General features: G+C 67.5%; 55 protein-coding genes. 31 read left to right on the plus strand and 24 right to left on the minus strand.

The features are described 5' to 3' along the window. The 4 genes from NNJEOMEG_RS17250 to fba all read right to left on the minus strand — a co-directional run. Positions 1 to 1,068: CHASE3 domain-containing protein (locus NNJEOMEG_RS17250; protein WP_443093415.1), on the minus strand; the 1,068-nt coding region annotated here is incomplete at its 3' end. Positions 1,069 to 1,431: 363 nt separating this feature from the next. Further along, positions 1,432 to 2,379 (minus strand): nucleoside recognition domain-containing protein, encoded by a 948-nt coding sequence (locus NNJEOMEG_RS17255; protein ID WP_173086699.1) that lies wholly within the window; start codon positions 2,377 to 2,379, stop codon positions 1,432 to 1,434. Positions 2,380 to 2,534: 155 nt separating this feature from the next. After that, complete coding sequence (gene gap / locus NNJEOMEG_RS17260) at positions 2,535 to 3,521, minus strand: type I glyceraldehyde-3-phosphate dehydrogenase (RefSeq protein WP_173086701.1); 987 nt, start codon at positions 3,519 to 3,521, stop codon at positions 2,535 to 2,537. Between the two features lie 53 nt (positions 3,522 to 3,574). Beyond that, the gene (gene fba / locus NNJEOMEG_RS17265; RefSeq protein WP_173086703.1) at positions 3,575 to 4,498 is read right to left on the minus strand and encodes a class II fructose-1,6-bisphosphate aldolase; all 924 of its coding nucleotides are present in this window, start codon (positions 4,496 to 4,498) and stop codon (positions 3,575 to 3,577) included. Between the two features lie 224 nt (positions 4,499 to 4,722). Between fba and rbr the strand changes: the two genes are divergently transcribed. Then, complete coding sequence (rbr, locus tag NNJEOMEG_RS17270; protein ID WP_173086705.1) at positions 4,723 to 5,298, plus strand: rubrerythrin; 576 nt, start codon at positions 4,723 to 4,725, stop codon at positions 5,296 to 5,298. Here rbr and NNJEOMEG_RS17275 read toward each other — a convergent pair. Together NNJEOMEG_RS17275 and NNJEOMEG_RS17280 are read right to left on the minus strand one after the other, a co-directional pair. Further along, entirely contained in the window at positions 5,279 to 7,552 is a 2,274-nt protein-coding gene (locus tag NNJEOMEG_RS17275) for a PAS domain-containing hybrid sensor histidine kinase/response regulator (protein ID WP_173086707.1), read from the minus strand. The genes rbr and NNJEOMEG_RS17275 overlap by 20 nt on opposite strands. Beyond that, on the minus strand, positions 7,549 to 8,577 hold the full coding sequence (locus NNJEOMEG_RS17280; RefSeq protein WP_173086709.1) for a sensor domain-containing diguanylate cyclase: 1,029 nt from the start codon (positions 8,575 to 8,577) through the stop codon (positions 7,549 to 7,551). The genes NNJEOMEG_RS17275 and NNJEOMEG_RS17280 overlap by 4 nt, the downstream gene beginning before the upstream one ends. A gap of 143 nt (positions 8,578 to 8,720) precedes the next feature. Here NNJEOMEG_RS17280 and NNJEOMEG_RS17285 point away from each other — a divergent pair, with 143 nt between their 5' ends. The 7 genes from NNJEOMEG_RS17285 (at position 8,721) to NNJEOMEG_RS17315 (ending at position 16,772) form a co-directional block, all read left to right on the plus strand. After that, entirely contained in the window at positions 8,721 to 9,041 is a 321-nt protein-coding gene (locus NNJEOMEG_RS17285; RefSeq protein WP_173086711.1) for a carboxymuconolactone decarboxylase family protein, read from the plus strand. A 22-nt stretch (positions 9,042 to 9,063) separates the two neighbouring features. After that, complete coding sequence (locus NNJEOMEG_RS17290) at positions 9,064 to 9,867, plus strand: helix-turn-helix transcriptional regulator (protein WP_173086713.1); 804 nt, start codon at positions 9,064 to 9,066, stop codon at positions 9,865 to 9,867. Positions 9,868 to 10,529: 662 nt separating this feature from the next. Next, positions 10,530 to 11,390: a DMT family transporter gene (locus NNJEOMEG_RS21055; RefSeq protein WP_173086715.1), complete on the plus strand. Its 861-nt coding sequence runs from the start codon at positions 10,530 to 10,532 to the stop codon at positions 11,388 to 11,390. Between the two features lie 69 nt (positions 11,391 to 11,459). Then, a complete protein-coding gene (locus NNJEOMEG_RS17300) occupies positions 11,460 to 12,899 on the plus strand; it encodes a UTP--glucose-1-phosphate uridylyltransferase (RefSeq protein ID WP_173086717.1) in 1,440 nt (479 codons plus the stop codon). A 3-nt stretch (positions 12,900 to 12,902) separates the two neighbouring features. Continuing rightward, positions 12,903 to 13,589, plus strand: coding sequence for a winged helix-turn-helix domain-containing protein (locus tag NNJEOMEG_RS17305; protein ID WP_173086718.1), 687 nt, complete (start codon positions 12,903 to 12,905; stop codon positions 13,587 to 13,589). Then, complete coding sequence (locus NNJEOMEG_RS17310; RefSeq protein WP_173086719.1) at positions 13,567 to 14,946, plus strand: sensor histidine kinase; 1,380 nt, start codon at positions 13,567 to 13,569, stop codon at positions 14,944 to 14,946. Before NNJEOMEG_RS17305 ends, NNJEOMEG_RS17310 begins: the two co-directional genes overlap by 23 nt. Positions 14,947 to 15,371: 425 nt before the next feature. Continuing rightward, a complete protein-coding gene (locus tag NNJEOMEG_RS17315) occupies positions 15,372 to 16,772 on the plus strand; it encodes a DegQ family serine endoprotease (RefSeq protein ID WP_173086720.1) in 1,401 nt (466 codons plus the stop codon). 169 nt (positions 16,773 to 16,941) lie between these two features. Here NNJEOMEG_RS17315 and NNJEOMEG_RS17320 read toward each other — a convergent pair whose 3' ends face one another. Then, entirely contained in the window at positions 16,942 to 17,370 is a 429-nt protein-coding gene (locus tag NNJEOMEG_RS17320) for a hypothetical protein (RefSeq protein WP_173086721.1), read from the minus strand. Between the two features lie 132 nt (positions 17,371 to 17,502). On the opposite strand from NNJEOMEG_RS17320, the gene clcA reads away from it, so the two are divergent. Together clcA and NNJEOMEG_RS17330 are read left to right on the plus strand one after the other, a co-directional pair. Then, the gene (gene clcA / locus NNJEOMEG_RS17325) at positions 17,503 to 18,864 is read left to right on the plus strand and encodes a H(+)/Cl(-) exchange transporter ClcA (RefSeq protein WP_173086722.1); all 1,362 of its coding nucleotides are present in this window, start codon (positions 17,503 to 17,505) and stop codon (positions 18,862 to 18,864) included. Between the two features lie 32 nt (positions 18,865 to 18,896). Then, a complete protein-coding gene (locus NNJEOMEG_RS17330; protein WP_173086723.1) occupies positions 18,897 to 20,786 on the plus strand; it encodes a potassium transporter Kup in 1,890 nt (629 codons plus the stop codon). A 77-nt stretch (positions 20,787 to 20,863) separates the two neighbouring features. On the opposite strand, the gene surE is transcribed toward NNJEOMEG_RS17330, so the two are convergent. From surE to NNJEOMEG_RS17345, 3 genes are read right to left on the minus strand one after another with little or no spacing between them, the layout of a single operon-like run. Further along, entirely contained in the window at positions 20,864 to 21,616 is a 753-nt protein-coding gene (surE, locus tag NNJEOMEG_RS17335) for a 5'/3'-nucleotidase SurE (protein ID WP_173086724.1), read from the minus strand. Then, positions 21,613 to 22,161 (minus strand): hypothetical protein, encoded by a 549-nt coding sequence (locus NNJEOMEG_RS17340; protein ID WP_173086725.1) that lies wholly within the window; start codon positions 22,159 to 22,161, stop codon positions 21,613 to 21,615. Before NNJEOMEG_RS17340 ends, surE begins: the two co-directional genes overlap by 4 nt. After that, entirely contained in the window at positions 22,154 to 23,290 is a 1,137-nt protein-coding gene (locus NNJEOMEG_RS17345; RefSeq protein WP_173086727.1) for an AAA family ATPase, read from the minus strand. Before NNJEOMEG_RS17345 ends, NNJEOMEG_RS17340 begins: the two co-directional genes overlap by 8 nt. Positions 23,291 to 23,395: 105 nt before the next feature. Here NNJEOMEG_RS17345 and NNJEOMEG_RS17350 point away from each other — a divergent pair, with 105 nt between their 5' ends. The 7 genes from NNJEOMEG_RS17350 (at position 23,396) to NNJEOMEG_RS17380 (ending at position 28,297) form a co-directional block, all read left to right on the plus strand. After that, entirely contained in the window at positions 23,396 to 24,424 is a 1,029-nt protein-coding gene (locus NNJEOMEG_RS17350) for a 3'-5' exoribonuclease YhaM family protein (RefSeq protein WP_173086770.1), read from the plus strand. Continuing rightward, a complete protein-coding gene (tmk, locus tag NNJEOMEG_RS17355) occupies positions 24,400 to 25,035 on the plus strand; it encodes a dTMP kinase (RefSeq protein ID WP_173086729.1) in 636 nt (211 codons plus the stop codon). Before NNJEOMEG_RS17350 ends, tmk begins: the two co-directional genes overlap by 25 nt. Before the next feature lie 186 nt (positions 25,036 to 25,221). Further along, positions 25,222 to 26,022 (plus strand): transporter substrate-binding domain-containing protein, encoded by an 801-nt coding sequence (locus NNJEOMEG_RS17360; protein ID WP_173086731.1) that lies wholly within the window; start codon positions 25,222 to 25,224, stop codon positions 26,020 to 26,022. 45 nt (positions 26,023 to 26,067) lie between these two features. Then, on the plus strand, positions 26,068 to 26,850 hold the full coding sequence (locus tag NNJEOMEG_RS17365; protein WP_173086732.1) for an amino acid ABC transporter permease: 783 nt from the start codon (positions 26,068 to 26,070) through the stop codon (positions 26,848 to 26,850). Next, positions 26,847 to 27,098, plus strand: coding sequence for a glutaredoxin family protein (locus tag NNJEOMEG_RS17370; protein ID WP_173086733.1), 252 nt, complete (start codon positions 26,847 to 26,849; stop codon positions 27,096 to 27,098). The genes NNJEOMEG_RS17365 and NNJEOMEG_RS17370 overlap by 4 nt, the downstream gene beginning before the upstream one ends. A 4-nt stretch (positions 27,099 to 27,102) precedes the next feature. Then, positions 27,103 to 27,450 carry a ferredoxin-thioredoxin reductase catalytic domain-containing protein gene (locus tag NNJEOMEG_RS17375; RefSeq protein WP_173086734.1) on the plus strand — a complete coding sequence of 116 codons (348 nt, stop codon included), beginning with the start codon at positions 27,103 to 27,105 and terminating at the stop codon, positions 27,448 to 27,450. A 196-nt stretch (positions 27,451 to 27,646) separates the two neighbouring features. Further along, a complete protein-coding gene (locus NNJEOMEG_RS17380; RefSeq protein WP_173086735.1) occupies positions 27,647 to 28,297 on the plus strand; it encodes a response regulator in 651 nt (216 codons plus the stop codon). Between the two features lie 4 nt (positions 28,298 to 28,301). Here NNJEOMEG_RS17380 and NNJEOMEG_RS17385 read toward each other — a convergent pair whose 3' ends face one another. The 5 genes from NNJEOMEG_RS17385 to NNJEOMEG_RS17405 form a co-directional block, all read right to left on the minus strand. After that, positions 28,302 to 28,601 carry an Hpt domain-containing protein gene (locus NNJEOMEG_RS17385; protein ID WP_173086736.1) on the minus strand — a complete coding sequence of 100 codons (300 nt, stop codon included), beginning with the start codon at positions 28,599 to 28,601 and terminating at the stop codon, positions 28,302 to 28,304. Next, on the minus strand, positions 28,598 to 29,983 hold the full coding sequence (locus NNJEOMEG_RS17390; RefSeq protein WP_173086737.1) for a sigma-54-dependent transcriptional regulator: 1,386 nt from the start codon (positions 29,981 to 29,983) through the stop codon (positions 28,598 to 28,600). Before NNJEOMEG_RS17390 ends, NNJEOMEG_RS17385 begins: the two co-directional genes overlap by 4 nt. 604 nt (positions 29,984 to 30,587) lie before the next feature. After that, complete coding sequence (locus tag NNJEOMEG_RS17395) at positions 30,588 to 32,273, minus strand: two-component system sensor histidine kinase NtrB (protein ID WP_173086738.1); 1,686 nt, start codon at positions 32,271 to 32,273, stop codon at positions 30,588 to 30,590. A 4-nt stretch (positions 32,274 to 32,277) separates the two neighbouring features. Beyond that, a complete protein-coding gene (locus tag NNJEOMEG_RS17400; protein ID WP_173086739.1) occupies positions 32,278 to 33,507 on the minus strand; it encodes a hypothetical protein in 1,230 nt (409 codons plus the stop codon). A 162-nt stretch (positions 33,508 to 33,669) separates the two neighbouring features. Next, positions 33,670 to 34,212 carry a periplasmic heavy metal sensor gene (locus tag NNJEOMEG_RS17405; protein WP_173086740.1) on the minus strand — a complete coding sequence of 181 codons (543 nt, stop codon included), beginning with the start codon at positions 34,210 to 34,212 and terminating at the stop codon, positions 33,670 to 33,672. Between the two features lie 271 nt (positions 34,213 to 34,483). Here NNJEOMEG_RS17405 and NNJEOMEG_RS17410 point away from each other — a divergent pair, with 271 nt between their 5' ends. The 3 genes from NNJEOMEG_RS17410 to NNJEOMEG_RS17420 all read left to right on the plus strand — a co-directional run bounded on the left by NNJEOMEG_RS17410 (position 34,484) and on the right by NNJEOMEG_RS17420 (position 38,032). Beyond that, positions 34,484 to 35,458, plus strand: coding sequence for a GDP-mannose 4,6-dehydratase (locus tag NNJEOMEG_RS17410; RefSeq protein ID WP_173086741.1), 975 nt, complete (start codon positions 34,484 to 34,486; stop codon positions 35,456 to 35,458). Further along, the gene (gene gmd, locus NNJEOMEG_RS17415) at positions 35,455 to 36,546 is read left to right on the plus strand and encodes a GDP-mannose 4,6-dehydratase (RefSeq protein ID WP_173086742.1); all 1,092 of its coding nucleotides are present in this window, start codon (positions 35,455 to 35,457) and stop codon (positions 36,544 to 36,546) included. The genes NNJEOMEG_RS17410 and gmd overlap by 4 nt, the downstream gene beginning before the upstream one ends. Before the next feature lie 382 nt (positions 36,547 to 36,928). Continuing rightward, complete coding sequence (locus NNJEOMEG_RS17420; protein ID WP_173086743.1) at positions 36,929 to 38,032, plus strand: alpha/beta hydrolase family protein; 1,104 nt, start codon at positions 36,929 to 36,931, stop codon at positions 38,030 to 38,032. 183 nt (positions 38,033 to 38,215) lie between these two features. Here NNJEOMEG_RS17420 and NNJEOMEG_RS17425 read toward each other — a convergent pair whose 3' ends face one another. The 3 genes from NNJEOMEG_RS17425 to gltX all read right to left on the minus strand — a co-directional run bounded on the left by NNJEOMEG_RS17425 (position 38,216) and on the right by gltX (position 41,802). Further along, positions 38,216 to 38,446 (minus strand): hypothetical protein, encoded by a 231-nt coding sequence (locus NNJEOMEG_RS17425; RefSeq protein WP_173086744.1) that lies wholly within the window; start codon positions 38,444 to 38,446, stop codon positions 38,216 to 38,218. A gap of 392 nt (positions 38,447 to 38,838) precedes the next feature. Continuing rightward, positions 38,839 to 39,657 carry a hypothetical protein gene (locus tag NNJEOMEG_RS17430; protein ID WP_173086745.1) on the minus strand — a complete coding sequence of 273 codons (819 nt, stop codon included), beginning with the start codon at positions 39,655 to 39,657 and terminating at the stop codon, positions 38,839 to 38,841. 768 nt (positions 39,658 to 40,425) lie between these two features. After that, positions 40,426 to 41,802 carry a glutamate--tRNA ligase gene (gene gltX, locus NNJEOMEG_RS17435; RefSeq protein WP_173086746.1) on the minus strand — a complete coding sequence of 459 codons (1,377 nt, stop codon included), beginning with the start codon at positions 41,800 to 41,802 and terminating at the stop codon, positions 40,426 to 40,428. A 244-nt stretch (positions 41,803 to 42,046) separates the two neighbouring features. Here gltX and NNJEOMEG_RS17440 point away from each other — a divergent pair, with 244 nt between their 5' ends. The 3 genes from NNJEOMEG_RS17440 to NNJEOMEG_RS17450 are packed head-to-tail and all read left to right on the plus strand — an operon-like array spanning position 42,047 to position 44,321. After that, positions 42,047 to 42,451 carry a DUF2318 domain-containing protein gene (locus NNJEOMEG_RS17440; RefSeq protein ID WP_235957020.1) on the plus strand — a complete coding sequence of 135 codons (405 nt, stop codon included), beginning with the start codon at positions 42,047 to 42,049 and terminating at the stop codon, positions 42,449 to 42,451. Between the two features lie 10 nt (positions 42,452 to 42,461). Next, entirely contained in the window at positions 42,462 to 43,622 is a 1,161-nt protein-coding gene (locus tag NNJEOMEG_RS17445; RefSeq protein ID WP_173086747.1) for an ABC transporter permease, read from the plus strand. 27 nt (positions 43,623 to 43,649) lie between these two features. Further along, a complete protein-coding gene (locus NNJEOMEG_RS17450; RefSeq protein ID WP_173086748.1) occupies positions 43,650 to 44,321 on the plus strand; it encodes an ABC transporter ATP-binding protein in 672 nt (223 codons plus the stop codon). Positions 44,322 to 44,388: 67 nt separating this feature from the next. Here NNJEOMEG_RS17450 and NNJEOMEG_RS17455 read toward each other — a convergent pair whose 3' ends face one another. The 5 genes from NNJEOMEG_RS17455 to NNJEOMEG_RS17475 form a co-directional block, all read right to left on the minus strand. Beyond that, positions 44,389 to 45,207: a hypothetical protein gene (locus tag NNJEOMEG_RS17455; RefSeq protein ID WP_173086749.1), complete on the minus strand. Its 819-nt coding sequence runs from the start codon at positions 45,205 to 45,207 to the stop codon at positions 44,389 to 44,391. Positions 45,208 to 45,459: 252 nt separating this feature from the next. After that, positions 45,460 to 46,281 (minus strand): hypothetical protein, encoded by an 822-nt coding sequence (locus NNJEOMEG_RS17460; RefSeq protein WP_173086750.1) that lies wholly within the window; start codon positions 46,279 to 46,281, stop codon positions 45,460 to 45,462. Continuing rightward, positions 46,271 to 46,717: a hypothetical protein gene (locus tag NNJEOMEG_RS17465; protein ID WP_173086751.1), complete on the minus strand. Its 447-nt coding sequence runs from the start codon at positions 46,715 to 46,717 to the stop codon at positions 46,271 to 46,273. The genes NNJEOMEG_RS17460 and NNJEOMEG_RS17465 overlap by 11 nt, the downstream gene beginning before the upstream one ends. Positions 46,718 to 46,792: 75 nt before the next feature. Then, on the minus strand, positions 46,793 to 47,197 hold the full coding sequence (locus tag NNJEOMEG_RS17470; protein ID WP_173086752.1) for a hypothetical protein: 405 nt from the start codon (positions 47,195 to 47,197) through the stop codon (positions 46,793 to 46,795). A gap of 16 nt (positions 47,198 to 47,213) precedes the next feature. After that, entirely contained in the window at positions 47,214 to 48,140 is a 927-nt protein-coding gene (locus NNJEOMEG_RS17475) for a sulfite exporter TauE/SafE family protein (protein WP_173086753.1), read from the minus strand. Positions 48,141 to 48,300: 160 nt separating this feature from the next. Here NNJEOMEG_RS17475 and NNJEOMEG_RS17480 point away from each other — a divergent pair, with 160 nt between their 5' ends. Continuing rightward, complete coding sequence (locus tag NNJEOMEG_RS17480) at positions 48,301 to 49,374, plus strand: TOBE domain-containing protein (protein WP_173086754.1); 1,074 nt, start codon at positions 48,301 to 48,303, stop codon at positions 49,372 to 49,374. A 73-nt stretch (positions 49,375 to 49,447) separates the two neighbouring features. On the opposite strand, the gene rpmB is transcribed toward NNJEOMEG_RS17480, so the two are convergent. Continuing rightward, a complete protein-coding gene (rpmB, locus tag NNJEOMEG_RS17485; RefSeq protein WP_173086755.1) occupies positions 49,448 to 49,660 on the minus strand; it encodes a 50S ribosomal protein L28 in 213 nt (70 codons plus the stop codon). Between the two features lie 150 nt (positions 49,661 to 49,810). On the opposite strand from rpmB, the gene NNJEOMEG_RS17490 reads away from it, so the two are divergent. The 7 genes from NNJEOMEG_RS17490 (at position 49,811) to fabF (ending at position 54,998) form a co-directional block, all read left to right on the plus strand. Next, on the plus strand, positions 49,811 to 50,347 hold the full coding sequence (locus NNJEOMEG_RS17490; protein WP_173086756.1) for a YceD family protein: 537 nt from the start codon (positions 49,811 to 49,813) through the stop codon (positions 50,345 to 50,347). A 12-nt stretch (positions 50,348 to 50,359) separates the two neighbouring features. After that, complete coding sequence (rpmF, locus tag NNJEOMEG_RS17495; RefSeq protein ID WP_173086757.1) at positions 50,360 to 50,545, plus strand: 50S ribosomal protein L32; 186 nt, start codon at positions 50,360 to 50,362, stop codon at positions 50,543 to 50,545. Then, on the plus strand, positions 50,529 to 51,581 hold the full coding sequence (gene plsX, locus NNJEOMEG_RS17500; RefSeq protein WP_173086758.1) for a phosphate acyltransferase PlsX: 1,053 nt from the start codon (positions 50,529 to 50,531) through the stop codon (positions 51,579 to 51,581). The genes rpmF and plsX overlap by 17 nt, the downstream gene beginning before the upstream one ends. Positions 51,582 to 51,600: 19 nt before the next feature. Then, positions 51,601 to 52,596, plus strand: a complete 996-nt coding sequence (locus NNJEOMEG_RS17505; RefSeq protein WP_173086759.1) for a beta-ketoacyl-ACP synthase III — start codon at positions 51,601 to 51,603, stop codon at positions 52,594 to 52,596. Between the two features lie 67 nt (positions 52,597 to 52,663). Continuing rightward, positions 52,664 to 53,413: a 3-oxoacyl-[acyl-carrier-protein] reductase gene (gene fabG / locus NNJEOMEG_RS17510; protein WP_173086760.1), complete on the plus strand. Its 750-nt coding sequence runs from the start codon at positions 52,664 to 52,666 to the stop codon at positions 53,411 to 53,413. Positions 53,414 to 53,447: 34 nt separating this feature from the next. Beyond that, positions 53,448 to 53,681 carry an acyl carrier protein gene (acpP, locus tag NNJEOMEG_RS17515; protein WP_173086761.1) on the plus strand — a complete coding sequence of 78 codons (234 nt, stop codon included), beginning with the start codon at positions 53,448 to 53,450 and terminating at the stop codon, positions 53,679 to 53,681. 75 nt (positions 53,682 to 53,756) lie between these two features. Further along, a complete protein-coding gene (fabF, locus tag NNJEOMEG_RS17520) occupies positions 53,757 to 54,998 on the plus strand; it encodes a beta-ketoacyl-ACP synthase II (protein WP_173086762.1) in 1,242 nt (413 codons plus the stop codon). The last annotated feature ends 32 nt before the right edge of the window (positions 54,999 to 55,030 follow it).

Consider the following 55,030-nt stretch of genomic DNA (forward strand, 5'->3'; position numbering starts at 1 on the left):
GTCGCCACCGGCCACGGTCCTGGCGAAGTCCACGCCGCGGCGCACCGGCCCCGTGATGGCCCGGGTGATGAGCACCGCCACCGTCGCGCCCAGGGCCAGGGCCACCGCCAGCCCGCCGAGAAGGAGGCGGCCGGAGGCCGTGAGGCCCTCGTCGGAGTCGGCGGCCAGCTTGGCCACCTGGCCCATGCCCTCCGTGGCGATGCCCTCGGCGGCGTCCAGCACGTCCTGGGCCACCTTGCCGCGCTTCTCGTTGAGCGTCTGCACCGCCTGGGTGTTCTCGATCTGCCTGCCCACCAGGCGCTTGTAGGTGGCCAATCCGGTTTCCAACGCGTCGAGCCGCTTGAGGTTCTCCGCCTTGACCGTGGTGAGCCGGATCTTGGCCAGCCCGGACTCGATGGCCGGAAAGAGGCCCAGGGCGGCGGTGTAGAGCGCCAGGTCGTCGTTGGCGTCGCCGCTGAGGATCTTGATGCGCGCATCCGCGACGCTCTGCACGATGAACGTCATGAGTTTGATTTTCTCGTAGCGCTCCACCAGAACCTTGTTGGGGACATCGCGCTCGATCTCCTCGCGGAGGGAGACGTCCTGGGAGCTCAGGTACTGCTCGGCCTGGGCCAGCACGTCGGCGGCCGCGCGGATGCGCTCGACGCGGTCCTTTGCCTGCTGGCCGAGGCGGGTCTTGGTCTCCTCGGCCAGCTTCTCGTACTCGGCGAAGCGGGTCCGGGCCGTGTCCAGGCTTTCGCGCAGCTTGACCAGCCGGGGGAACTTCTCCACCAGGGCCTTGGCGCCGACCAGGGCCTTTTCCACCTCGGCCATGTTCTTGCGGCTCTCGTCAATGTAGCTGGTCTTGCCGGAATAGACGAACCCGCGCATGCCGTACATGGTCAGCAGGGCGTGGCGCTCCAGATCGTTGGCGAGCATCACTTCGGGGACGTACTCGTCCTTCATGCGCGAGGAGCTTTCCTCGGCCTTGCCCATCTGGAACACGGCCATCAGGCCCAAGGCGCAGGCAATGGCAAGGATCAGCCCGAACCCCACTCCGATCTTCACCGCAAGCCGCAAATCTTTCATCGTTTGGCCCCTTTCCCAGGTGGAGCGATCCTGCTCCACGTGTTCGTCCGTTCCCTCGACCAGACGTCATCGTTTCGAAGATGCTGTCTGACTTGGGAGTACGCCATGCTAGTGTGACCGTTTCAGAACGCCTACAAACCCCGTGAAATTCACCGTACCGCAGGATATTCGAGAGGAAACTCTACGAAAACGTAAGAAACATCTAGGACAGGCACGCCTTGAGAACAAGCGAAAAGATAAAGAAAACGGGAACGATTCGGCAACGCGCCGCATCGATCGCTCCGGGCGGGCGGCGCGGAGCGTCGGGCCCGCCTCCCCCGGGGGCGAGGGACGCCGGGGGCGGCGCGGCCCCGCCCGGAACGCTCAGGCCGCCCGGACCGGCGCCGCCTGACGCCCGGCCGCCCAGCGCGCCAGCGCGGCCGTGACCACCAGCGAGAAGGCGAGCCTGGCCCCAAGCGTGCCCCACGGGCTGGCCCCGATGAGCGCCAGGAGCAGCGTGTCCTCGATGAGCGCGTGCGACAGGCTCATGAGCGACACCGCCGCGAAGATGTCGCGCCGGGGGATGTGCCCGGCCTGGGCCTCGTGGATGATCAGCCCGCCGCCGTAGGCCAGGCCCATGGTCATGCCCACCACGGTGATGGTGGCCGCCGTGGGGCCGATGCCCATGATCCGCAGAAACGGCGTGAGCAGGCGCTCCAAAAGCCGCGTGAGCCCAAGGGCGTTGAGGGTGCGCATAAGCGCCATGATCGCCACGATGATCAAAAAGATGGAGCCCAGGTTCTTGAGTTCCCCCAAGGCCCAGGCCGCCAGCCCCGCCTCCTGGACCGGGGGCAGCCAGAGCATGACGGCCGGGCCGCCGAAGAGCCCGAAGGCCTCGCACGAGGCCTTGAAGCACCAGGCGCAGCCCAGGGCTCCGAAGAAACGCAGGGCGTTCTGGCCCAGGAAGCTCACGCCGCAGCGTTTGGTCACCTGCCCTTCCACCAGCAGATTGTGGGCGATGAGCACCAGGATGGCGAACACCGACACCTGGGCCTGGGTGAGCGTGGCGTCCGAGACGGCCTGGAACACCAGCAGCCCCGCGTAGATGCTGGAAACCATGGCCGTGGCCCAGGCCAGCCCCAGCCCGGCGGGCAGCCCCAGCCACTCCATGAGCGGCCCCAGAGGCGCGGCCAGATAGGCGATGAGCCCGGCCTCCTTGAGGATTTTCACGACGATGATGATGGGAACCATCACCTTGAACAGGGCGAGGCTGGTCTTGACGGCGTCGCGCAGGACGCCTGTGAGGAATCCGGCGAGGGGGGTGATCTCCACGAGGCGTTGCTCCTTTCGCACAGGGCGGCCCCGGCTCTGGGGGCGGAAACGGCAAAGGCCCGGCCGGGGGATACTCCCCCCGGCCGGGCCGGGTCAACCGTTCGGCGCGCTTATCAAATCCCCGGCGCGGCCTGCGCCGGGAGGGCGGCCGGGCGCTAGCCCTTGGCCACCAGCTTGAGCAGGCGCACCAGCTGGTGGGTGAATCCGGCCTCGTTGTCGTACCAGATCACCACCTTGAGCATGTTGTTGTCCAGCACCTGGGTGAGCAGGCCGTCCACCACGCCGCCGTGGGTGTCGCCCAGGTAGTCCACGGAGACCAGGGGCTCCTCGGTGTAGCCCATGGCCTCGCTGGCCTTGGCCTTGAGCAGGACGTTCACGGCCTCCTTGGTGACGGGCTTCTCCATCTCGCAGGTGAGGTCCACGATGGAGCCGTCCGGGGTGGGCACGCGGATGGCGTAGCCGTCGAGCTTGCCCTTGAGCTCCGGGAGCACCAGGGTGGTGGCGCGGGCGGCCCCGGTGGTGGTGGGGATGAGCGAGACGCAGGCGGCGCGGGCGCGGCGCGGATCCTTGTGGGAGCCGTCCAGGATGCGCTGGCTCATGGTGTAGGAGTGGATGGTGGTCATGAGCCCGTGCTTGATGCCGAAGGCGTCGTTGAGCACCTTGGCCACGGGGGCGAGGCAGTTGGTGGTGCACGAGGCCGAGGAGATGATGTGGTGCTTGGCCGGGTCGTACTCGTGCTCGTTGACGCCCATGACGATGGTGCAGTCGGGACCCTTGGCCGGGGCGGAGATCACCACCTTCTTGGCCCCGCAGGACAGGTGGTGGGAGGCCTTCTCGTGGTCCACGAACTTGCCGGTGGTGTCGGTCACCAGGTCGATGCCCAGTTCGCCCCACTTCCACTCTCCGGCGTTGCAGCGCGTCACGAGGATTTCGCGGCCGTTCACGGTGATGCCGTGTTCCCACACGCTCACTTCGCCCTGGAAGTTGCGGTGCACGGAGTCGTGCTTGAGAAGCCTGGCCAGCTCCTCGTTGCCCGCCCTGGCGTTGATCGCGGCGATCTGGATGGTCTGGTCGTTCGCGAGAATCCTGGTGAGGTAGCGGCCGATGCGGCCGAACCCGTTCACGCCAATCTTGGTCGCCATGTGAGTCTCCTTCTTCACGCGGGGCTTGTGGATGGGTTGGTCGCCCGGGGCGCTCAGGCCTTGCCGGAGCAGCCCAGGACGTTCCTGATCTTGTGGGCCACCATGTCGCGCACGGCGTCGCGCGCGGGGGTGAGGTATTGCCTGGGGTCGAAGTGGTCGGGGTGTTCCGCGAAGTGTTTGCGGATCACGGCGGTCATGGCCAGGCGGATGTCGGTGTCGATGTTGATCTTGCACACGGCCATGGAGGCGGCGCGGCGCAGCATGTCCTCGGGCACGCCCCGGGCGCTGCCCACGGTCCCGCCGTACTTGTTGGCCATCTCCACGAACTCCTGGGGCACCGACGACGATCCGTGAAGCACCAGGGGATAGCCGGGCATGAGCTTGCCGATCTTCTCCAGGCGGTCGAAGTCGAGCTTGGCCTCGCCCTTGAACTTGTAGGCCCCGTGGCTGGTGCCGATGGCGATGGCCAGCGAGTCGCACCCCGAGCGTTCCACGAACTCCACGGCCTGGTCGGGGTCGGTGTAGATGCTGTGCTCGCTGCTCACGTCCTCTTCCACGCCTGCCAGGCGGCCGAGCTCGGCCTCCACGAACACGCCCTGGGCGTGGGCGCATTCCACCACGCGCTTTGTCAGGGCGATGTTCTCCTCGAAGGGCAGGTGCGAGCCGTCGACCATCACCGAGGTGAAGCCCGCCTTGATGACCATTTCGCAGATCTCGAAGTTCTGCCCGTGGTCGAGGTGGAGCACCACGGGCAGGTCGGTGTCCTGCATGGCGGCCTCCATGAGCTTCATGATGTAGTTCTCGCCCGCGTACTTGCGCGCGCCGGCCGAGACCTGCAGGATGAGCGGCGAGCGCTCCTGGTTGCCAGCGGCGATGATGCCCTGGACGATCTCCATGTTGTTGACGTTGAACGCGCCCACGGCATAGCCGCCGGCGTAGGCCTTCTCGAACATTTCCTTGGGGGATACCAGCGGCATGGCTTCTCCTTGCGTGCGGGCGCGACCCGTGATGTCCGCAGGACGGACGCCCTGCGGTGAAAGTGCTCTCGATACCCCGGGGATATAGGCTGGGGCCAGCAATTATGTCAATGAAAAGCGGACGTTCGTGCCAAGCTTCACGAATCGTCCGGCGCTCCCCTGGCGTCATGTCCCCGATCGTGGTAGGTTTTTCCGGAACGCCGCCGCCACGCAGGAGGTTGACCATGCCCGATCTGAAGGGAAGCCGGACCGAAAAAAACCTGCTCGCCGCCTTTGCCGGGGAGTGCCAGGCCCATGTGCGCTACGCCTTCCACGCCAAGCAGGCCAAAAAGGAAGGCTACGAGCAGATCGCCGCCCTCTTCCTGGAGACATCGGAGCAGGAAAAGGCCCACGCCAGGCGCTTCTCCAGGCTCCTGGGCGGACTCTCCGCCGAGGTGACCCTGCCCCTGGCCTTCCCCGAATCCGGCCCCACCCTGGACAACCTGGAACGCTCGGCCCTGGGCGAGGAGCGCGTGGGCAGCCTCACCTACCCCGAGGCTGCGGGCGTGGCCCGCGACGAAGGCTTCGCCGAGGCCGCCCTGGTGTTCGAGCACATCGCCCGGGCGGAAATCCATCACCAGCAACGCTTCCGCGCCCTGGCCGAAAACCTGCGCGCCGGAAGCGTCTTCGCGCGCCCCGAGCCCGTGCTCTGGCGCTGCCGCCACTGCGGCTGGACCCACGAGGCCAAGGCCGCCCCGGAGCGCTGTCCGGCCTGCGCCCACCCCCAGGCGCATTTCGAGATCACTCCGTGGAACTGGTAGCCAGGCCCGCGCGGCGCGCCGCCCGGGCCAGGGCCTCGTCCAGGGCCTGCGCCAGGGCCTGCGCCCCCACGGGCTTCACCACCACGGCGTCCGCCGCGGGACGCCCCTGGGCTTCGTCGTCGCGGTCCGCCATGAGCACCAGCCCGGACTGGCGTCCGGCCTGACGGCAGGCCTTCAGGAACGTCCGGCCGGACATGCCGTGCAGGTCCTCCCCGGCCAGCACGGCGCGGAATCGGCCCGGCGCGCGGGCGAACACCCGCAGGGCCTTGGCCGCGTCGCGCATGGCGGTGGTCTTGTAGCCCAGCCCCTCCAGGATCATGGCCAGGGCCCGGCGCGAAAAGGCCTGGGCGTCCACCACCAGCACGCGCTGTCCGCCCGGTTCGCGCCCCGGCGGGGCCACCGGACCGGCCAGCGGCAGGCAGACCTCGAAGAGGCTCCCCTCGCCCAGGCGGCTCTCCACCCGCACCCCGCCCCCCAGGGACCGGATGATCCCGTGCACGGCGGAGAGCCCCATGCCCGTGCCCTCGCCCGGGCGCTTGGTGGTGAAAAAGGGCGTGAAGATGCGCTCCACCAGGGCCTCGTCCATGCCGTGCCCGGTGTCCGAAACCGCGAGCAGCGCATGCTCGCCCTCGCGCTGGCGGCTCTCCGCCGCCCCCTCCGGGCAGCCTCCCCGGCGACGCATGATCCTTAGCCCCAGCACGCCGCCCTTTTCCTGCATGGCGTGCAGGGCGTTGTCGGCCAGGTTCACCACCACCTGATGCAGAAGGCCCGGGTCGGCCAGCACGGGCAGGGACTCGGGGTCCACGTCCAGGGCCAGGGCCACGTTGCCCGGCAGGCGCTCGCGCAAGAGCCGCGCGGCCTCGCGCACGATCTCGGCCAGGTCCACGCGTTCGGCCCGCAGGTCCCCCTGGCGGCTGAACACCAGGACCTGGCGGATCAGCTGCCGGGCGCGCCCGCCCGCCCGGGCGATCTCCTCCAGGGGCCTGCGCAGGATGTCCCCCTGCTCCACGAGCTGGAGCCCCACCTCGGCGTTGAGCAGGATGGGCGTGAGGATGTTGTTGAAGTCGTGGGCGATGCCCCCGGCCAGGGTGCCCACGGCCTCCAGCTTCTGGGCGCGGCGCAGGCGGTTCTCCAGCCGGGTGAGCGGGGACACGTCGCGCAGGAGCACCACGGCCCGCCCCACGCGCCCCGTGGCGTCGCGGATGGGCGAGAACACGGCCTCGGCCGCCAGCGGCTGGCCGCCGGGCTTGACGTCCCTGACGGGGCCGGTCCACTCCCGCCCCTCCAGGAGGGCCTCCCGGATGTCGCGGGAGGGTAGAGGCTGGCGGCCGCGCCCGAAAAGACTGAAGAAGTCGCGCCCGAGAATCTCCCCGCGCTCGAACCCGGTCACCGTGCCGAAGGCCGGATTGGCGTACTCCACCAGCCAGCTCCCCCCGGTGACGATCGCCACGCCTTCGGCCGCCTGCTCCACGGCCGTGGCCAGGAGCATGCGTTCGTCCTCCGCGCGCTTGCGGGGGGTGATGTCCTCCACCACGCCCTCGATGCGCGCCGCCTCGCCCCCGGAGCCGCGCACCACCCAGGCGCTGCCCGACAGCCACGCCGCCCTGCCGTCGCGCCGGCGCAGGCGCAACTCGTGGCGCTCCAGGAAGCCCCGCTCCAGCAGAACACTCATGACCCTCTCGCGCTCCTCCAGGGAATACCACGCCTGGCTTTCCGGGTCCTCCATCGCCTCGAGCAACTCCCCCGGGCTCTCGTAGCCCAGAATGCGCGCGTAGGCCTGGTTGACCCAGAGATAGCGCCTGCGCTCCAGATCCACCTGGAAGAGACCCTCGCGGGTGTTCTCGCAGATGCTGCGCAGGCGCTCCTCGGAATCGCGCAGGGCATTCTCGGCCCGCACCAGGGCCGTCACGTCGCTGACCACGGCGAAGAGCACGCAGCGCTCTCCAGAAGGGATGCGCGAGATGCGGATGTCCACGTCGCGCACCTCGCCTCCAGCGGCCAAGTGGCGGCAGCGGGCCACGCGCCCGCCGCCTTCCCGGCACCGCTCGAGGGTCTCCAGGGTGCACAGAGGCCCGTCTTGGCAGATGTCCCCCAGGCCGCGGAAGCCGATCTCACCGGGCGTCCAGCCGTAGAAGGCCAGGGCCGCGTCGTTGGCGTCGAGCACCTGGAGGGTCTCGGGGTCCAGCACGAGCATCACGGCCAGATGAAGGCGGAAGAGCCCCTCGAAAAGACACCCGGAATGGGGTTCGATCATGAGTCGTGCGGCTCCAGACCGGCCTGGCGCACGAGGCTCGAATGGAAGGCGAAGCTCGAACGGATGTGGTTCTTCACGTAGTACATGGCCTGGTCGGCCATCTTCACCAGCTCCCAGGGGTCCTGGCCGTCGTCGGGGTAGAGGCTTATGCCCACGCTGCCTCCGGGGCCCTGCGCCCCGCCCAGGCTCGCGTAAGGCTGACCCAGAGCCCGGATGATCTTGCGCGACACCTCCGCCGCGCCCGCCCCGCCCATCTGGCCCGGCAGCACCACCACGAACTCGTCGCCGCCCACCCGGGCCACCGTGTCCGAGGCGCGCACCTGCGCCAGCACCCGCGCCGCCGCCTCCTTGAGCACCTCGTCGCCCACGGCGTGGCCCAGACGGTCGTTGACGGGCTTGAAATTGTCCAGGTCCAGAAAGAGCACCGCGACCTTCACCCCGTCGCGCCGGGCCGACTCGATGGTTCGCGACAGGCGGTCCATGAGCAGGTGCCGGTTGGCCAGCCCGGTCAGCGCGTCGTGCAGTGAGGCGTGGCGCGCCGCCTCCTCCATGTTCTTGGCCCCGGTGATGTCCTGGAGGATGCCGTCGTAGAAGGCCACGCGCCCGAAGGCGTCCCGGCGGATCACGGGGGTGTTGCGAACCCAGCGTTCAGAGCCGTCCTTGTGCAGGATGCGATGCTCCAGGGCCGGGGCGGACTCGCCCCGCAACAGGCGCGCCGCCTGCTCCAGAACCGCCGCCCGGTCCTCCTCGTGCACCATGCGGTACCACAGGAGGGGATCGGCCGCGTACTCCTCGGCCGTGTAGCCCGTCAGACGGACGCAGCCCTCGCCGTGGGTCGTCTCCACGGCCCGGCCGTCCTCCACCCGCACGGTGTAGACGTAGTTGGTCACGGTCTCCAAAAGCCTTCGGTAGCGCTCCTCGGACTCATGCACCGCATGCAGCGCCTCCTCCAGATGCGCGGCACGCATCCGGAGCGCTTCCAACTCGGCATGGAGTTCCTCATGGCTGCGGCATGCTTCGCTCATGATTCGCTTGTTGCTCCATCACGGCCCCGCCGTCAACGCCCTGGAGCACGAAACAAGGCCTACGTCCTCGACGCGCTTGAAAAAGAAGACCGGGACGGGTATCCCTCGCCCACCGACAAGCAAAGACAACAAGGAGAAACTCCATGAAAGACGAACTCAAGCCCAGACACTACGAATTCATCCGCACCAAGTCCCCCGGCGTCATCGAGGCCGTGGAGGCCCTGGGCAAGGCCGTGCGCGACGCCGGCCCCCTCGACGAGAAAACCGTGCTCCTCATCCAGCTGGGCGCGGCCGCCGCCAACCGCTCCGAAGGCTCCGTGCTCTCCCACGCCCGCCGCGCCCTCAACGCCGGAGCGAGCCTCGACGAAGTGTACCACGCCCTCACCGGGCTCACCTCCACCATCGGCTTCCCCGCCGTGGCCGCCGCCATCAGCTGGGTGCGCAAAGCCCTCGACAACGACTAACCCCCCGCTCCGAGCCCCGGCCATGCCAACACGTCCCGGCAGCAGGAACGACTTCCTGAGAGACCCCTCCCTGCCCTTCCTGGAATCGCGCGAATCCAGCATCAACGGCAGGCCTTTCGGACTCCACGCCCACGACACCTACTCCGTCTCCGTGGTGGAAGGGGGCTCCACGTTCCTCCAATGCCGCGACGCCATGTGGCTGGCCGGGCCGGGCTCGGCGGTCTTCCTCCCCCCGGGCGAACCCCACGCCTGCAACCCGCAGCCCGGCGGCCCCCTGCGCTACCACAAGCACTACATCGACCGCGCCTGGCTCGAAGACCGCCTCCCCGGCCTGCCCCGCGCCTTGGACCACCGCCAGCCCGCCATCCTCGACGACCCGGCCCTCGCCCGGGCCTTCGCCCGCTTCCACCGGTCACCACCCGGCGAACACAGGCTCCCCCTGCTCCTCCTCGCCCTGGAACGACTCTTCGCCGGACACCACGCCACGCCCGTGCAGGGCGGCAAACCCCGCGCCCAACGCCGCGCCGCGCTCCAGGCCGCGCGCATCCTGGCCAGCCGCCCCGCCGAACGCATCCCACTGGCGCAACTGGCCACATCCTGCGGCGTCTCACCCTGCCACCTTCCCCGCATCTTCCGCGAAACACACGCCACCACCCCACACGCCTACGCCAACCAACTGCGCGTCGACCTGGCCAAACAGCTCCTCTCGCAAGGCAAACCCATCGCGGAAGTGGCCGCCGAAGCAGGCTTCGCCGACCAAAGCCACCTCAACCGCGTCTTCCGCCGCTACGCCGGAGCCACCCCCAGGGAATACCAGGGGCGCTGACTTCCCCGGCGGGGCTCCGCCCCGCACCCCGGCGATTGCTTCGCGTCGGCGGGAGGGGCGGCAGGGCCAGGCGGCGGGGCGGTTGGAGAATATGCCTCCGGCGGGCAAAGGGCTACGCCCTCTGCACTCCCACTCCGCTTCGCGGGCTTCACCGGCGACGACAGTCTTGCCTGCAAGACCCTTGCGGTTGCGCCGCCTTTCGCGCGGGAATTCGCGCAAAGCCGCGAATCCCCGCGCGGGGGGCCGTGGCGCTTCGCGCCAGGATTTCGAGCAAGATCCAATTCTCGGATTTTAAATGATAATTCCTTGTTCATCGTCGCTTGCGACGATGGCAGTCCGCCGGGATAAGCGCTGCTTTGAGCGCGTTCCCGGCTGGTGTCTGCTGCTGTCCGGGCATCCGGGTCTGTCCGCCCCCTCTCACACAGGCCTACCCGGCACAGCCCGCGAAGCAAAAAGGGATTCCTAAGGACGTAGCCCTTAGGCCGCCGGAGGCTATTCCTCCTTCTCTCTTCTTCCGCTATTCCTCCCCGCCCCCTCCCGCCGCAACCGCGCCGGGGTGGTCCTTTTTGACGTTGCGGGGCCGGACGTTGGCGGGCGCAATTTCGTCCAAGAAATCCCCTGACGGGCTCGCTATTGCCTTGGCCAAACCAAGGAGATCCGTCATGTTTTCCGTTCGATTCGCCGCGATCTGGGCTTTGTGCGCGGCCGTGCTGGTCTGGGGTTTGTCGTTTTCCGCCACGAAGATCGCGCTGGAGCATCTGAGTCCGGCGGCGATCCTGTTTCCGCGTTTCGCGCTGGCCGCCTTGTTGCTGACGCCGCTGGCCTTGCGGCGCGGCGTGGCGCGTTTGGGGTTGGCGGAGCATGGGAAGGTGCTGGGCATCTGCGTGCTGTTTCCGGGCGGGTACTTCGCGCTGGAGACCATGGGATTGCGTTTGACGAGCGCCACCAACGCCTCGCTCATCGCGGCCTCAATCCCCATGGTGGTGCTGGGGCTCTCGTGCCTGGCCGGGCGCGCGTGGCCCACGGCGCGGGAGGCTTCGGGCGTGGCGGCCTCGCTGGCGGGCGTGGCCCTGTTGGTGGGGTTGAACGCGGGACCGGCCAACGCCGGGGATCTGATGATGCTGGGGGCGGTGCTGGCGGCGTCGGTCTACATGGTGGCGGCGGGGCGGTTGCGCGGCGTGCCGCCGCTTGCGTTCACTACGTTGCAGATGTTCTGGGGCGCGGTGTTCTTCCTTCCGTTTTTCGTCCAGGAGGCCGGAGCGTTGGCGCAGGCGCCCGCGAAGGCGCTGGCGGCGGTGGCCTGGCTGGGCCTGTTCTGCTCGGCGGGCGGGTTCCTGGCGTACAACTACGCCTTGTCGCGGGTTCCGGCGGCCCGTGCTTCGCTGTTCATCAACGCGGTGCCGCTGGTGGCCGCTTTGGGCGCGCACGTGGCTCTGGCGGAGTCGGTCAGCCCGGGCCAGGCCCTGGGCGGCGCGCTGGTGCTGGCGTCGGTGGCCTGGGCCGGGGCGCGCGGGGGCGCTTGACGCGTGGGGGCAATTCCATCACACACGGGGGAGTTGCGACCCCGAACACCACGCACGCGAGGCGACCCCATGATAATGGACTGCATGAAGACCGCCGACCCCTCCATGATCGAGATGTTCCGCCCCTTCGGCCTGAAGATGGAGGAGCAGGGCATCCCGCCCATCGTCATCAACGTCTTCAAGTGCTATTACGCGCGCCTGCTCTACGGCGCGCAGGGAAAGCTTTCCGAGGAGGAGCTGCTGCCGCTCTCCGAGCGCGACGTGCCCCACTACGAAGATCTGGCCTCCTACACCGACGTGGGCAGACAGGCCATGGCCCACGCGGTGGTCATCAAGCTCAACGGCGGCCTGGGCACCTCCATGGGCCTGGAGAAGGCCAAGAGCCTGATCACCGTGAAGGACAACATGACCTTCCTGGACCTGATCCTGGGCCAGATGAAGGTGCTGCGCGAGCGCTACGGCAAGCCGCTGCCCCTCCTGTTCATGAACAGCTTCAAGACGCACCTGGACACCATGCTCAAGGTGCAGGGCTTCGACAACGGCACAACGGGCCTGCCCATGGCCTTCCTGCAGCACCGCTACCCCAAGATTCTCCATAAGGACCTGGCCCCCGCCACCTGGCCCGGCAACCCCGAGCTGGAGTGGAACCCGCCCGGCCACGGCGACCTCTACACCGCGCTGATCACCTCCAAGGTGCTGCGCAAGCTTCTGGACCGGGGCTTCCACTACGCCTTCATCTCCAACTCGGACAACCTGGGCGCGGTGATGGACGAGCGCCTGCTGGGCTACATGGCCCGCGAGGGCGCGCCCTTCCTGATGGAGGTGGCCGGACGCACCACCTCGGACCGCAAGGGCGGACACCTGGCGCGCCTGCGCAACAGCGGCCGCCTGGCCCTGCGCGAGATCGCCCAGTGCCTGGAGCGCGACGTGGACGCCTTCCAGGACATCGAGAAGCACCGCTTCTTCAACACCAACTCCATCTGGATCGACCTGCGCGCCATGGAAAAGGTCTTCGTGGCCAACGGCATGATGCCCCTGGACCTGATCCTCAACCCCAAGACCCTGGACCCGCGCGACCACAAATCCCCCGCCGTCATCCAGATCGAGACGGCCATGGGCTCGGCCGTGTCGGCCTTCGAGTCCGCCCTGGCGGTGAAGGTGCCGCGCACGCGCTTCGCCCCGGTGAAGACCACCTCGGACCTGCTGGTGGTGATGAGCGACTGCTACCAGGTGAGCCCGGACAAGACCGTGGTCCCCTCCCCGGCCGTAACCGGGCACATGCCCGTGGTGCACCTGGACGCGCGCCACTACAAGAAAATCGACGACTTCACCGCGCGCTTCCCCCACGGCGCGCCCTCGCTCACGGCGTGCGAGCGCCTGGACGTGAAGGGCGACGTGCTCTTCCAGGCCGGGGTGAGGATTTCGGGCAAGACGCACGTGGTGAACGCGTCCGAGGCGCAGGCCGTGGTGGCCGAAGGAACGGCGCTCTCGGGCGAGGTGGGGCTCTAGGCCGTGCGCGTGCTCCTGGTGGAGGACGACCCCCAGGCCGCGTCGTACCTGCTCAAGGGCCTCAAGGAGCAGGGCCTCACGGCCGAGCACGCCGCCGACGGGCGCGAGGGGCTCTACAAGGCCACGGCGGGCGGCTTCGACATCATCATCCTGGACCGTATGCTCCCGGGCATGGACGGCCTCTCCATCCTCAAGGCCGTGCGCGCCGCCGGGGACACCACCCCCGTGCTGGTGCTCTCGGCCCTCTCCGACGTGGACGCCCGCGTGGAGGGCCTGCGCGCCGGCGGGGACGACTACCTCACCAAGCCCTTCGCCTTCGCGGAACTGATGGCCCGCGTGGAGGCCCTGGCGCGCCGGGGCCGCGCGGAAAAGCCCCTCACGGTGCTGCGCGTGGACGGCCTGGAGCTGGACCTGACCGCGCGCACCGTGAAGCGCGAGGGCAGACCCATCGACCTCAAGCCCAAGGAGTTCGCGCTGCTCGAATACTTCATGCGCCACGCCGGGCAGGTGGTCACGCGGACCATGCTCCTGGAACGCGTCTGGGACTACGCCTTCGACCCCCAGACCAACGTCATCGACGTCCACGTCTCGCGCCTGCGCGGCAAGATCGACAAGGACTTCGAGAAGCCCCTGCTGCACACCGTGCGCGGCGCGGGATACATGCTGCGTGATCCGGCCGAAACTCCTTAAGACCTTCAGCTTCCGGCTGGCGCTGTGGTACGTGGCCCTTTTCGCGGGCTCGGCCACGGTGGTCTTCGCCTTCATCTGGTGGGCCGCCGTGACCTTCATGGTGGGCCAGACGGACGACAGCATCGAGTCGGAAATCTGGAACCTGGCCGAGCAGTACGACGAGCGCGGCCTGGCCGCGCTCTCCATGCAGATCTCCACGCGCCAGCGCAGCGAGGGCTCGCGCTCCAACATCTACCTACTGGCCGACCGCGACCTGCACTACCTGGCGGGCAACATGCGCCAGTGGCCCAAAGGGGTGACGCCCCGGGGGTTCCCCGAATGGCACACCATCCGCGTCACCTCGGAGCTGGACGGGCGCTCCACCGACGCCCGCGTGCGCGTGATCACCCTCATGGGCAAGGTGCACCTGCTGGTGGGGCGCGAACTCTCAGACGTGCTGCGCGCACGGGCCATCATGGCCTCGGCCATGGCCGTGGGCCTGCTGGTCACGGTGGTCATGGGCCTGGTATGGGGCAACGTGATGACGCGCAAGCTCCTGGAGCGTCTGGAGGCCATCAACAGCGCCAGCCAGGAGATCATGGGCGGCGCGCTCTCGCGGCGCATCCCCGTCTCGGGCGCGGGCGACGAGTTCGACCGCCTGGCCGCCAACCTCAACGACATGCTCGACCGCATCGGGGAACTGCTGGACACCGTGCGCCAGGTCTCGGACAACATCGCCCACGACCTGCGCAGCCCGCTCACAAGGCTGCGCTCGCGCCTGGAGCTGGCCCTGCTGGAGAAGCCCGACCCCGGGACCCAGCGCCACGCCATGGAGGAGGCCATCGCCCAGGCCGAATCCATCATCGCCACGTTCAACGCCCTGTTGACCATCGCGCGGGCCGAGTCGGCGGCGGCCAAGGCCGAGACCCAGGACATCGACCTCTCCGCCCTGGTGCGCGACGCGGCCGAACTCTACGAGCCCCTGGGCGAGGACAAGGGCCTGGAGATGCGCGTGGAGGTGGCGGACGCCCTGACGCTCACGGGCAACCGGCACCTGCTCTCCCAGGCCGTGGCCAACCTGCTGGACAACGCCGTGAAATACACGCCCGAGGGCGGGACGATCCTGGTGCGGGCCGCACGCATGGGAGACGGGGCCATCGCGCTGCGCGTGGCGGACACGGGCCCGGGCATCCCGGAGGAAGAGCGCGCCAACGTGCTCCGTCGCTTCTACCGTCTGGACCAGAGCCGGGGCACGCCGGGCTCGGGCCTGGGGCTCTCGCTGGTGGCGGCGGTGGCGCGGCTGCACGGGGCGCGCATGGAGCTCTCCGACGCCGGGCCGGGGCTGGCGGTGGAGTTGCGGTTTCCGGGGAGGGGGTGATGGAGGGGGGACTGTCAGGTTATAACCATCTCACTTCACACTAAAAACGAGACAACTTTTTCGGCACATGCTAATCATAACCCGTTGTAAAGCTGCTCGACTTAAGCCCCGAGTCTTGACCTGTCCGAGTATCCACCTCCTCGGATTGCCCCACGTTCAACTCGTAGTCGCCTACAGGACTCCCGTCACCTGGAACACCTTGCCCTCCCGCTGGTGGTAGAGGCTACCGTCCTGCTTGAAATACCCCCCTTTGGAAAAAGCGTTGGCTTGGGCGAAATCACCGATGCTGGCGGGCGGGGCGTCCGTCTGGAATGTCCCGCCCCCAAGATGAACGACAGTTCATCCCTCGGAAAGCTTCCTGTCATTCACAGCGATTAGTTCCTGGCATCACGGGACGCGACGCGACCCGAAACCAGGAGTGAACCATGCATCGGACGAATCTGTTCAAGCTCTCCCTCTTCAGCGCCCTCATCGTCCTGTTCGCGGCAGGGCAGGCCCTCGCGGAGCTGCCCAAGATCGCCGATCTGGCCGAAAAGGCCGGACCGGCCGTGGTGAACATCTTCACCGAAACCGCCCCCAAGCAGTCGCAGCGCCAGCCGCGCATGCAGATCCCCCGGGGCACCCCCTTCGACGACTTCTTCGAGCAGTTCGACCAGTACTTCAACCAGCATCCCCAGCAACAGCAGAAGCGCTCCCGCTCGCTGGGCTCGGGCTTCCTGATCTCCGCCGACGGCTACATCATCACCAACAACCACGTGGTGGAAAAGGCCGACAAGGTGAACGTGAAGCTCCAGAAGGGCGAAAAGGTCATCCAGGCCCGCGTGGTGGGCGCCGACCCCGAAACCGACCTGGCGCTCCTCAAGATCGACAACGGCAGCTCCCTGCCCTTCCTCAAGCTGGGCGACTCCGCCAAGCTGCGCGTGGGCGACTGGGTGGTGGCCATCGGCAACCCCTTCGGTCTGGCCCACACGGTCACGGCGGGCATCGTCTCGGCCAAGGGCCGCGTGATCGGCGCGGGACCTTATGACGACTTCATCCAGACCGACGCCTCCATCAACCCCGGCAACTCCGGCGGCCCGCTCCTGAACCTGGACGGCGAAGTGGTGGGCATCAACGCCGCCATCATCGCCTCGGGCCAGGGCATCGGCTTCGCCATCCCCTCCAACATCGCCAAGGACGTGGTGGCCCAGCTCAAGAGCAAGGGCAAGGTCAGCCGAGGCATGCTGGGCGTCACCATCCAGTCCGTGGACGAAAACACCGCCAAGGCCCTGGGCCTCTCCGACGCCAAGGGCGCCCTGGTGAGCCAGGTGGGACCCGGCAGCGCCGCCGAAAAGGCCGGCCTCGCCTCCGGAGACGTGATCATCGCCGTGAACGGACAGCCCGTGGCCGACTCCCACGACCTGACCACCCGCATCGGCAACATGAACCCCGGCGAGCCCGTCACCGTCACCTACCTGCGCAAGGGCAAGTCCCAGACCGCCAAGGTGACCCTCATGGAACGCGACGCCAAGGCCCTGGGCCAGATGGGCGACGACCCCGCCCAAGCCAAGGGCGGCGACACCCTCGGCATGACCCTCTCCGCCACCGACCCCCGCACCGGAAAGCCCGCCGGAGGCCTGCTGGTGGTGGACGTGACCCAGAACTCCGCCGCCGCCGAAGCCGGACTGCGCCGGGGCGACGTGATCGTGGAAATCAACCAGCGCCCGGTCGCCACCCCCGAAGAGGCCGCCTCCATCATCGAGAAGGAAGGCAAGGCCCGGGGCGCGGTGGTCGTGCTCTTCAAACGCCAGGGACAGCCGGTGTTCCGGTCCATCCCCGTGCAATAGATGTCCCTCATATGCCTGCCCGGGAGCTAGCCACGCCCGGGTAGGTCCTCCTCCACCCTCGCATCAGCCCCCCCCATCCCGGGGGGGTTGGTGTTTTCAGACCCCCGCAACGCGAAACGCCCGGCCGCTCTCACGGCCGGGCGTTTTCACGTGGCGTTTCGCGGGGAGGCTACTGCCCGCCCATGCCGCAGCCCGAATACCAGCTGTCGCAGCTGGAGAGGCAGGCGTCCATGTCGTACTTGCGCTTGTTCTTGGGGTCGGCCTTGCACTTGGCGCGGCACTCCTCAAAGGCCTTGCGGCAGTATTCGCGCGTCTCGGGCTGGCCGCCGGAGGCCTTGCGCCGCTCGCCCTTCACCGCGGGCGGCGCCACGGGGACCTCCTTGCCGGCCTTGTCCTCCGCCAGGCGCATTCTGGCGGCGCAGACCATGTTGCAGTCCACGCATTCGTAGTTGCAGGTCACGCTTGGGTCGCCCGAGGTGTCGGAGACGGTGCAGATCACCGTGCCGTCCGGGCGCACGCACTCGTAGACGCGCTGCTGCTGGGCCTGGGCCGTGGCGGCCACGCAGAGCGCGGCCAGGGCAAAAAGAATCGTTCGCATCGCGCACTCCTTGAACGCAGGGATGATGGACCCCGGATACCCCCTCCCGGAGCCTGGCGCAAGGTCCGGGCGAAAACCAGGCGGCCTTGTTTCGCGCCCGGCTCCGCGATAGGATGGACGCGGAGGCCGCCCATGCACCCCCCCGAAACCGACCGCGCGGAACTCGAACGCGCCGACCCAGGCCGGGCCGAACTCGCCGCGCCCAGGCGCTTCGCCGCGCTTTTCGCCCTGGCCGCCCTCACGGGCGGCGCGGCCGGGACCCTGGCCACCGCCTTCCACCTGGCGGCGGACAACGTTCAGGCCCTGCGGCTTTTCCTGGTCTCGCACTCCGGCGGGCTGGCCTGGGCCGCGTCCATGCTGGCCACGGCCGCGCTGACGTGGCTCGCCGTATGGGCCGTGCGCCGCTTCGCGCCCGAGGCGGGCGGCAGCGGCATCCAGGAGGTGGAGGGCGCGCTGGCCGGGCTGCGCCCCTTCCGCTGGGCCAGGGTGCTCCTGGTGAAATTCGCGGCCGGCGCCGCCGCCCTGGGCAGCGGGCTGGCTCTGGGACGCGAAGGCCCCACCATCCAGATGGGCGCGGCACTGGGACGCCTCACGGCCTGGCTCTTCGGGCGCGACGCCCCCTACGCCCGCCACTGCCTGGCCGCCTCCGGGGCCGGGGCCGGGCTGGCCGCCGCCTTCGGCGCGCCCCTGGCCGGGGTGCTCTTCGTGGTGGAGGAAATGCGCGAGCACTTCCACTTCGATTTCGTCTCCTTCCACTGCGTTGTGGTGGCCTGCGCCGCCGCCCAGGTGGCCTGCCTGCTCCTGGCCGGACCTGGACAGGCCATCCCCATGCCCGTGCTGCCAGACCCCGACACCGCCTCCCTGGCGCTGTTCCTGGCCTTCGGGCTCACCGTGGGGCTGGCGGGCACGGCCTTCAACGCCTGCCTCACACGCACCCTGGACCTCTTCGAGCCCCTGGCCGCGCGCCCGCGCCTGACCGCCGCCCTGGCCGTGGGCGCGCTCACGGGCCTGTGCGCCTGGGCCTGGCCCATATCGGCCGGTGGCGGCCACGCCACGCTCTCGGCCGTGCTGGACCACGCCCTTGCCGGTCCGGCCTGGAGCCTTCTGGCCCTCTTCGCCCTGCGCTTCCCGCTCACCATGCTCAGCTACGCCTCGGGCGCTCCGGGGGGCATCTTCGCGCCCATGCTGGCCCTGGGCACGCTCTGGGGCGTGTTTTTCGGCGCGGCGGCCCAGGGCCTGTTCCCGGGCGCGTGCCCTCCGCCGGACGCCTTCGCCGTGGCGGGCATGGGCGCGCTCTTCGCGGCCACGGTGCGCGCCCCCATGACGGGCATGGTGCTCATCCTGGAAATGACGCGCAACTACCAGCTCACACTGCCACTCATGCTGGCCTGCATCACGGCGGCCGCCACGGCCGCTTCGCTGGGGACCCGGCCCATCTACCGCGTGCTCCTGGAGCGCGTGCTGGCCCGCGAATCCGCCACCCCGCCGATTTGACACGCCAGCACACCGGCGCATACAAGCCCGCCATGGCGTCCCATCCGACCGGCGAACCGGCAAGCACCAAGCGCACCCTGGCCCTGGCCCTGGGCGCGCTGGGCGTGGTCTACGGCGACATCGGCACCTCGCCCCTCTATGCCGTGAAGGAATGCTTCCACGGCCTGCACGCCATCGAGCTTTCGCCCGGCAACGTGCTGGGCGTGCTCTCGCTGATCTTCTGGTCGCTCACGGTGGTGATCACCGTGAAGTACGTCTCTTTCATCCTGCGCGCCGACAACAAGGGCGAGGGCGGCATGTTCGCCCTGGTGGAGCTTCTGCCCGCGCGCAAGCTCGGCCAGAAGACCGTGGCCCTGACCACCCTGCTGGGCCTGTGCGGCGCGGCGCTGCTCTGCGGCGAGGCGGTGATCACCCCTGCCATCTCGGTGCTCTCGGCCATGGAGGGCCTGGAGGTGGTCACGCCGGCGGCCGGGCGGCTCGTGGAGCCCCTGACCCTGGTGATCCTCTTCGGCCTGTTCATGGTGCAGAAGCACGGCACGGCGGGCATCGGGCGCATCTTCGGGCCGGTGATGATCGTGTGGTTCTGCGTGATCGGCGGGCTGGGGCTCTGGCAGATCGCGGAGCACCCCCAGGTGCTCGCGGCGCTCAACCCCGTTTTCGCCGTGGACTTTTTCGCGCGCAACCACCTGCACGGCCTGCTGGTGCTGGGTTCGGTGGTGCTGTGCATCACCGGCGGCGAGGCCCTCTATGCGGACATGGGCCATTTCGGGAAGCGGGCCATCCAGCTCTCCTGGCTGTTCTACGCCTACCCGGGGCTGCTGCTGAACTACTTCGGCCAGGGCGCGGGGCTGCTGTCCGCCCCGGACATCGTGGCCAACCCCTTCTACGGCATCGTGCCCCGGGGCTGGGTGCTGCCCATGGTGGCGCTCTCCACCATGGCCACCATCATCGCCAGCCAGGCCATGATCTCGGGCATCTTTTCCATCATCCGCCAGGCCGTGCAGCTGGGCTATTACCCGCGCGTGCGCATCATCCACACCGCCAGCGACATGGAAGGCCAGATCTACATCCCCGAGATCAACGCTTTCCTCATGTGGGGCTGCGTGGCCCTGGTGCTCATCTTCAAGGAGTCCAGCAGGCTGGCCGCAGCCTACGGCATCGCCGTGACCGCCACCATGACCATCACCTCCTGCCTCTATTTCCTTGTGGCGCACAAGCGCTGGGGCTGGCCCCTGTGGAAGGCCCTGCCGCTGCTCGTGCTCTTTTTATGCTTCGACGTGTCCTTCTTCGGCTCCAATCTGCTCAAGATTTTCGACGGCGGCTGGATTCCCGTGGTCATCGCGGCCACGGTGGTGCTGTGCATGAGCACCTGGAAGGCCGGGCGCGCCGCCCTGGGCGCGGCCCTGCGCAAGGAGTCCATTCCCCTGGAGCTCTTCCTGAAGGACGTGGAGGCCAAAAAACCCCATCGGGGCAAGGGCACGGCGGTGTTCCTCTCGGTGTCGCCAACGGGCGCGCCGGTGACGCTCCTGCACTTCTTCAAACACACCAAGATGATCCACCAGAAGGTGGTGATCCTCTCCATGCAGTCTTCCGACGAGCCCTACGCCAGCCTGGGCGAGAACCTGGCCGTCTCCTGCCTGGGCGAGGGCTTCTACCGCGTGATCGCCACCTACGGCTTCATGCAGACCCCGGACGTGCCCCAGATCCTGGAGTTCGTGCGCTCGGCGGGCGTGGACATCGACCTGGCGGACACCACCTATTTCCTTGGCCGCGAATCGCTCTTCACCAGCGGCAAAACCTCCATGGCCCCATGGCGCAAGCGCCTCTTCGAGTTCATGAGCCGCAACGCCCGGCCCGCCTCGGCCTATTTCAACATCCCGCCCGGCCGGGTGATGGAGCTGGGCGTGCAGGTGGAATTGTAGGGAAACGCCCCCTCGACGCAAGAAAGCCCGGACGGCCATGCGGCCGTCCGGGCTTTGTTCTTTCGGCGGGGGACCGCTCAGCCGTCCAGGTGGGCCAGGGTCTGCATGACGGCGTGGTCGGTGAAGTCGAAGCGCAGGGGGGTGAGGGTCACGTGGCCCTCGGTGAGCAGGGCGCGGTCCTGCCCGGGGCGGACCTTCTCGGGCGGGATGACGCCGGTGAGCCAGTAGTATTTGCGGCCGCGCGGGTCGGTGCGCTCCTCGTACCAGTCGTCGTAGCCGGCGCTGGTCTGGGGGCAGACCTTGAGGGGTCTGGCCTGGTCCATGGGGCGGTCGGGAAAGTTGAGGTTGAGCACGCAGTGGAGCGGCAGGGCGGCCCAGTCGACCTTGTGCAGGAAGGCGGCGGTCCAGTCGCCCTGTGCGGCCAGGTCCTGGGGGCTGAAGTGGTCGTAGGAGACGGCCAGGGCGGGCAGGCCCATGAGCGCGCCCTCGGTGGCGGCGGAGACGGTGCCGGAATAGAGGATGTCCACGCCCACGTTGGCCCCGGCGTTGATGCCCGAGACCACGATGTCCGGGGGCGCGGGGAGCAGCGTGGTGAGCCCCAGCTTCACGCAGTCGGCGGGAGTGCCGGAGACGCCCTGCCCGTAGAAGCCCTGCTCGTCGAAGATTTTCACGCGCAGGGGGGCCGCCAGGGTGACGGCGTGGCCCACGGCGCTCATCTCCGTGACCGGGGCCACCACATGCACCGTGTGCCCGGCGCGTTTGAGGGCGTGGTAGAGGGAGCGCAGGCCCACGGCCTGGATGCCGTCGTCGTTGGTGAGGAGGATGTTCATGGAACCTCGTCAAAAGCTATTTTGTACAATTCGTTGACGGTTATTTCGACACCTGGCTTGTGCACAGGCTGCATGAGGATGTTGTATGGTTTGAGTTTCCGCGCCTCGTTTTGCCACAGGCCGCCGATCTTGCCGCCGCCCGGAGCGACAACGTACGCTACCGTCCGCCCCCCATGGCCGGGGATTCCCTTCGTATCTCCTGCCTTGCCGTGCCCAGCCGACACGAAGGACGAGCTTTTGCACAGGGTTTTCGCTGTACATGCAATCTGTGCGAAGGCCGTCCTGGTGTCGTATCCTTTCAACTCCGCCAGGACGAGCACAAACCTGCTGCTCTTACTTTTCTTGCAGAGGAACAGACAATCGCAACTCCGCATGCCCTGCTCCCAGACATCCCACTCGCTCAGTTTGAACCGAATGATGACATCCTCGGAATCCGAACGGCAAATGGGAAGACTCTTGCCCTTCTCCCCGCAGCGCGTGGAGCGGTCCAACTCGTGATCCTCGGGCAGGAACAACCGGGCCAATGCGTGGAAGGGACTATCCATGCTTGCGGATGTCCCGGTTCATGAGGTCGTAGAACTCCCTGCCGATGGCGTCGAGAACGTTGTCGATCTCGTCGAGCTTGAGGAGCTTGGTGTCCTTGTCTACGATATCCGGCTCGTCAGCCCCCATGCAGTAGGCCGCCACATGGTCCGGGTTGATGGAGAACTCGCCCTCGGGCGGGTTGCCGTCGTAGGCGATGTGGGCCTGGATGAGGTTGTTGATGACGTAGAGGATGAAGGGGGAATGGGTGGTGATCACCACCTTGTGGTTCATCTTCAAGAGGTATGCGAGGGTTTCAACGACATGGACCTGCGCGGACGGGTGCAGGTGCATTTCCGGCTCTTCATAATAGAACACTTGTGGCACGGAAGAAGGGCCGAAGACACTTGCAAGGACAAAAAATGGCCATGTTGCCATCTGCCCTGAAGATATACCGCTGAGAAACAGTGGTCGCCCATCATCCGTTTCCCACCTCCAACCGAAATTGTAATGTTTTACGACACCTCGCAGGGCGTCCCGTTGTTTGTCCTGAAGAAGTCCTCCGGAATCTTCGTTTCCGTGACTCAGTCCCGCCATGTACTTGCTTTTGACATTTTCGAGCAAAGCACAAAATTTTCCGATCTGAATTGGCAGTTCAACATCGTAAAGAACATTCTCTCGCTTGTCGCGAAGCACGGAAAACAGAAGTCTTTCCGACGGGAGGTAAATGCTGTTTGTCTTCGCCGACATTCCAAGGTCAGCCTTGTCATCGATCCACCGGGTCCGCCAACTGACCAATAATTCTCTTAGATTGCGACTCGGCACAACCTTCTGATTGACATCACCACGAAAAACCTCTCCATCTTCGGACTCAAACTCTACGCACCCTCCCTCGGAATTTGCAAAGCTGGAAATGCTCGCACCGCGTATGTTTGAGACCAAGACGAGCAGCATGAAGTCGATCCAATTTTCTTCATCCATCCCGTCATTGTGGAATTGCGCAGCAAACGACTTCAAATTGTTCGTATAATACAACAACTGCATCATCAACGACTTCCCGCTCGCCTGCGGCCCAATGAGCACCGTCAGACGGTTGGTTTTCATCTCGAAGTCCTTGATGGGGCCAAGATTCTTCACGCGCAGCTTTTCCACGTCCGCTCCCCCCGGCCCGGACCTCTTGCCCCGGCCTGTGGAAATCTGTAACTCAACCCACGAGTTGACCCCATACTAGTGAACCCCCGACAAGCTGGCAAGACGGTGACCGACAAACGCATCTTCGTGCGCGACCTGAGCGTGGGCCTCCAGGTGAACGAGTGTTTCCTCGTGGCCCAGGCCTCCAAGGGCCAGGCCCGCAACGGACCCTTCTGGTCCCTCAAGCTCCAGGACGCCTCCGGCGCCATCGACGCCAAGCTCTGGTCCCCCGGAGCCCAGGCCTTCGACGACATCCAGGCCGGACAGTTCGCCCTGGTGGCGGGGGCCGTCACCGCCTATCGCGACCAGCCCCAGATCAACCTCGACGGCCTCACCCTCCTGGGCACGGCGCCCGAAGGGGTAGACCACGGCGACTTCCTCCCCGAAAGCGCCGAAAAGCCCGAGTCGCTCTACGCCAAACTCGAGGAACTGCTCAGCGCCAACATCGGCCACGCCCCCTGGCGGCGCTTCTGCAAAAAGGTGCTCACGGACCCCGAAATCCGCGCAAAGCTCCTGGCCGCGCCCGGCGCAAAGGCCATGCACCACGCCTACCGGGGCGGACTGGTCGAACACACCCTGGCCGTGTGCCGCGTGGTCCTGGCGCTGTGCCAGCTCTACCCGGACCTGGACCGCGACACCCTCCTGGCCGCCGCCGCCTTCCACGACATGGGCAAGGCCTGGGAACTCTCCAGCGGCCTCACCCGCGACTACACCGACGAAGGACAGATGCTCGGCCACATCGTGCTGGGCATGGGCATCCTGGAACCCTTCCTGCGCAAGGCCAGGGACCTCGACCCCGGCCTGGTGCTCCACTTCCGGCACATGCTCATCAGCCACCACGGCGAGCTGGCCTACGGCTCGCCCCGCTCGCCCATGACCCCCGAGGCCATGCTCCTGCACTTCGCGGACAACATCGACGCCAAGGTCCACCAGTTCCAGGCCGCAGTGGACGACCCCGAAAAGATCGGCGTCACCTCCTTCGTGCGCGGCCTGGACCGCTACGTCTTCAACCCCGCGCGCGTGCGCCCCGAAGCGCCGCAGCCCAGGAAACCCGAACAGGGGCCCAGCCAGTGTTCATTACCTTTGAAGGCGTAGAAGGCTCCGGCAAGTCCACCCAGATCGCCCTGGCCAAGGACTGGATCGAAACCCAGGGCCGCGAGGCCCTGGCCACCCGCCAGCCCGGCGGCTGCGCCCTGGGCCTGGAGCTGCGCCGCATCCTGCTGGACGCCCGCAACACCCACCTGGACCCCACCGCCGAACTTTTCATGTACCTGGCCGACCGCGCCCAGCACGTGGCCCAGGTGGTGCGCCCCGCCCTGGAGGCCGGCAAGGCCGTGCTCTGCGACCGCTTCCACGACTCCACCGTGGCCTACCAGGGCTTCGGCAGGGGCCTGGACGTGGAATCACTCCTCGGCCTGGGACGCCTGGCCGCGGCAGGCCTCGCGCCGGACCTCACCGTGCTCCTGGACCTGGACCCCGAACAGGGCCTAAGCCGCGCCAGGGGGCGCAACCACGCCGCCGGGGCCAGCCAGTCCGAGGGACGCTTCGAGGCCCTGGACCTGCCCTTCCACCAGCGCGTGCGCCAGGGTTTCCTGGAGCTGGCCCGGCGCGAGCCCGCCCGCTTCGCCGTGGTGGACGCCTCCGGCGACCCCGTGGCCGTCTTCGCCCGGGTGCGCCAGGCCCTGGCCGCCCTGCCCTGGGCGTGACTCCCCCGCCGGACGCAAGCGACCCGACGCGCACGGAGCGCGCGTGTTCCGACGCCGGAAGCCCGACTCCCGCCGGGGCGATCCCGGCGCCGCACTGGACATTGTTCCAATCGGAACTACTCTTTGCCCCAGCCGCGCTTTTGGGGTAACCCCGTCTGGCAGAACGAACCCACAGGAGGCCGCGAGATGCAACGCGCCGTGTTCATGTTGTTTGCCGCCGTACTGTTCTGCGCCCAGGCCGCCCTGGCGCAGACCCCCTTCGACATCAGCAGGAACAGCCAGCTGACGGAGATCGTCAACCGCAAAAAGCTGGTGGTGGGCATGGAGCTCAAGTACCCGCCCTTTGAATCCACCGACGCCAAGGGCATGCCCGTGGGCCTGGACGTGGACCTGGCCCGCATGATCGCCAAGGACCTGGGCGTGGAGCTGGAAATCAAGGACATGGAGTGGACCGGGCTCATCCCCGCCCTCCAGACCGGCAAGATCGACCTGATCATCTCCGGCATCACCGGCACCCTGGAGCGCGCCAAGACCATCACCTTCACCAGCGCCTACTTCACCACCGGCCTGTGCGCCCTGCTCTCGTCCAAGCGCGCCCCGGACCTGGCGAGCGTGGACGCCCTCAACGACCCCAAGCGCGTCATCGCCGTGAAGACCGGCACCACCGCCGACATCGTGGCCTCCAAGCGCTTCCCCAAGGCCACCATCAACCGCTACAAGGACGAGTCCGCCTGCGTGCAGGAGGTGGTCAACGGCCGCGCCGACGCCTTCCTCTACGACCAACTCTCCATCGCGCGCCACGCCAAGGAATTCCCCCAGGCCACCCGCGCGCTGCTCAAGCCCTTCACCTACGAGCCCTTCTGCATCGCCATGCGCAAGGGCGACTTCGACCTCTGGAACTGGCTGGAGATGTTCGTCTCCCTGCGCCGCAACGACGGCACCCTGGAAGAACTGCGCGCCAAATACGTCGAGCCCCTGCTCAACTAGCGCTTCCCGGGCCCCGGCCGCGCGGCCGGGGCCCTCATCCCCCCCATGCTCCACCGCATCCTCGTGCGCTCCGTCCTCCTGGCCCTGGCCGTCCTGGCCCTGGCCGGGGCCATGTCCACGCTGGACTACAACTGGAACTGGCACGTGGTGTGGCAATACCGGGAACTCTTCCTGACCGGCTTCGTCAACACCGTGCTGGTCTCCTGCGGGGCCATCGCGCTGGGGCTGTGCATCGGCATGGCCGGAGGGCTGGCCCGGGTCTCCCAGAACATCTGGCTGCGCGAGGCGGCCACGCTCTACGTGTGGTGCTTCCGGGGCACGCCGCTGCTCACGCAGATCTACATCTTCTATTTCTGCTTCGCCGTGGTGGTGCGCGTGGACAACCCCTTCCTCACGGGCATGGCGGTGCTGGCGTTCTTCTCCGGGGCCTACATCACGGAGATGGTTCGCGCGGGCATCGAGTCCATCCCCGAGGGCCAGTGGGAGGCCGCGCGCTCCACGGGGCTCACCCACGCCCAGACCCTGCGCCACGTGGTGTTCCCCCAGGCCGTGCGGCGCATCATCCCCCCGGTGACGGGGCAGTTCGTCTCGCTCATCAAGGATTCGTCGCTGCTCTCGGTGATCGCCGTGCGGGAACTCACCAAGGGCGCGGAGATCGTCAACGCCGCCACCTACAAGACCTTCGAGGCCTACCTGCCCCTGGCCCTGTTCTACCTGGCCCTCACCTACCCCCTCTCGGCCTTGACCTACCGCCTGGAAAAGCGGATCAATTACCAATCCGTTGCGCGCGGCCCCTCCGCCGCGAAACCACAAGGAGCCGCACAATGAGCAAGATCGTGAAGGTCTACGCCCTCTCCACCTGCATCCACTGCAAGCACTGCAAGGAATACCTCGACGAGCGCGGCCAGGTCTACGACTGCGTCTACGTGGACCGCCTCTCCGGCGACGAACGCCGCGACACCATCGACGCCATCAAGAAGGTGAACCCCGGCCTGTCCTTCCCCACGGTCCTCGTGGGCGAGACCGCCGTGATCGGCTTCGACAAGGACGCCCTGGAAAAGGCCCTGGAGGACTAGGCCCGTGGACGCCAAAGCGCTGCGCGCCATGCTGGGCCCCGTCCAGGAGAAAAAAGGCTACTACTTCAACGCCGACGAGGCCATGACCATGGACCTCCTGGAAATGCTCCTGGTGAACAAGGAGCGCTACGGGCACATGGCCTGCCCCTGCCGCCTGGCCTTGGGCAACTACGAGGCCGACCGAGACATCGTCTGCCCCTGCGCCTACCGCGAGGCCGACGTGGCCGAATACGGCCAATGCTTTTGCGGCCTCTACATGAACAAGGCCATGCACGACGGGGCGCTCCCCGCGCGCGTGGTGCCCGAGCGCAGGCCCGCCGAGAAGGTCCTGGCCGCCCTGGGCCTGGACTAGGCGGCGCGCCCGACACCCCCTTCGATTCGCCCGGCCAGGGACGCCCGACCGTCCACGGCCGGGCGCACCGCCCATGCCGCCGCGACGCCACCTCCTGCAAGGCACACCGGCGCGGGGTGCCCCTGACTGTTGACTCTTCTGACGTTTCTGCTAGTATGCGTAGAAAATTAATAGCTTCAGACTATAAGTACAATCTGTGAAAAAAACCACGCTGCTCATCGCGGAAGACATGGAGATCGTCAGGAAGGGGATCAAGTCCTTGATCCTCTCCAACACGGATTTCGAGGTCTGCGGCGAGGCGGCCGACGGGCAGACGGCCGTGAACCTGGCCCTGACACTGATGCCCGACGTGGTGATCATGGACCTCTCCCTGCCCCGCATGGACGGCACCGAGGCCATCGCGGAGATCAAGAGGCGGCTTCCCAGGACGCGCATCCTGGCCCTCACGGGGCACGGCAAGGAGAATTTCCTCACCGCCGCCATCCAGGCCGGAGTGGACGGCTACCTCCTCAAGCAGAGCTCCGACGAGGAACTCTACTCCGCCATCGCCGCCGTGGCCGCCGGGCAGGGCTACTTCTCCCGCGAAGTCACCGCCATGCTCGCCCAGGCCTGCCGCACCGGCAACAAGCCCCCCTCCCCCCTGGAGATGCTTTCGCGCCGCGAGCGCCAGGTGCTCAAGCTCGCCGCCAAGGGCCTCACCAACAAGGACATTTCCGACGCCATCTTCGTCTCGGTGAAAACCGTGGAAAAGCACAAAACCAACCTCAAGAAAAAGCTCGGGCTGCGCAGCTCCCTGGAACTGGCCGCCTTCTGCCTGGAACAGGGCCTGCTCGACGAAGCGGACTGAGGCCTCAGCCCTCCCCCGCCGCCTCCGCGCGCGTCTCCCGCTCCAGTTCGTCCAGCAGCGCGCCCAGCTCCCGCAGGGCGCTTTCCAGCATCTTCCCCGCCCCCTGCTCCGCCCGCGCCGCCGACTGCCACACCTCCGTCAGCCCGAAGCGCATGGCCGCGCCCTTGAACGCGTGCAGCCTGGCCTTCATCGCCTCAAGGTCCCCTTCATGCAGCGCGCGGACCGCCCCCTCCAGCTCGCCCCGCAGGGCCTGGGCCAGTTCGCCCGCCAACGGGCGCAGCGCCTCCGGCATCCGTTCGATCACCGCTCGCTCCCCCTCCTGGCCAGGCCGTACTTGCGCAGCTTGTATTGCAGCGTCCTGCGGCTCACGCCCAGGGCCTCCGCCGTGCGCTCCCGGTGGCCCTCGTTGGCCTCAAGCGCCCGCACCAGCGCCTGGCGCTCCGCCTCCTCCAGGCCCACGGGGCCGGGCACTGCCGGCTCCGGGCACGGAGCGCAGGCCGCGGCCCCCTCGGTCATGTGCGGCGGCAGCGTCTGAGGCGTCAGCGTGTCCGAGCGCGACAGGATGATCGAGCGCTCCAGCACGTTCTCCAGTTCCCGCACGTTGCCCGGCCAGCCGTAGCGCCCCAGGGCCTCCAGGTAGGCCGGGCTCACCGATCGCACCGACTTCTTGTTGCGCTCGCCCAGCTTGGCCAGCAGATGCGCCGCCAGCACGGGCAAATCCTCCAGGCGCTCGCGCAATGGCGGTATGCGGATCTCCAGCACCGCCAGCCGGAAATAGAGGTCCTCCCGGAACGCGCCGCGCGCCACCTCGGCCCGCAGATCCCGGTTTGTGGCCGCCACAATGCGCACGTCCGCGGGCACCGGCTTCACCGAACCCAGCGGCTCTACCAGCCGCTCCTGCAAGGCCCGCAGCAGCTTGGCCTGCAGCTTCAACGGCAGCTCGCCCACCTCGTCCAGAAAGAGCGTTCCGCCGGACGCCAGCTGGAACCGGCCCGGCTTGTCCTTCACGGCCCCCGTGAACGCGCCCTTCACGTACCCGAACAACTCGCTCTCCAGCAGCTCGCCCGGCAGGGCCGCGCAGTTCACCTTCACCAGCGGCTTCGAGGCGCGCGGGCTCATGGCGTGCACCAGCTCCGCCACCAGCTCCTTGCCCGTGCCCGACTCGCCCAGGATGAGCACCGTGGCCTCCGCCGGACCGACCTGAGCCGCAAGTTCCCGCACCTGGCGCAGCCCCTGGCTCTCGCCCACCAGACTCACCGCCGCACCGCCGGACTCCACCCTGCGCCGCAACTCCTTGTTCTCCGACAACAGGCGGCCGTACTCCGCCGCCTTGTCCAGCACGGCCTTCAACTCTTCGTTGTCCGCGGGCTTCGTCAGGTAATCAAACGCGCCACGCTTCATGGCCTCCACCGCCGAACCTACCGTGCCGTACGCCGTGAGCAGCACCACCGGCAGACCCGGCGCGACTCCCTGGATCGCCGCCAACGCGGCCATGCCGTCCATGCCCGGCATGCGCATGTCCAGAAGCGCCACCGACGGCAACGCCCCGGGCGCGCAGCCGCCCAGATGCCGCAACGCCGCCTCGCCCGACGCGGCCTCCACCACACGCCAGCCCGCATCCTCCATCACCGCACGCACCATCAGGCGATGGCCGGGCTCGTCGTCGATCACCAGAAGCGTGTCCATGTTTCTCCGTTGGTTGAGCCGTTCCCCCTTGCCCCCCTGGAGAGGGTGCCGCCCTCTCCAGACCTCTCCCGTCAGGGCTCCGCCCTGGGCCCGCTGGGGGGATGACCCCCCCAGACCCCGCAATTGCTTCGTGGGCTTCACCGGTTAGCCGGTGTTAATGGGAGCGGCCAGTCTCCAGAGGCCCGCACGGCAGCGGACTCCCGCCGGGAATGCGCTCAAAGCAGCGCTTATCCCGGCGGACTGCCATCGTCGCAAGCGACGATGAACAAGGAATTATCATATAAATTCCAAGAAGCGGATCTTGCTCGAATATCTGGCGCGAAGCGCCACGGCCCCCGCGCGGGGATTCGCGGCTTTGCACGAATTCCCGCGCGAATGGCGGCGCAGCCGCAAGGGCCTTGCCGACAAGACTGTCGTCGCCGGTGAAGCCCGCGAAGCGGAGTGGGAGTGCAGAGGGCGTAGCCCTTTGCCCGCCGGAGGCATATTCTCCGGCCGCTTTTGCCCGCCGGAGGCTTCTTCCCCGGCAGCCTTTGCCCGCTTGGGGTCCCACTCTTGGCCGCCCTGTCGCGCCTCCCGACAGCGCTTCGCGCGGTCGTTGCCCGGTTCATGGTTGCTGTTCCCGGAGCGGCGCGTGCCGGAAGGTCAGGGTGACGGCGGCGCCTTGTCCTGGTTCGGAGTCGATATGGAGTTGTCCCAGGTGGTCGCGGACGATTTTGTGGACGATGGCCAGCCCCAGTCCGGAGCCTTCCTTGCGGGTGGTGAAGAAGGGTTCGAGGGCGCGGCGTTTTTCTTCGGGTTCCATGCCCCGGCCGGTGTCGATGACGCTCAGGCTCACCCCGTCGGGGGTTTCCCGGCTGGCGAGGGTGATGACGCCGCCGTGTTCGGGGAGGCTGGCGAGGCCGTTGAGGATGAGGTTGATGAGGGCCTGTTTGAGGCCGTCGCGGTCTGCGACGGCGGTGTCGGCCTTGAGGTCGGTTTCGAAGGAGGCCTGGGCGCGCTGGAAGTCGAAGCGCAGGAGGGTCTCGAGTTCCGCGGCCAGTTCCGGGAGGTGGACGGGTGCGGGCTCGGAGGGCCTGGGCCGGGCGAGGTAGAGCAGATCGGTGACCACGCGGCCGAGTCTGTCGGCTTCCTGGACCATGGTGTTGGCGTAGGTTTCCTCGGGGTCCTTGCCTTTGAGCTTGGCGGCGAAGAACTGGGAGAAGCCCCGCAACGCGGAAAGCGGGTTGCGGATTTCGTGGGCCACGCCGGCGGCGAGGCGTCCCACGGCGGCGAGGTGGCGGGACTGTTCGAGGTCGCGCTCGAGCGAGCGCAGCTTGGTGCGATCTCGCAGAAGGAGGAGGGTTTCATCTTCGAGAGGCGCGACGAGCACTTCGAGGTTGCGTCCGTCGAGGTCGAGCTGCTTCCAGGGCTGGGGTTCCGGGTGTCCGGTCTGCAGCGCGGCGGCGAGGGGGAGCGAGGCGAAGTCTCGCCCCGGCAGGTTGGGGCCCAGGAGGGCCGCGGCGGCCGGGTTGGCGGCGGAGACGAAGCCCTGCGCATCCACGGTGAGGAGGGCTTCGGGGAGTGAGTCCAGCAGGCGGGAGTGGAAGTGTTCCAGGCGCACGAGGCGTCTGGACTGTTCGCGCCGGCGCAGCAGGGCCACCAGGAGCACCCAGACCAGTGCGGCCGCGCCCAGCACGAAGCCTGTCTGCATGAGGGCGGCGGTGCGCATGGCGTTGTACTGGGCGTAGTGTTCGTCCAGGGAGAGGCCCACGAGGAAGTAGACGGGTGGCGCTTCCTGGCCCGGGGGCGTCTCGGGGGTGGCCGGGCAGAGCCTGGCCATGCCGGGACGCATGCGTGCGGCGTAGCCCAGCATGGTCAGTCCGCCCAGAGGCAGGGTGCCGAACCATTCGCCGGTGATGGCCAGGTCCGCCAGGGCGTCCTGGTCCAGTGGCGCGCGCAGTGAGTTGTTGGCGTGCCTGGGGGCGGAGGAGACGTGGAGTTCGCCGTCTTCGCCGTAGATGCCCAGGAAGAGGAGGTCGCCGGATTCGACCACCTCGCGCAGCAGGTCTTCGAGGCGCTCCACGGCCTGGTCGCGGGGCATGCGTCCCAGGTGGGGGAGCAGGCGCATGAAGTTGGCCTCCACGCCGCGCAGGATGGTGCGCGCGGCGAAGAGGGCGTGCTGGTCGATGACGCGTCGCTGGGCTTCGAGGTTGCGCCAGGTGATCACCGAGAGGGCCGCCCCCATGAGCACCAGGGCCAGGGCCGCAAGGGCCGGGAGGCTGCGCGGGGCTCTGGGGGCGGAGACGTCCATGGCGTTACCTCACAAGCAGTTCCATGACCTGCTCGGGAGTGAGGTTGTTCTCGATGGCCAGTTCGCGGAAGGTCATGTCCGAGAAGGCCACGATGCCTTTGGCCTTGAGGCGCGCCAGGGCCTGGGCGGTGTCCAGGGAGTGGTCGCGGCAGAAGGCGGCCAGGGTCATGCGTTCCAGGCCCTCGGGGACGGGTACGGCTGCCGGGGCCTGCTGGGCGGGCGGCTGCGGCGCCACGAGGGGCGGCGCAGGCATGGGCGGCTGCATCCCGTGCGGGACTTCGGGTGCCGGAGCCGGAGCCGGGGCCGGAGCGGGCGCGGGCGCGGGCTGCGCCGCGGGCGCGGGAGGCGGAGCCTGGACGGCCTGGGGCGTCTGGACGGCCTGGGGCGTGCCGCGCAGGGCGTCGTAGACCTCCACGGGCAACATGAGGTTGGACTGGGCGATCTGCCGCAGGGTCATGTCGCCGGAGGCCTTGATGCCCGCCTTGGCCAGGGTTTCCACGGCGCGCGGGAGGTTCATGCCGTACTGCTCGCACACGTCGGCCAGCTTGAGGCGGCCCAGGCCCGGCGGCGGGTCTGCGGGCAGGGCCGGGGGCGGCGGGGCCTGGGGCCTGGGGGCCTCGGCCTGCGCGGCGGGCGCGGGGAGCCTGGCCTCGCGGCCGCCGCGCAGAGTCTCGTAGACGGCGGCGGGCACGAGCCCGTTCTGGCGTGCGATTTCGGCCAGGGTGGCGTCGGGGGAGCTCAGGCGCACGTTGTGCACGGCGAGGTTGGTGAGGGCCTTGCCGGGGTCGAGGCTCAGTCGCTTGGCCAGTTCCGTGGGGGCCATGTCGGCCGCTCCGGCCAGGGGGGGCTCCCCGAAGCTTTTGGCGTGCCACTTCTTGAGCGACCCCGAGAGCGCGCTCAGGGTGCCGCCCGGCGGCAGAAGCAGGGCCGAGGCGGCGGCGAAGGCCACGAAAACGATGCAGGCCACGGCCAGGGAGGGGCCGAAGTCGCCCTCGCCCTGGGCAGGGGCCATCACGCGGCGACCGCAGGGGATGAGCGAGGCCAGCCAAGCCAGGGCCAGCAGAACGCCCAGGCCCATGTGCAGGGCCTGCCACCTGGGATGGGACAGACCAAGAAAGGTCCAGCCGGACCACTGGGCCACTTCCGCGGAGGGTCCCGCGAAGAGGGCCAGGGCGGAGGCGATCACGCCTGCCATGGCGAAGGAACTGAGAAGCCAGAGAAGACGTCGGATCATGAGCGGGCTCCCGGGGTTGAAACGCTCCGGCCGCAGGAGGCCGGGCCTTTGGGCGGTTTATACCTCGGGGGCGTGCATGGCAATCGCCGGGCCAGGGATGAGGGGGAACCCCGCCGATGGGGGGCGGGGTTCCCGAGGTGAGGGGGGTGAGGTGGACAGGAACTATTGCGCGGGCGCTTGCGGGGTCTGCTGGCCGGGGGTCTGGCAGCAGGGGGGCAGCTGGTCGGCCTGGGGCTGTGCCGCCTGGGGGCCGCCGCAGCCGGGGCCGTAGCCCATGCCCATGCCCCTTCCGTAACCGCCGCCGGGACCGCCGCAGCCCTGGCCGTAGCCGCCGCCGGGCCCGCCCGCCAGGGGCATGTTCACGCCGGTCTCCTTGAGGATGCGCTGCTGCAGGGCAACGCGCTCCTGGTAGACCATGGAGGAAAGGGTGCCGATCTCCTTGGCCAGGGCGTCGATCTTTGCCGAATCCGGCTTGGGCTGCACGAGCAGGGCGTTCATTTCGGCCTGCTTGGCCCACTTGCGGCTCTCCAGATCGTAGAGCTTTTGGCGGCCTTCGGCGTAGAGCTTGGCCACCTGCTCCTGCTTTTCCTGGGGCAGGTTGGAAAGCCAGGCGTGGAACCCGCCGCCGGGACGGGCGACGGCCAGGGACCCGAAAGCCACCACAGCCGCCAGGGCCAGGATCGACAAGGCAAGACGCGATTTCATGGTGTTCTCCTTGGATTCGTCCATCACGCCGCGCCAGGGCGCGGCGTGCTGTGGCGGACCGGGTCTCGTCGGCCGCCGAACCCATTTAGCAGCAAGCGTGCCACAAAATTACATCAATATTTACTGCAACCTACGACTTTTGAAAGGACCGATCAAACGCAATGTGCAACTCTTTGCACATCGATTTGCACAACAGCGCATCGGGTCGCCATTGACAGCGCCCTACGTTTGGCCCAAGAAAAGCCGCCAAACGTCAACTCCCGGACCCAGCATGAAATCCGCCCTCATCATCGGCATCACCGGCCAGGACGGGGCCTACCTCTCCAGGCTTCTGTGCGACAAAGGCTATCGCGTGGCCGGCACCTCGCGTGACGCCCAGATGGCCAACCGCTCGGGCCTGGCCGCCCTGGGCGTGGCGGACCGGGTGACCATCCACTCGGCCTCGGTCACCGATTTCCGGGGGCTCTGGCAGGCAGTGGAGCGCTGCGAGCCCGACGAGATCTACAACCTCGCGGGGCAAAGCTCGGTGGGCCTTTCCTTCGAGCAGCCCCTGGAGACCTTCGAGTCCGTGGCCGCCGCCACCCTGAACATCCTGGAACTCCTGCGCCTGCTGGGCAAACCCGTGCGCCTCTACAACGCCTGCTCCACCGAGGTGTTCGGCAACGCCCCCGGCCCCGCCGACGAGGAGAGCCCCTTCCGACCCCGCAGCCCCTACGCCGTGGCCAAGGCCGCCGCCCACTGGGCCGTGGCCAACTACCGCGAAGCCTACGGGCTCTACGCCTGCTCCGGCATCCTCTCCAACCACGAGTCGCCCCTGCGTCCGCAACGCTTCGTCACGCGCAAGATCGTGGCCGCCGCCTGCCGCATCGCCGGCGGGTCCGGCGAGCGCCTGAGCCTGGGCAACACCGACGTGGTGCGCGACTGGGGCTGGGCAGGCGAATATGTGGACGCCATGTGGCGCATGCTCCAGCAGGACGAACCCGGCGACTACGTGATCGCCACCGGCCGGAGCTTCTCCCTCCAGGATTTCATCGTCCGGGTCTTCGCCGAGCTCGGCCTCGACCACGCCGACCACGTGGACCGCAATCCGGGCCTCCTGCGCCCCTCCGACATCCTCGTGAGCCGCGCCAATCCAGCGAAATCCCAGGAGAAGCTGGGCTGGCGCGCCACCATGGCCATGCCCGAAGTGGCTGCCGCCATGGTGCGCGCCGAACAAAAGACTTCCCATCAGGAGACCATAGCATGAGCCACAAGAAAGCCCTCATCACGGGCATCACCGGCCAGGACGGGGCCTATCTGGCCGAACTGCTGCTCGGCAAGGGATACGAGGTCCACGGACTCAAGCGCCGTTCCTCGCTCTTCAACACCGACCGCATCGACCACCTCTACCAGGACCCCCACGTCGACGGCCGCAAGTTCATCCTGCACTACGGCGACCTCACCGATTCCACCAACCTCATCCGCGTGATCCAGCAGATCCAGCCGGACGAAATCTACAACCTCGCCGCCCAGTCCCACGTGGCCGTCTCCTTCGAGACGCCCGAATACACCGCCAACTGCGACGCCCTGGGCACCCTGCGCATCCTCGAAGCCGTGCGCATCCTGGGCCTCGGGCAGAAAACGCGCATCTACCAGGCCTCCACCTCCGAACTCTACGGCCTGGTCCAGGAAACGCCCCAGACCGAGAAGACCCCCTTCTACCCCCGCAGCCCCTACGCCGTGGCCAAGCTCTACGGCTACTGGATCACGGTGAACTACCGCGAAGCCTACGGCATGTACGCCTGCAACGGCATCCTCTTCAACCACGAGTCCCCCCTGCGCGGCGAAACCTTCGTCACCCGCAAGATCACCCGCGCCATGGCCCGCATCAAGCTGGGGCTCCAGGACACCCTCTTTTTGGGCAACCTCTCCGCCAAACGCGACTGGGGACACGCCCGCGACTACGTGAAGATGATGTGGCTCATGCTCCAGCAGGACACCCCCGACGACTACGTGATCGCCACCGGCGTGCAGTACAGCGTGCGCGACTTCGTACGGGCCGCCGCCAAGGAACTGGGCATCCCCCTGCGCTTCGAAGGCGAAGGCGTCGAAGAGAAGGCCTACCACGCCGAAACCGGCAAATGCCTCGTGGCCGTGGACCCGCGCTACTTCCGCCCCACCGAAGTGGAGACCCTCCTGGGCGACCCCGCCAAGGCACGCGAAAAGCTCGGCTGGACCCCCAAGATCACCTTCGAGCAGATGGTCGCCGAAATGATCCAGGCCGACCTGCGCGACGCCGAACGCGACAACATGTGCAAGACACAGGGCTTCCGCACCTACGACTTCCACGAATAGAGACGCGCGCGCACCCGCGCGGACACAAGGCCGCCGCAGTCTGCACGACCGCGGCGGCCTTTTCGTTGAGACGCAGGGTGGCGGGGAAGAAGCCTCCGGCGGGCAAAGAGGGCTCCGCCCTCTCTGCACTCTCCCGCCGGGGGGAGAGCCTCCCCCCGAACCCCGGCAGTTGCTTCGCGGGCTTCACCGGCTGCGCCGTGGTGTCCTGTGACTGCGAGCCGACCTCCTGCGCGGACCTCGCGGCAGATCGTCTTCAAATCGGTCTGCCGCGAGGTCCGCGCAGGGGGCCAGCACACCGGCGCAGGACCGCCGCCCTCCCGCCCGTCTTCCCGTCCGGCCGCGCGCATGGTAGATTCCCGTGCACGTTGCAGGAGGTGTTTGCATGATCCTTGTCCGCCGCGTGTTCATCCTGATGCTGCTGATGCTCTGGCCCGTCCAGGCCCTGTGCGGCGCCCTGGTCTACGAACAGACCATGCTGCCCGCCCGTTTCGGCCCGGAGCGCGCCCCGGCGAACCTTGAAGCGCTCATCGTCCGCCCGGCCGACCAGGAGCGCCATCCCTTGATCGTGATCTGTCACGGCACCCCGCGCGACCGCAACGAACGCCCGTCCATGACGCCGCTGAGCCGCACGCGCGAGGCCGAGGAACTGGCCCGCCGGGGCTATTGCGTGCTCGTCTTCATGCGCCGCGCCTTCGGCGCGTCCGGCGGCGACTACGCCGAAAGCTCCGGCAAGGCCGAGGCCCCCGAATACGCCGCCTCCGGCCGCGTGGCCGCCCAGGACATCCGGGAGGCCATCCGCGTGATGCAGGAAAAACCCTATGTCGACCCCCGGAAAGTCGTCTGCGTTGGGGCCTCCACCGGCGGATTTTCCGTCACCGCCCTGGCCGCCGACCCTCCCCCGGGGCTCATCGCCGCCGTCAGCTTCGCGGGCGGCAAGGGCTCCTCGGCCCCGGACACCGTGAACAAGCCCGAACGCCTCGTGCAGGCCTTCGCGGAATTCGGCCGCACCGCGCGCATCCCCATGCTCTTCGTCTATTCCGAGAACGACCACTTCTTCGGCCCCGCCCTTGCCCGGGACATCCACCGCGCCTTCACCTCCTCCGGCGGCAAGGCCGAACTGCTGATCGTGCCCCCCTTCGGGGAGGACGGGCACTATTTCTTCTCCCGCAAGGGCATCCCCCAGTGGACGCCCATCCTGGACGACTTCCTCGCCCGCGTCGGCGCGCCGCCCCGCAAGCCCTTGCTGGCGGTGGACAGAATCCAGGGAACACCGCCCCCCAACCTCTCCGAGAAGGGCCGCGCGATGTTCGGCGATTACCTCGACGCGTCGCCCAACAAGGCCTTCGCCATGAACCCCAAAGGCTACATGGGCTGGGCCGGCGGCAAGCGGACCGCCGAGGAAGCAGCCGCCAAGGCCCTGGAATTCTGCGGCGCCACCGGCGGGCAGGACTGCAAGGTGCTCCGGCAGGACGCCCTGCCGCGCTGAAGAAGACCTGCCTGCGCGATGGCTGCGTGAGGGGGGAGACGGCGGAAGGCGCGACGGGATCGAGCGGCAGGGCGGTCGGGGAAGAAGCCTCCGGCGGCCAAAGGGCTGCGCCTTCTGGACTCCCGAGTTGCTTCGCGGGCTTCACCGGAGAGGACGCGACAGGGCGGGGAATGCCCGCACCCGTCACTGCCCGCAGGGCGGTCCGGGCGCGGCCAACGTGGTCTGGTAGAACGACCAGGCCGCATTGGCCAGGTCCGAGGGGCGCATCTTGTCGATCACTGCCTTCCAGGCATCGAGCAGTTCTTTATCGCAGGTGACGTTGACCGACCCCGCCTTCTGGATGTTCTGAAGAATGCGCGAGATGATGAGAATCTCCATGTCGCTGCGGGTGAATGGAATTTTACGTTTGAGCACAGGAACGGTCTCTTGCGGCCTCACGAAGAAGTAGTTGACTGGAGGCTTGTGATGCGCATAGACAGCAACGCACATGTATGCCTCATAATATCTATCGATTGGCGCCCCATCTTCTTCTAAACGCCCCTTTGCCGTTGCATAATTTAGATACGATTGAAATTCTTTGCAGCGTTTGTCACGGTCCGGATTTGAATAAAAGATGCACGCAGACAATGATAACACGATGCAAGTAAAAAACAAATACAACAAAAGACTCCGAACCTTGCTAAACATTGCTCGCTTCCTTATGCAGACGATGAACATTCTGTAACGTTCAGAACCATCCATACGGCATTTCCATAAACGCCCTAAGGTGGCGTGAACCGCCACCTTAGGGCATCCGAAAGGCCAAACTACTTGTTGTAACCCTCGCCCGACGACGGACGCAGGCCGCTCGCCTCGCCGGAAGGCTTTTCCGGCTCTTTGTATCCGGTCCTTTCACGCCAACCGGGGATTGCAATATCCTTGGCCTCGCGCTCGTACGCACTGTGCTCGTATCCCCCCCGGCGGAAAGCGTCCCAGAGATAACCGGCCCGTGTCATGCCGGACTGGTACTGGCCCGAATGGATGACCTCCTCCAACAGTACGTCAAAGTCCTCCTGCCTACCGCCAGGATCGAACCTATTCCCATCGAACCCGCTCGGGTCGATGTAGATGTGGTTCTCCAGGGTAATCCCCCCTGCGAACCCAGGCATGTACCACGGCTTCTCCGAGTCGTGGATTTTCAGCCCGTCCAGGTCCATGCCCTCGAAGCGCGTGCCTTGGATGCGCTCCCGGACGCGTCCGGCCAGGTCCGGGTCCAGGCGCTTCCAGTTGCCGCCGCGCACGGCGTCGGATTCGGGGTCGTAGGGTTCGTTGAAGGGGCCGGGCTCGGCGTCGCCCCCGTACATCCCGCGTTCGCGGCGCTGGACGGGTTCGAAGCGGATGTCGCGCTTCAATTCCATTTTCTCGGGATCGACCTCCGAGGGGTGCACGCCCATCATGCGGGCGTAGGCCCGCACCGTCTGATCCCGGGTGAGCGGCGGCCTGCCGTGGGGGAACTCTTCCAGGGGCCGGGCGATGTCGTCCTCCTGGTCCGGGGATTCCGGCCGCCCGGCGGACCAGGCGGGCCGAGGCGGGGCCGCCTGCGTTCCGGACGCGGCCAGACTCGTCCCGCCGCCACCAAAGGCCATTGGGCCTGTTCCGCCCAACAACGAGCCGCCCAACAACGCTCCGTCCGGTTGCATCCTGCCCCATGACAGAAGCCCGCCCCGGGCAGCACCGTAGGGACCCGACGCCCTGCCGGGCTCATCCCGGCTGTCCGTCTGGGTCTATCCCAGAAGACCGTTTCCGAAAAGTTTGATTAACGGCATAAAATCCTCCTATTTGTTTTAGGGGATTCTATGCAAGCGGAAAGAAATATCACCCCACATAGCGCCATGTGGGTAATTTTTGATAAAAAACACATCAGCCCGGGCCGTAGATGTCCGGGGACGCCGGGCCATGTGACACCGCTGCGGAGCGGAGAAGGGAGCCCAGGGGGCGCAACCCTTGCGGCCTAATGACAAACCCCGATAACGGGGTATGCGAGAGTTACTTAGGGGCTGCAAAGCCCCCCTGCTCCGGACAGCGGCCCGCCTTCGTCGCGAGCGGTGACGCGTAACGGATATCACCCACAAATCTACAGGGAATGATCCTGCACACAATCCCCTGACGCGAAGCGTCACAGCCCCCTCGCCCGGGATTTCGCGGTTTTGGGCGAAATCCCGGGCGAAGAGCGGCGGCAGCCGCCCGCTCGACGACGCCTTACCCGGTGAAGCCCGCGAAGCAATTGCCGGGGTCCGGGGGGAGGCACTCCCCCCGGCGGGTCCAGGGCGGAGCCCTGGCGGGTCCGGGCGGAGCCCGGCGGGTCCAGGGCGGAGCCCGTGCGGGGACGGGGCGGAGCCCGTGCGGGGACGGGGCTAGAGTCGGCCGAGCCTTTCGAGGACGCGCTCCTTGCCCATGGCCTCGATCATCTCGAAGAGTCCGGGGGAGGCGGTGCGTCCGGTGAGGGCCACGCGCAGGGGTTGGGCGACGGCCTTGAATTTCAGGCCGTTCTCATCAAGCCAGGCCTTGGCGGCGGCTTCCAAGGGTTCCTGGCGGAAGTCGTCGGCGGCCTGGAAGATGGCGGCCAGGGCGGCCAGGTGGGGCTTCACCTCTTCGGTGAGGAACTTGGCCTGGGCCTGGGGGTCCATGGCGGGGGCGTCGTCCACGAACATTTCGGCCTGCTCGGCCATCTCCACGATGGTGCGCGAGCGCGGCTGGAGCAGGGGGATGAAGCGCTTGAGGTATTCCTGGTCCGCGCCGGGGCGGTCGCGCCGGGCCAGGGCCTCGGCCAGGAGCTGGGCGAGCCGGTCGAGGGGGGCTTCCTTGATGTAGTGCTGGTTGAGCCAGAGGAGCTTTTCGCGGTCAAAGACCGAGGCGGAAGCGCCCAGGGCCTTGATGGAGAAGGCGTCGAGGAGCTGCTGCTTGGTGAAGATTTCCTGGTCGCCGAAGGCCCAGCCCAGACGCACGAGGTAGTTGAGCATGGCTTCGGGGAGGATGCCTTCGTCGGAATATTCAAAGACGGCGGTGGCCCCGTGGCGCTTGGAGAGCTTCTTCTTGTCCGGCCCGAGGATCATGGGCACATGGCCGAAGGCGGGCAGGGCCAGGCCCAGGGCCTTGTAGATGAGGATCTGCTTGGGGGTGTTGTTCAGGTGGTCGTCGCCGCGCACCACGTGGGTGATGCCCATTTCGGCGTCGTCCACCACCACGGCGAGGTTGTAGGTGGGGGTGTTGTCGGAGCGGCGCAGGATCATGTCGTCGAGTTCGGCGTTGTCGAAGGAGACGGGGCCGCGGATGAGGTCGTCCACGAGGGTCACGCCCGTGAGGGGGGCTTTGAGGCGCACCACGCGTCCCGGTCCGGGGCCGAGGCCGCGTTCGCGGCAGCGTCCGTCGTATTTGGGCTTGCGGCCCTGGGCGCGGGCGGTCTCGCGCATGGCGTCCACTTCCTCGGGGGAGCAGGAGCACCAGTAGGCGGTGCCTGCTTCCACCATGCGGTCGATGGCGGCGTTGTACACGTCGAAGCGCTGCGACTGGTAGATGGGTTCGCCGTCCCAGTCGAGGCCGAGCCAGGTCATGGAGGCGAGGATGCCGTCGGTGTAGGCGGCGACGGAGCGTTGGGTGTCGGTGTCCTCGATGCGCAGGACGAAGCGGCCGCCTGCCTGTCTGGCCAGGAGCCAGTTGAAGATGGCGGTGCGCGCGCCGCCGATGTGCAGCTGGCCGGTGGGGCTGGGGGCGAAGCGGGTGACGACGTTCATGGGGCCTCCGGGATGCTTGGTGGCCGGGTGGTTAGCGCCCCGGGGGAGGCGTGTCAACGCGCGCGGCCCGGCGTGGGACGTTCCGACGTGCAAGAGGTTTGCACAAGCATTGCACATCGACAATAAACACGCGCAATCTAGAGCCCTTGCAATCCGGCACGATTCCCGCAAGTGCGGTCGGGTTTACCCGGCGGCGCACGGCCGCCCGCAGTGAGCCAACATCCCATCCCGAGAGGTACCCCGCGTGAAACGCCTGCTCCTGACCCTGACGCTTCTTCTGTCGCTCCCCTTTGCAGCCTCCGCCGCCGACGACTCGGTGCGCATCCCACTCAAGGACGTGAGCGAGACGGCCAAGTTCTACAAGCACGACGAGGGCGGCGTGACGGTGAAATATTTCCTGATCAAGGCCCCCGACGGCACGGTGCGCGTGGCCCTGGACGCCTGCGACGTCTGCTACCCCGAGAAGAAGGGCTACAAGCAGCAGGGCGAGTTCATGGTGTGCGTGAACTGCGGCATGAAGTTCCACGTGTCGCGCGTGAGCCTGGTGAAGGGCGGCTGCAACCCGCATCCCGTCGCCTCCAAGGTGGAGGGCGACATGGTGGTGATCCCCAAAGCCGAACTCGCAGCCGGCGTGAAGTACTTCAAGTAGGCGTGCTTCCATGAACCTCCTCACGCTTCCGGCGCGCACGCTGCGGCGCAAGCTGGCGCGCACGCTGCTGCTCACGATGGTGTTCGCCCTGGGCATCTGCTCGGTGGTGGCGCTCAACTACGTGTCCACGGCCGTGGGCGACTCCATGGAGAAGAAGCTGACGGCCTACGGCGCAAACATCCTGCTCCAGCCCCGGGTGGAAACGCTCTCGGTGGGCTACGGCGGCTTCAGCCTGGGCAGCGTGGCCTTCGACGCGAAGCACCTCACGGCCGAACAGGTGGCGCGGGTGCGCTCCATCGAACTCAAGGAGCGCATTGCGGCCGTGGCCCCCAAGTTCATGGCCCTGGCCAAGGTGGCCGGGCGCTCCGTGGCCATGATCGGCGTGGACTGGCCCGAGGAGCTGATGATCAAGAGCTACTGGGGCTTCGAGGGCCGCCCGGCCGACGCCCCCGGCGAGGTGCTGGCCGGGGCCAAGGCGGCGCAGGCCCTGGGCCTGCGGCCCGGCGACTCCTTCGAGGCCAACGGGACGCGCTTCACGGTGGCCGGGGTGCTCACGCCCTCGGGCTCCGAGGACGACAACGTGGTCTTCGCGGGCCTGGCCGACCTCCAGGCGGCCTTCGGCCAGCCCGGGGCCATCCACTTCGCGGAGGTGGCGGCGCTGTGTTCGGGCTGCCCCATCGACGAGATCGTGGCCCAGATCCAGCAGGTGCTGCCCGAGGTGGACATCGTGGCCATGCAGAAGGTGGTGAAGAGCCGCATGTACACCATCCATTTCGTGCAACACCTGGCGCTGATCGTGAGCGTGATCCTGCTGGTGACGGCCTGCTTCATGATCGCCCTGTCGCTGTTGGCCTCGGTGAACGAGCGCAAGCACGAGATCGGCGTGCTGCGCTCGCTGGGGTATTCGCGGGCGGCGGTGTTCTCGATCTTCAGCGTGGAGGCCCTGATCATCGGCATGGCGGCCGGGCTGATCGGCTATTTCGGCGGCTTCGGGGTGAGCCTCAAGGTGATGGACATGCTGGACCTGGCCAAGGAGTCGAGCCTTTCCATGGAGCCCCTGCACCTGGCGGCCACGCTGGGCGGCGTGGCCCTGGTCTCGTGCCTGAGCTCCGTGATCCCGGCCTGGAAGGCCGCCAACACCGAGCCCAGCCAGGCCCTGGTGATGCTCTAACCTGGGTCCGCCCAGAGGATAACGACCATGCTGCAAGCCTTGAACGTCTCGAAATCCTTCGGCGACACGCCCGTGCTGCGCGACGTCTCCGTCTGCGTGGGCGCGGGCGAGTTCGCCTGCGTGGTGGGCCGCTCCGGCTCGGGCAAGTCCACGCTTTTGAACGTGCTCTCCTCGCTGCTTCGGCCGGACCAGGGCCGCGTGCTCTACCGCGAGCGCGAGGTGTCGGCCATGGGCGAGGGCGAACTGAACGCCCTGCGCCACGGCGATTTCTCCATGATCTTCCAGCTGCACCACCTGCTGCCCTACCTGACGGCCCTGGAGAACGTGATGCTGCCCTACATGAACAGCCTGCGCCCCGTGAGCGGGGAGACGCGGGACAAGGCCAGGGAGTGCCTGGCGCGCGTGGGCCTCGCGGGCAAGGAGGAGCGCCTGCCGGGCAAGCTCTCCGGCGGCGAGCAGCAGCGCGTGGCCATCGCCCGGGCGCTGGTGAAGAGCCCCTCGGTGCTCTTCGCCGACGAGCCCACGGGCAGCCTGGACAAGAAGAACGGCGACGCCGTGATCGAACTGCTGCGCGACGTGCACCGCGACGGCGTGGCCGTGGTGATGGTCACGCACGACCTGGGGTACGCCAAGCTCGCGGACCGCACCGTGGTGATGGAAGACGGCCAGGTGGTGGAGGACGGCGGCCCCGGCTGCTAGACCGGCCGCACCGGAAGGCATTTCGCGACGCCCGGCCTTCCCGCGTGGAGCGCCGGGCGTTCCGCGTCTACTGGGCCTTGTCCCCCGGCAGGGCCAGCCCGTCGCTGGCCAGGGCGGCGTCCAGTGCCGCGCGCCATGTGGCGTACTGCGCCCTGAATTCGGCTGCTGCCTTACGGACGGCGGGGTTGTTGCCTAGCTCTCCGATCTGCCGGGCTGTTTTTTCGCTTTCCTCGAAATCGAACAACATGAAGTTCAACCCAGCCACGGCATACGCTTCCTGCGCCTTGACTTCAGGGATATCCTTGTAGTGCTGCGTGACTCCGTAGAGAAGCGCCATGGTCATCACGCTGTGGATGCGCAGCGCCAGGCGTTGCGTCATGCCATGAATGATAAGCGGCTCAACGCACTGATCACCGTCCATACTGAAGCCACCTGACAACGGGTCAAACCGCATACTTATGTTCTGGAACGTGGAGATCGCCTCCTGGGACGCGCGCTCCAAATCAAGATACTTCTGGCCCAACCCTGAGAAAACATCTTCGCCCGGCGTCCCCATTTCGCTGGAGGCGTATGGCCACCGATCCAACAGGTCTTTAACATGACCTCTGAATCCCTTCAGGATGTTCCGCAGTTCCTCGTCCTTGACGAATGTATCCCGGACAACGTCGATCCGGCGCTCCATATCGTCTCTCTTGGCATACATCGTCGCGACAAGGCTTTTGTCAAAACGAAAATCAGTCTGTGTTTTCCAAGAAATCAGACTATCTAGGAAGAACGTCCACGCCACAACATCTGAATAATTTATCAATTCCGCAACATAGCCTACCAGGCCTGCATTGACGAACGCTTGGCAACGGATTGCGTCTCTAGACCTGTCAAGAGCCATTGACTCCTCTTGCAACCCCAATCTAATGTTCTCCTTCCTAATCGCGTAAAGCCTTTCAAGGTAATCACCTCTTGATTCGATGTACTTTCTAACATCCTGTTCTGATTTAATCGCGGCCATACACGGTGACACTGCCAAACAATAAACAAATGCCGTCACCATGACGCACAGCAGCCCACCCAATGCACGCATAGTTCGCACCCTTGCGGACAGCCGGCCCGCAAACCGTGGACCGGCTGTCCGTCATTCTGTTCAGCGTTGATTCTCCAAGGCCTTCCCGGTGGCCGACCCTGCGTTCATGTACTTGTCCATCAGGTCTTGGGCCTGCAGCGTCGTGGACGATCCTACGCCCCGCGTGACGCCTACACCGGCCTTCCACAGCGAAGCCGCGCCACTGGCAGCTTCCTTCGGCTTGATCTCCTCGCCTCCCCAAGCTCGCGCGCCCTGGACGAGAGCTTGCGTCGGCGAGATCAGACTGCCTGCCGCGCCCTTCAAATACGACTGTGCGCCTCCGAGCATCTTGATGGGCGACAGGCCGAATTGAAGCACTCTGTTTCCAGCATATCGCGGCGTGAAATCCGTCTCGATCCCCGTCCACCGCGTCAACAGCCCACGCGAACCCGTTTCCAGCATATCCACGGCCCAATCGTGCGGCGTGAGCTTGTCCCTCATGACGTTGTCCAGGCCGCCCTTGTTGTTGTCCACGTAGTCTAGATACCAGTCACCGGCCGCCTTGATCCCCCTGCCGACCATGCCGCCGTCGGGGCCGATCAGGGGCTCTTCCTTCTTCATCTCGTACCCGGTGACGCCCTTGGAAAGCGACTCCAGGCGGGCCTGCTTCGGGTCGTAGCTGCCCGAGAAGAGCGAGGCCAGCTTCTCCCGGCGGCCCGGCCCCAGGGTGTGCGTCAGGCTCGGGGCGGTCCATGACGGCTCGCCGCCGTCGCCGCCCGTAAGACGCCATCCATCGGATGTGTCCAGCCCCAATCCGGCAGAACCTGTATCGTTTTCGCTGAACGAGTTCGACTGACTGTCTGCCAGTGGCGTCTCGATGTTGTCAATGTCTTCAACGCCCATGGCGGCCTCCCTGGGTTTGGCGCCCTTCGCGCAGGGAACCGGCCTGTCCGGACCAGCCCAACGGGTAAAGTTCCTCCTCGGCCAGGTCGCGCACCTCGGCATAGACATCCAGAAGCTGCGCGGGGTTGCCCATCAGCACACGCCAGAAGGCCGTCTCCGCCTTGGCGGGCCAACTCTCCACCACGTCGAACAGCAGGTTGACCGTGGGGCCGAACAGGGGATCGACGGACTCCAGCCACGCCACAAGACGCCGCGAGGCCGCCTCACGGCGTTCGGCGTGTCCGGGCGGGAGAGCCCATCCGGGCAGGCCGGGAGGCTCGCAAAGGAAGCGGCCGAGTTCGGGATCGGCGACAAGGGCACGGCCCATCTCGGCGGTGGTCGGACGCGCCTTGGGCAGGGAGAGCAGTTTCAGTCGGGGTTCGGGAAATCGATGCATGGGTCCTCCTTGGACTTTCGCCAGGGTCCAGGAGACAGTCTCCACAAAACGGAATCCCGCGCAACCCACATACCGCTATGTGGGCAACCTCTCACATTTCCGCCTCAATTCGATGCGGAAGCCGCAGCCGGGCAGCAGGTCGTGCCCGGCCAGCCAGGTGGAGGGGCGGGGGTAGTCGCGGCAGAGGGCCAGACGGCTGGCGTAATCGCCGCAGCGGCGGTCCGTCAGCAGGTTGCAGGCGAAGAGCAACACGCCCGTCGGCGTGCGCCCCGTGATCCGGAAGCGCGCGAAGCCCGGGTCCTCCCGGACCAGGGCCTCAAAGCGCTCGGGCACGGTGATAAGCCCCCCCTCGGCAGTCAGGCAGAGGCTTTCGCAGCACGCGCCGCAGCGCAGGCACGCCCCGGACACCGCCACCTCGCGCCGCGCGAGCCAAGCGTACAGGGAGCGGGCAGCCCCCAGCACCGCCTCGGGGGTGAACACGGCGTCGCCCCGGGGCCTAGAACAGGGCTTCCTTCAGGTAGCGTAGCGCCAGGAGCACGATGAGCACCGCCAGCATGCCCTTGATGAGCTTGGCGGGCACGTGTTTCTGGCAGCGCGCGCCCAGGTACATGCCGCACATGCCGCCCAGCCCGAAGAGCACCCCCAGGGTGTAGTCCGGGGCCACCGAGAGATTGGGGTAGAAGGGCGCGATGGCCTGGTAGAAGGCCACCCCGGCCACGGAGGTCACGAAGGTGCCCATGAGCGCCGCGCCGGCCACCGTGTGCACCGGCAGCCCGTAGAAGGCCACGAAGAACGGCGCGATGATCGCCCCGCCGCCGATGCCGTAGATGCCCCCCACGATGCCCACCAGGAAGCTCAGCCCGAAGATGCCCGTGGTCTTCACGCAGTAGCTCTCGCCCTGGAACTCGTAGGCCAGGCGCGATAGCGTGAACGCTGTGACGTGCACGAGCCCCGCGCCCTTGGGGCCTTGGCAGTCCGCCTTGGCCTTGGGGTCCTGCGCGGTGGGGGCGGGCTTTGCCGGGGCCTTGCGCTTCCAGAGGTCCCAGGCCATGCGCCCGCCCACGTAGAGCAGCACGAAGGCCGCGAAGGCCTTGAAGCTTCCGGGGTCCGGCAGCCACGTCACGCGCACCACCGCCCCGATGAGCACCCCCGGCAGCGTGCCCAGCACCACCACCCACGTGAGCGGCCAGACCATGCGCCCCTCGCGCACGAAGCGCCACACCCCGCTGGGGATGGCCACGATGTTGTAGAGCTGGTTGGTGGAGCTCACCGAGGGGTTCACGTACCCCAGCACGCTCATCTGGAACGGCAGGAGCAGAAACGCCCCCGAAACGCCCCCCATGGACGTGACGAACGAGATGACCAGAGCCACAAGGGGGGGGACCAGCGGATTGACCTCGATGCCTGCTGCCGGGAAGTACATGGGATCGCTCCTGATGTCGTTCGTGGCCGTTGGGATCGCCGGGCTCCGGGCATTTACGTCACGCTTATTTTCTTTTACGTGACTCTTGCCTACCCCGGACGGAATCACTTGTCTAGCGGAAACAGTGATTATACTGGGATGACACTCCTGGAGGTCCCCCATGCTCCCACGCGATCCGGCCCCCGCCGACGCCTCCGACCGGCTCCCGCCGGGCAAGGTGTTCTCCATCCCCGAGGACGTCAAGTGGCTGGACCCGCTCCAATTGGAGGCGCTCACCGGGGCCTTCCGGGCATGGCACGCCGGGGCCGCGACCCCGGGGGCGCGCCGGGCGCGCAGCCGGGTGTGGGCCGCCTATCTGCTTTTGCGCTACACGGGCGCGCGCCTGGGCGAGGTGCTGGCCGTGGACGACCTGGAGGACCTTGACCTGGAACGAGGCATGGTGAGCCTGGGGCGGCAAGGAGAGGCCCCCGGACGCCGGGTGGAGCTGCCCGCCGACGCGGCGGCCGAGTTGCGCGCCTGCCTGGAGCACCCCGACTGCCGCCCCCTGCGCGGCAGGATGCTCCAACTGGACCAGGGCTTCGTGCGCAAGAAGTTCTACGAGCGCGGCCGGGAGGCCGGGCTCCCCAGGGAGCTGGCCAACGCCAGCGCGCTGCGCAAGTCCCGGGCCATCGAGCTGTTGCGCAGCGACGTGCCCCTCGCGGTGGTGCAGGCCCTGCTGGGGCACTCCACGGCCAGCCTCACGGCCGCCTGCCAGGACTTCTCCGACGACGACGTGCGCCGCATCCTCTCGCGCTTCGTGCGCCGCGAGGCCACGCGCCGCACCAGCGCGCGCAACGCCTTCCACGGCCGGGTGGCGCGCGTGGCGCGCGGCGACATCCAGTCACTGGTGGAGCTGGAGACGCTGGGCGGGTTCGCCCTGCGCGCGCTCATCACCAACGACAGCCTCGAGGTGCTGGAACTCTCCCGCGACAAGATGGCCACGGCCCGGGTGAAGGCCCCGTGGGTGTCGGTGTTTCCCGGGGCCAACAGGCCGCGCGCGGGCGCGTCCAACGCCTTCCCGGGGCGGGTGGAGCGCGTCACCCTGGGCGAACTGGCCGCCGAGGTGATCCTGGAGCTGCCGGGCGGCACGCGCCTGTGCGCCGTGGTGGAGCGCGAAGAGGCCCGCGAACTGAGAGAGGGCATGCCCGCCTGGGGAGTCTTCCCCTCGGGCGCGGTGATCCTGGACCTGGACTGAGGCCGCACCAACGGCGAAAGGCCGGACCGGGGAACTCCCGATCCGGCCTGGAAAGGCTTCGAGGCGTAAGGCCCTACTCGGCCTTGGCGCGCGCGACGGGCTTGACCACCGCGCCGGAGCGCAGGCAGCGGGTGCACACCGTCATGGTGCAGACTTCGCCGGAGGCCTTCTGGGCGCGCACCTGGCGCAGGTTGGGCACGAAGCGGCGCTTGCTCTTGTTGTTGGCGTGGGAGACGTTGTTGCCGACCTGGGGCTTTTTCCCGCAGTTTTCGCAGACCTTGGACATATCGCTACCTCCAGACAGGGTGATGCCCCTGGAAATGAAAATCTCGTCAAAGGGAAGCGATGCTTACACGCACTTTTTCAGGCTGGCAAGCTTTTTGTTGACAGAACCACGGGGCACGATTATTCGGCGTTGTTTCCCGGAGGACGAAGCATGGCCGGACTGTGGCTGGACATCACCGACATCCCGGCCGAGGGCCGCGAATTCACCGTGGACGACCCGGAACTCTGGGCCGTCGGCCTGCGTGAATTCCACATGGATTTCAGCGCAGTGGCCCCCCTGTCGGCCACGTTCCGCGTAACCCCCGTGGAACGCGGCGTCCACGTGACCGGCAGGCTGACCGGACGCATGGAAACCCCCTGCGACCGCTGCACCGCCCCGACCCCCGTGGAAGTGGACCAGCCCTTCGAGCTCTTCGAGGAAGAACCCCTCTCCGGAGAGGAGCAGGTGGAGCCCGGGCTCTTGCGCCGCACCGGGCGCACCGTGGAGCTTGACGCGGCCGGAATGCTCTGGGAAGAATTCGTGCTGACGCTGCCCGTGAAGCCGCTGTGCTCCGAGGGCTGCAAAGGCCTGTGTCCCTCCTGCGGGAAGGACCTCAACGCCGGCCCCTGCCCCTGCGGCGGGACCGACCTGGACCCGCGCATGGCCGCCCTGCGCGGGCTGACCATCGCCAAGAAAGACCAAAAATAGAGGTATACGGAAATGGCCGTCCCCAAGAAGAAAGTCTCCAAGTCCCGCAAGGGCATGCGCCGCTCCCACGACGCCCTGACCCCGCCCAACGTCATCCTGTGCTCCTGCGGGGAGCCCACCCTGCCCCACCGCGTGTGCCCCAGCTGCGGCACCTACAAGGGCCGCCAGGTGCTCAAGCGGGATGAACCCCAGTCCTAGTCGGCCCCGCATCGCCGTGGACGCCATGGGGGGGGATTTCGGCCCCCACGTGGTGGTCCCCGGCGCGGTCCAGGCCGCCAGACGCGAGCAGTACGACCTCCTGTTGGTGGGCGACGAGCCGCGCATCGCCGCCGAGCTTTCCAAGCTCGACACGCGCGGCATCGTTGTGCGCATCGTGCACGCCACCCAGGTGGCGGACATGCACGACAAGCCCTCGGAGGCCCTTCGCAAAAAGAAGGACTCCTCCATCCAGGTTTGCTGCAACCTCGTGCGCGGCGAGCAGGCGGACGGGCTCATCAGCGCCGGCAACACCGGCGTGGTGCTGGCGTGCAGCCTCTTCACCCTCGGGCGTCTCGAGGGGGTGGACCGGCCCGCCCTGGTCACCATCCTGCCCACCGAGCGCTCCCCGTGCGTGCTCGTGGACGCCGGGGCCAACGTGGACTGCAAGGCCATCAACCTCATGCAGTTCGGCATCATGGCGGACGTGATGTCGCGCGTGCTCCTCGGCTGCCAGGAGCCCCGCGTGGCGCTGCTCTCCAACGGCGAGGAGGAGGGCAAGGGCAACCAGCTGGTCAAGGAAGCCTTCGACCTCTTCAAACACTGCTCGCTCAACTTCGTCGGCAACATCGAAGGACGCGACATCTTCACCGGCGAGGTGGACGTGGTGGTGTGCGACGGCTTCGTGGGCAACGTGGCCATCAAGCAGGCCGAGGGCCTGGCCTCGTCCCTGGGGAGGCTCCTCAAGGGCGAGCTGCGCCGCGGCTTCTTCGCCAAGATCGGCACCACCCTGGCGCTCTCGGCGCTCAAGCGCTTCTCGCGCCTCATGGACTACGCCGAATACGGCGGCGCGCCCCTGCTGGGCCTGAACGGCACCGTCATCGTCAGCCACGGGGCTTCCAATCAGAAGGCCATCGCCAACGCCGTGGACATGGCCGGGAAGCTCGTGCGCAAGGACACCGCGCACCTGCTCAAGGAAGGCCTGGCCGCCAACAAGGACTTCGCCCTCTACACCAAACGCACGGCCCAGGCCGGCTAACACCACCCCCCCCCCCTCCATGCAGCCACGCTTCACGCTTGAAGGCTTCGGCCGTTACGTCCCGCAACGGGTGCTCACCAACGCGGACCTCGAATCCATCGTGGAAACGAGCGACGACTGGATCACCACGCGCACAGGCATCAAGGAACGGCGCATCGTCGCCCCCGGCGAGGCCTGCACCGACCTTGCCGCCCACGCCGCCCGCGCGGCCCTGGACAACGCCGGGCGCGCCGCCGGGGAGTTGAGCCACATCTACGTGGCGACCTTCACCCCCGACACCGTCTGCCCCCCGGCCGCCTGCACCCTCCAGGACAAGCTGGGCCTCAAGAACCTGGCCTGCATGGACATCGCCGCCGCCTGCTCGGGATTTCTCTTCGCGCTGGACACCGCCATGGGCGCCGTCGCGCGCAAGCCCGACTCCGTGGTGCTGGTGTGCGCCTCGGAAGTGGTCACCAGCCGCACCAACTGGGCCGACCGCGCCACCTGCGTGCTCTTCGGAGACGGCGCGGGGGCCGTGGTGCTCTCCAACCGCGAGCCCAAGCCAGGCCAGGCCAGCGTGCGCGACATCATCATCCAGAGCGACGGGGCGCTCGGCCCCCTGCTCACCGTGAAGGGCGGCGGCTCGGCCCACCCCTACAAGCTGGGCCAGACCGTGGACGCCGACCACTTCATCGAGATGATCGGCCCCGAAATCTACAAGAACGCCGTGCGAAACATGACCCAGGTCTGCGAGGACATCCTGGCCCGCAACGCCCTGACCATGAACGACGTGGACCTCTTCATCCCCCACCAGGCCAACCTGCGCATCATGGAAGGCGTGGCCAAGCGCCTGCGCTGCCCCGAGGCCAAGGTGATGATCACCGTGGACCGCTACGGCAACACCGCCGCCGCTTCGGCCCCCATCGCCCTGGCCGACGCCCTGGCCGAGGGCCGCGTGGGCCCGGGCTCGCGCGTGCTCATGACCACCTTCGGCGGCGGCTTCACCTGGGCGGCGGCGCTGCTGGAATTCGCCTAGAAATTGCCATTTGTCATCGCGACACGTTTGCGCTAGGAACAATTCTCACCTCGACCCCGGACAGCCCATGAAAAATCCTCCCCGGCTCACAGCCCTCGTCACCGGAGGCTCGCGCGGCATCGGCGCGGCCGTTTCCAAGCGCCTTGCCCAGGACGGCTTCTCCGTGATCCTCACCTACGTCTCCAAGCCCGAGGAGGCCAAGGCCGTGGCGGCCCACATCATGGCCGAGGGCGGAGAGGCCCAGGCCCTGCGCCTGGACGTGGGCGACCGCGAGGCGATCGCCGCCTTCTTCAAGGAACACATCGAGGGCAAGGTGGACCTGGACGTGCTGGTGAACAACGCCGGCATCACCAAGGACGGCCTGCTCGTGCGCATGAAGGACGAAGACTGGGACCGCGTGATCGGCGTCAACCTCACCGGGGCCTTCACCTGCCTGCGCGAGGCCGCCAAGATCATGATGAAGCGGCGCGCCGGGCGCATCGTGAACATCGTCTCGGTGGTTGGCCAGACGGGCAACGCGGGCCAGGCCAACTACGTGGCCGCCAAGGCCGGGCTCATCGGGCTCACCAAGACGGCCGCCGTGGAGCTGGCCCCGCGCGGCGTCACCGTGAACGCCGTGGCCCCCGGCTTCATCGAGTCCGACATGACCTCCGTGCTTCCCGAGGCCGTGAAGGAAAATTTCCTGCAGCAGATTCCGCTGAAGAAAATGGGCACGCCCGAGGATGTGGCCTCGGCCGTGTCCTACCTGGCCTCGCCGGGGGCGTCCTACGTCACCGGGCAGGTCCTGGCCGTCAACGGCGGCCTCCACCGCAGCTGAGCTAGCCAACCATCCCCCACCAAGGAGAACTCGAATGTCCGTCGCTGAAAAAGTTAAGGAAATCATCGTTGACCAGTTGGGCGTCTCTGCCGACGAGGTCAAGCCCGAAGCCAAGTTCGTGGACGATCTGGGTGCCGACTCCCTCGACCTCACCGAGCTGATCATGGCCATGGAAGAGGAGTTCGGCGTGGAAATCGCCGACGAGGACGCCCAGAAGATCGTCAAGGTCCAGGACGCCATCGACTACGTGGCGGCCAAGCAGGCCTAGCCTGCCACCATCATACGCCTTGGCGGCCGGTCTCACGCCCGGCCGCCCGGCTTTCCCCCCAAGGCGCCAAAGACCATGAAGCTCCATCGCGTCGTCGTTACCGGCATGGCCGCCGTCACCCCCCTGGGCAACGACCTGGCCACCAGCTGGACCAACCTCCTGGGCGGAGTCTCGGGCGCGGGTCCCATCACCCGCTTCGACCCCACAGGCTTCGACACCACGTTCGCCTGCGAGGTCAAAGGGTTCGACCCCTCGCCCTTCATCCCCGCCAAGCAGGCCAAACGCCTCGACCTCTTCGCCCAGTACGCGGTCGCCGCGTCGCTGATGGCGATCAAGGACGCGGACCTCGCCATCACCCCCGAGCTGGCCCCCCACGTGGGCACCATCATCGGCTGCGGCATGGGCGGGCTCTCCACCATAGAGGAACAGCACAAGAAGCTCCTGGCCGGCGGTCCCTCGCGGGTTTCGCCCTTCTTCATCCCGGTGCTCATCGCCAACATGGCCGCAGGCCAGGCGGCCATCTTCACCGGCGCCAAGGGCCCCAACGTGTGCACCACCACGGCCTGCGCCTCCGGCGCCCACGGCGTGGGCTACGCCTATACCGACATCATGCTGGGCCGCTCCAAGGCCATGATCTGCGGCGGCGTGGAATCCACCATCGCCGTGCTGGCCGTCTCCGGCTTCAACGCCCTGAAGGCCCTCTCCACCCGCAACGACGACCCGAAGCGCGCCTCGCGCCCCTTCGACAAGGAGCGCACCGGCTTCGTCATCGGCGAAGGCGCGGGCATCCTCGTGCTGGAGGAACTGGAGTTCGCCAAGGCGCGCGGCGCGCGCATCCTGGCGGAGGTGGTGGGCTTCGGCGCTTCCGGCGACGCCTTCCACATGACCGCCCCCCCCGAGAGCGGCGAAGGCATGGCCCTGGCCATGGGCGCGGCCCTGCGCGAGTCGGGCCTCAAGCCCGAGGAGATCGACTGCGTGAACGCCCACGGCACCTCCACGCAGTTGAACGACGCCTGCGAGACCAAGGCCGTCAAGACCGTCTTCGGCAGCCACGCCCACAAGCTCTCGGTCACAGCCAACAAGTCCATGATCGGCCACTGCCTCGGCGCGGCCGGAGCCATCGAGAGCGTCTTCTCGATCAAGTCCATCATGGAGCAGGTGGTGCCCCCCACCATCAACTACACCACCCCCGACCCTGACTGCGACCTGGACTACACACCGGGCGAGCCGCGCAAGCGCGAGGTGCGGGCCGTGATGAACAACTCCTTCGGCTTCGGCGGAACCAACGCCAGCGTCGTCTTCAAGCGCTTCGAATAGACCGGCTCACACGGCGGGACGCCCCATGCGGG

The sequence above is a fragment of the Fundidesulfovibrio magnetotacticus genome (assembly GCF_013019105.1).
GTDB classification, from domain to species: Bacteria; Desulfobacterota; Desulfovibrionia; order Desulfovibrionales; family Desulfovibrionaceae; genus Fundidesulfovibrio; species Fundidesulfovibrio magnetotacticus.

Bases quoted from the DNA above. Each gene is read 5' to 3' on its own strand.
- rpmB (WP_173086755.1), bottom strand. From the start codon at position 49,660: ATGTCCAAGGTCTGCGAAAACTGCGGGAAAAAGCCCCAGGTCGGCAAC.
- fabG (WP_173086760.1), top strand. From the start codon at position 52,664: ATGAAAAATCCTCCCCGGCTCACAGCCCTCGTCACCGGAGGCTCGCGC.
- NNJEOMEG_RS17300 (WP_173086717.1), top strand. From the start codon at position 11,460: ATGATAATGGACTGCATGAAGACCGCCGACCCCTCCATGATCGAGATG.
- NNJEOMEG_RS17480 (WP_173086754.1), top strand. From the start codon at position 48,301: ATGCTCCCACGCGATCCGGCCCCCGCCGACGCCTCCGACCGGCTCCCG.
- NNJEOMEG_RS17465 (WP_173086751.1), bottom strand. From the start codon at position 46,717: ATGCATCGATTTCCCGAACCCCGACTGAAACTGCTCTCCCTGCCCAAG.
- NNJEOMEG_RS17320 (WP_173086721.1), bottom strand. From the start codon at position 17,370: ATGCGAACGATTCTTTTTGCCCTGGCCGCGCTCTGCGTGGCCGCCACG.
- NNJEOMEG_RS17330 (WP_173086723.1), top strand. From the start codon at position 18,897: ATGGCGTCCCATCCGACCGGCGAACCGGCAAGCACCAAGCGCACCCTG.
- NNJEOMEG_RS17390 (WP_173086737.1), bottom strand. From the start codon at position 29,983: ATGGACACGCTTCTGGTGATCGACGACGAGCCCGGCCATCGCCTGATG.
- NNJEOMEG_RS17430 (WP_173086745.1), bottom strand. From the start codon at position 39,657: ATGGCCTTTGGTGGCGGCGGGACGAGTCTGGCCGCGTCCGGAACGCAG.
- NNJEOMEG_RS17455 (WP_173086749.1), bottom strand. From the start codon at position 45,207: ATGGCTCTTGACAGGTCTAGAGACGCAATCCGTTGCCAAGCGTTCGTC.
- NNJEOMEG_RS17360 (WP_173086731.1), top strand. From the start codon at position 25,222: ATGCAACGCGCCGTGTTCATGTTGTTTGCCGCCGTACTGTTCTGCGCC.
- NNJEOMEG_RS21055 (WP_173086715.1), top strand. From the start codon at position 10,530: ATGTTTTCCGTTCGATTCGCCGCGATCTGGGCTTTGTGCGCGGCCGTG.
- surE (WP_173086724.1), bottom strand. From the start codon at position 21,616: ATGAACATCCTCCTCACCAACGACGACGGCATCCAGGCCGTGGGCCTG.
- NNJEOMEG_RS17505 (WP_173086759.1), top strand. From the start codon at position 51,601: ATGCAGCCACGCTTCACGCTTGAAGGCTTCGGCCGTTACGTCCCGCAA.
- NNJEOMEG_RS17420 (WP_173086743.1), top strand. From the start codon at position 36,929: ATGATCCTTGTCCGCCGCGTGTTCATCCTGATGCTGCTGATGCTCTGG.
- NNJEOMEG_RS17395 (WP_173086738.1), bottom strand. From the start codon at position 32,273: ATGGACGTCTCCGCCCCCAGAGCCCCGCGCAGCCTCCCGGCCCTTGCG.
- NNJEOMEG_RS17370 (WP_173086733.1), top strand. From the start codon at position 26,847: ATGAGCAAGATCGTGAAGGTCTACGCCCTCTCCACCTGCATCCACTGC.
- NNJEOMEG_RS17315 (WP_173086720.1), top strand. From the start codon at position 15,372: ATGCATCGGACGAATCTGTTCAAGCTCTCCCTCTTCAGCGCCCTCATC.
- NNJEOMEG_RS17275 (WP_173086707.1), bottom strand. From the start codon at position 7,552: ATGATCGAACCCCATTCCGGGTGTCTTTTCGAGGGGCTCTTCCGCCTT.
- gap (WP_173086701.1), bottom strand. From the start codon at position 3,521: ATGGCGACCAAGATTGGCGTGAACGGGTTCGGCCGCATCGGCCGCTAC.
- gmd (WP_173086742.1), top strand. From the start codon at position 35,455: ATGAGCCACAAGAAAGCCCTCATCACGGGCATCACCGGCCAGGACGGG.
- NNJEOMEG_RS17365 (WP_173086732.1), top strand. From the start codon at position 26,068: ATGCTCCACCGCATCCTCGTGCGCTCCGTCCTCCTGGCCCTGGCCGTC.
- rbr (WP_173086705.1), top strand. From the start codon at position 4,723: ATGCCCGATCTGAAGGGAAGCCGGACCGAAAAAAACCTGCTCGCCGCC.
- NNJEOMEG_RS17450 (WP_173086748.1), top strand. From the start codon at position 43,650: ATGCTGCAAGCCTTGAACGTCTCGAAATCCTTCGGCGACACGCCCGTG.
- clcA (WP_173086722.1), top strand. From the start codon at position 17,503: ATGCACCCCCCCGAAACCGACCGCGCGGAACTCGAACGCGCCGACCCA.
- plsX (WP_173086758.1), top strand. From the start codon at position 50,529: ATGAACCCCAGTCCTAGTCGGCCCCGCATCGCCGTGGACGCCATGGGG.
- NNJEOMEG_RS17445 (WP_173086747.1), top strand. From the start codon at position 42,462: ATGAACCTCCTCACGCTTCCGGCGCGCACGCTGCGGCGCAAGCTGGCG.
- acpP (WP_173086761.1), top strand. From the start codon at position 53,448: ATGTCCGTCGCTGAAAAAGTTAAGGAAATCATCGTTGACCAGTTGGGC.
- NNJEOMEG_RS17405 (WP_173086740.1), bottom strand. From the start codon at position 34,212: ATGAAATCGCGTCTTGCCTTGTCGATCCTGGCCCTGGCGGCTGTGGTG.
- fabF (WP_173086762.1), top strand. From the start codon at position 53,757: ATGAAGCTCCATCGCGTCGTCGTTACCGGCATGGCCGCCGTCACCCCC.
- NNJEOMEG_RS17340 (WP_173086725.1), bottom strand. From the start codon at position 22,161: ATGGATAGTCCCTTCCACGCATTGGCCCGGTTGTTCCTGCCCGAGGAT.
- NNJEOMEG_RS17490 (WP_173086756.1), top strand. From the start codon at position 49,811: ATGGCCGGACTGTGGCTGGACATCACCGACATCCCGGCCGAGGGCCGC.
- gltX (WP_173086746.1), bottom strand. From the start codon at position 41,802: ATGAACGTCGTCACCCGCTTCGCCCCCAGCCCCACCGGCCAGCTGCAC.
- NNJEOMEG_RS17475 (WP_173086753.1), bottom strand. From the start codon at position 48,140: ATGTACTTCCCGGCAGCAGGCATCGAGGTCAATCCGCTGGTCCCCCCC.
- NNJEOMEG_RS17460 (WP_173086750.1), bottom strand. From the start codon at position 46,281: ATGGGCGTTGAAGACATTGACAACATCGAGACGCCACTGGCAGACAGT.
- NNJEOMEG_RS17280 (WP_173086709.1), bottom strand. From the start codon at position 8,577: ATGAGCGAAGCATGCCGCAGCCATGAGGAACTCCATGCCGAGTTGGAA.
- NNJEOMEG_RS17290 (WP_173086713.1), top strand. From the start codon at position 9,064: ATGCCAACACGTCCCGGCAGCAGGAACGACTTCCTGAGAGACCCCTCC.
- fba (WP_173086703.1), bottom strand. From the start codon at position 4,498: ATGCCGCTGGTATCCCCCAAGGAAATGTTCGAGAAGGCCTACGCCGGC.
- NNJEOMEG_RS17285 (WP_173086711.1), top strand. From the start codon at position 8,721: ATGAAAGACGAACTCAAGCCCAGACACTACGAATTCATCCGCACCAAG.
- NNJEOMEG_RS17410 (WP_173086741.1), top strand. From the start codon at position 34,484: ATGAAATCCGCCCTCATCATCGGCATCACCGGCCAGGACGGGGCCTAC.
- rpmF (WP_173086757.1), top strand. From the start codon at position 50,360: ATGGCCGTCCCCAAGAAGAAAGTCTCCAAGTCCCGCAAGGGCATGCGC.
- NNJEOMEG_RS17400 (WP_173086739.1), bottom strand. From the start codon at position 33,507: ATGATCCGACGTCTTCTCTGGCTTCTCAGTTCCTTCGCCATGGCAGGC.